This is a genomic window from Streptomyces sp. NPDC048254, from assembly GCF_043201895.1.
In the GTDB taxonomy this organism is placed as follows: Bacteria; Actinomycetota; Actinomycetes; order Streptomycetales; family Streptomycetaceae; genus Streptomyces.
Genome location: NZ_JBICZJ010000025.1, coordinates 111742 through 153831 on the forward strand (window position 1 = coordinate 111742; position 42090 = coordinate 153831).

37 protein-coding genes (1 of these 37 only partly in view) are annotated in these 42090 nt (G+C 69.7%); 20 read left to right on the forward strand and 17 right to left on the reverse strand.

All coding sequences use genetic code 11. The features are described from left to right. From ACGFZQ_RS45555 to ACGFZQ_RS45585, 7 genes are all read left to right on the forward strand, one after another. Positions 1-144, forward strand: partial view of a nuclear transport factor 2 family protein gene (locus ACGFZQ_RS45555; RefSeq protein ID WP_393845441.1) — the 3' portion only. 339 nt of this gene lie to the left of the window's left edge; the window shows 144 of its 483 coding nt (coding positions 340-483); the start codon falls outside the window, past its left edge; the stop codon is at positions 142-144. Beyond that, a complete protein-coding gene (locus ACGFZQ_RS45560; protein ID WP_354779456.1) occupies positions 144-416 on the forward strand; it encodes a hypothetical protein in 273 nt (90 codons plus the stop codon). Before ACGFZQ_RS45555 ends, ACGFZQ_RS45560 begins: the two co-directional genes overlap by 1 nt. Position 417: 1 nt before the next feature. Continuing rightward, on the forward strand, positions 418-1035 hold the full coding sequence (locus ACGFZQ_RS45565) for a response regulator transcription factor (protein ID WP_393845442.1): 618 nt from the start codon (positions 418-420) through the stop codon (positions 1033-1035). Positions 1036-1053: 18 nt separating this feature from the next. Beyond that, complete coding sequence (locus tag ACGFZQ_RS45570; protein WP_393845443.1) at positions 1054-2514, forward strand: ATP-binding protein; 1461 nt, start codon at positions 1054-1056, stop codon at positions 2512-2514. Beyond that, positions 2507-5062: a glycoside hydrolase family 78 protein gene (locus ACGFZQ_RS45575; protein WP_393845444.1), complete on the forward strand. Its 2556-nt coding sequence runs from the start codon at positions 2507-2509 to the stop codon at positions 5060-5062. The genes ACGFZQ_RS45570 and ACGFZQ_RS45575 overlap by 8 nt, the downstream gene beginning before the upstream one ends. Continuing rightward, the gene (locus ACGFZQ_RS45580; protein WP_393845445.1) at positions 5059-6273 is read left to right on the forward strand and encodes an amidohydrolase family protein; all 1215 of its coding nucleotides are present in this window, start codon (positions 5059-5061) and stop codon (positions 6271-6273) included. The genes ACGFZQ_RS45575 and ACGFZQ_RS45580 overlap by 4 nt, the downstream gene beginning before the upstream one ends. Positions 6274-6410: 137 nt before the next feature. Beyond that, positions 6411-7616, forward strand: a complete 1206-nt coding sequence (locus tag ACGFZQ_RS45585) for a lactonase family protein (RefSeq protein WP_393845446.1) — start codon at positions 6411-6413, stop codon at positions 7614-7616. A 417-nt stretch (positions 7617-8033) separates the two neighbouring features. Here the strand turns inward: ACGFZQ_RS45585 and ACGFZQ_RS45590 are convergent, their stop codons facing one another. Genes ACGFZQ_RS45590 through iolC form a run of 9 tightly spaced genes read right to left on the reverse strand, consistent with a single transcriptional unit; the run spans position 8034 to position 18500 of the window. Further along, positions 8034-8900, reverse strand: coding sequence for a sugar phosphate isomerase/epimerase family protein (locus ACGFZQ_RS45590; protein ID WP_393845447.1), 867 nt, complete (start codon positions 8898-8900; stop codon positions 8034-8036). Beyond that, positions 8897-9913: a Gfo/Idh/MocA family oxidoreductase gene (locus tag ACGFZQ_RS45595; protein ID WP_393845448.1), complete on the reverse strand. Its 1017-nt coding sequence runs from the start codon at positions 9911-9913 to the stop codon at positions 8897-8899. Before ACGFZQ_RS45595 ends, ACGFZQ_RS45590 begins: the two co-directional genes overlap by 4 nt. 23 nt (positions 9914-9936) lie before the next feature. Then, entirely contained in the window at positions 9937-11364 is a 1428-nt protein-coding gene (locus ACGFZQ_RS45600) for a sugar porter family MFS transporter (protein ID WP_393845449.1), read from the reverse strand. A 9-nt stretch (positions 11365-11373) separates the two neighbouring features. Beyond that, complete coding sequence (locus ACGFZQ_RS45605; protein WP_393845450.1) at positions 11374-12324, reverse strand: TIM barrel protein; 951 nt, start codon at positions 12322-12324, stop codon at positions 11374-11376. Positions 12325-12364: 40 nt separating this feature from the next. Further along, complete coding sequence (locus ACGFZQ_RS45610; RefSeq protein WP_393845451.1) at positions 12365-13861, reverse strand: CoA-acylating methylmalonate-semialdehyde dehydrogenase; 1497 nt, start codon at positions 13859-13861, stop codon at positions 12365-12367. A gap of 29 nt (positions 13862-13890) precedes the next feature. After that, complete coding sequence (gene iolD, locus ACGFZQ_RS45615; RefSeq protein WP_393845452.1) at positions 13891-15768, reverse strand: 3D-(3,5/4)-trihydroxycyclohexane-1,2-dione acylhydrolase (decyclizing); 1878 nt, start codon at positions 15766-15768, stop codon at positions 13891-13893. After that, entirely contained in the window at positions 15765-16643 is an 879-nt protein-coding gene (gene iolB / locus ACGFZQ_RS45620; protein WP_393845453.1) for a 5-deoxy-glucuronate isomerase, read from the reverse strand. Before iolB ends, iolD begins: the two co-directional genes overlap by 4 nt. Then, a complete protein-coding gene (locus tag ACGFZQ_RS45625) occupies positions 16640-17512 on the reverse strand; it encodes an aldolase (protein ID WP_393845454.1) in 873 nt (290 codons plus the stop codon). Before ACGFZQ_RS45625 ends, iolB begins: the two co-directional genes overlap by 4 nt. Positions 17513-17516: 4 nt before the next feature. Then, the gene (gene iolC / locus ACGFZQ_RS45630; RefSeq protein WP_393845477.1) at positions 17517-18500 is read right to left on the reverse strand and encodes a 5-dehydro-2-deoxygluconokinase; all 984 of its coding nucleotides are present in this window, start codon (positions 18498-18500) and stop codon (positions 17517-17519) included. Between the two features lie 208 nt (positions 18501-18708). On the opposite strand from iolC, the gene ACGFZQ_RS45635 reads away from it, so the two are divergent. Further along, on the forward strand, positions 18709-19710 hold the full coding sequence (locus ACGFZQ_RS45635) for a LacI family DNA-binding transcriptional regulator (protein ID WP_393845478.1): 1002 nt from the start codon (positions 18709-18711) through the stop codon (positions 19708-19710). Between the two features lie 384 nt (positions 19711-20094). On the opposite strand, the gene ACGFZQ_RS45640 is transcribed toward ACGFZQ_RS45635, so the two are convergent. Genes ACGFZQ_RS45640 through ACGFZQ_RS45650 form a run of 3 tightly spaced genes read right to left on the reverse strand, consistent with a single transcriptional unit; the run spans position 20095 to position 23068 of the window. After that, complete coding sequence (locus tag ACGFZQ_RS45640) at positions 20095-20982, reverse strand: ATP-binding cassette domain-containing protein (protein ID WP_393845455.1); 888 nt, start codon at positions 20980-20982, stop codon at positions 20095-20097. A 5-nt stretch (positions 20983-20987) separates the two neighbouring features. Further along, the gene (locus ACGFZQ_RS45645; RefSeq protein WP_393845456.1) at positions 20988-22064 is read right to left on the reverse strand and encodes an ABC transporter permease; all 1077 of its coding nucleotides are present in this window, start codon (positions 22062-22064) and stop codon (positions 20988-20990) included. Further along, the gene (locus ACGFZQ_RS45650; RefSeq protein ID WP_393845457.1) at positions 22064-23068 is read right to left on the reverse strand and encodes a sugar ABC transporter substrate-binding protein; all 1005 of its coding nucleotides are present in this window, start codon (positions 23066-23068) and stop codon (positions 22064-22066) included. Before ACGFZQ_RS45650 ends, ACGFZQ_RS45645 begins: the two co-directional genes overlap by 1 nt. Positions 23069-23828: 760 nt before the next feature. Between ACGFZQ_RS45650 and ACGFZQ_RS45655 the strand changes: the two genes are divergently transcribed. Further along, complete coding sequence (locus ACGFZQ_RS45655) at positions 23829-24590, forward strand: SDR family NAD(P)-dependent oxidoreductase (RefSeq protein WP_393845458.1); 762 nt, start codon at positions 23829-23831, stop codon at positions 24588-24590. 103 nt (positions 24591-24693) lie between these two features. On the opposite strand, the gene ACGFZQ_RS45660 is transcribed toward ACGFZQ_RS45655, so the two are convergent. After that, positions 24694-25440, reverse strand: coding sequence for a TetR/AcrR family transcriptional regulator (locus ACGFZQ_RS45660; protein WP_393845459.1), 747 nt, complete (start codon positions 25438-25440; stop codon positions 24694-24696). A gap of 590 nt (positions 25441-26030) precedes the next feature. On the opposite strand from ACGFZQ_RS45660, the gene ACGFZQ_RS45665 reads away from it, so the two are divergent. Then, entirely contained in the window at positions 26031-26690 is a 660-nt protein-coding gene (locus ACGFZQ_RS45665; RefSeq protein WP_393845460.1) for a TetR/AcrR family transcriptional regulator, read from the forward strand. Between the two features lie 613 nt (positions 26691-27303). Here the strand turns inward: ACGFZQ_RS45665 and ACGFZQ_RS45670 are convergent. Further along, complete coding sequence (locus ACGFZQ_RS45670) at positions 27304-28380, reverse strand: enoyl-CoA hydratase/isomerase family protein (protein WP_393845461.1); 1077 nt, start codon at positions 28378-28380, stop codon at positions 27304-27306. Between the two features lie 585 nt (positions 28381-28965). On the opposite strand from ACGFZQ_RS45670, the gene ACGFZQ_RS45675 reads away from it, so the two are divergent. The 7 genes from ACGFZQ_RS45675 to ACGFZQ_RS45705 all read left to right on the forward strand — a co-directional run bounded on the left by ACGFZQ_RS45675 (position 28966) and on the right by ACGFZQ_RS45705 (position 35502). Next, complete coding sequence (locus ACGFZQ_RS45675; protein ID WP_393845462.1) at positions 28966-29595, forward strand: TetR/AcrR family transcriptional regulator; 630 nt, start codon at positions 28966-28968, stop codon at positions 29593-29595. 177 nt (positions 29596-29772) lie between these two features. Then, on the forward strand, positions 29773-31107 hold the full coding sequence (locus tag ACGFZQ_RS45680; RefSeq protein ID WP_393845463.1) for an SRPBCC family protein: 1335 nt from the start codon (positions 29773-29775) through the stop codon (positions 31105-31107). A gap of 4 nt (positions 31108-31111) precedes the next feature. After that, positions 31112-31471, forward strand: coding sequence for a 2Fe-2S iron-sulfur cluster-binding protein (locus tag ACGFZQ_RS45685; protein WP_393845464.1), 360 nt, complete (start codon positions 31112-31114; stop codon positions 31469-31471). A gap of 49 nt (positions 31472-31520) precedes the next feature. Beyond that, positions 31521-33170, forward strand: a complete 1650-nt coding sequence (locus ACGFZQ_RS45690; RefSeq protein ID WP_393845465.1) for an FAD-binding protein — start codon at positions 31521-31523, stop codon at positions 33168-33170. Beyond that, on the forward strand, positions 33167-34168 hold the full coding sequence (locus ACGFZQ_RS45695) for a thiamine pyrophosphate-dependent dehydrogenase E1 component subunit alpha (RefSeq protein ID WP_393845466.1): 1002 nt from the start codon (positions 33167-33169) through the stop codon (positions 34166-34168). The genes ACGFZQ_RS45690 and ACGFZQ_RS45695 overlap by 4 nt, the downstream gene beginning before the upstream one ends. Continuing rightward, entirely contained in the window at positions 34168-35187 is a 1020-nt protein-coding gene (locus ACGFZQ_RS45700) for an alpha-ketoacid dehydrogenase subunit beta (RefSeq protein ID WP_393845467.1), read from the forward strand. The genes ACGFZQ_RS45695 and ACGFZQ_RS45700 overlap by 1 nt, the downstream gene beginning before the upstream one ends. Before the next feature lie 81 nt (positions 35188-35268). After that, positions 35269-35502 (forward strand): biotin/lipoyl-containing protein, encoded by a 234-nt coding sequence (locus ACGFZQ_RS45705; protein WP_393845468.1) that lies wholly within the window; start codon positions 35269-35271, stop codon positions 35500-35502. Between the two features lie 190 nt (positions 35503-35692). Here ACGFZQ_RS45705 and ACGFZQ_RS45710 read toward each other — a convergent pair whose 3' ends face one another. From ACGFZQ_RS45710 to ACGFZQ_RS45720, 3 genes are all read right to left on the reverse strand, one after another. Next, positions 35693-36973: an acyl-CoA dehydrogenase family protein gene (locus tag ACGFZQ_RS45710; protein ID WP_393845469.1), complete on the reverse strand. Its 1281-nt coding sequence runs from the start codon at positions 36971-36973 to the stop codon at positions 35693-35695. 75 nt (positions 36974-37048) lie between these two features. After that, complete coding sequence (locus ACGFZQ_RS45715) at positions 37049-37849, reverse strand: SDR family NAD(P)-dependent oxidoreductase (RefSeq protein WP_393845470.1); 801 nt, start codon at positions 37847-37849, stop codon at positions 37049-37051. An 11-nt stretch (positions 37850-37860) separates the two neighbouring features. Then, on the reverse strand, positions 37861-38913 hold the full coding sequence (locus ACGFZQ_RS45720) for a phosphotransferase family protein (RefSeq protein WP_393845471.1): 1053 nt from the start codon (positions 38911-38913) through the stop codon (positions 37861-37863). A gap of 271 nt (positions 38914-39184) precedes the next feature. Between ACGFZQ_RS45720 and ACGFZQ_RS45725 the strand changes: the two genes are divergently transcribed. The 3 genes from ACGFZQ_RS45725 to ACGFZQ_RS45735 all read left to right on the forward strand — a co-directional run bounded on the left by ACGFZQ_RS45725 (position 39185) and on the right by ACGFZQ_RS45735 (position 41946). Beyond that, a complete protein-coding gene (locus tag ACGFZQ_RS45725; RefSeq protein WP_393845472.1) occupies positions 39185-39937 on the forward strand; it encodes an enoyl-CoA hydratase-related protein in 753 nt (250 codons plus the stop codon). Between the two features lie 132 nt (positions 39938-40069). Beyond that, entirely contained in the window at positions 40070-41224 is a 1155-nt protein-coding gene (locus ACGFZQ_RS45730) for a thiolase family protein (protein ID WP_393845473.1), read from the forward strand. A gap of 110 nt (positions 41225-41334) precedes the next feature. Beyond that, a complete protein-coding gene (locus ACGFZQ_RS45735; protein WP_393845474.1) occupies positions 41335-41946 on the forward strand; it encodes an isochorismatase family protein in 612 nt (203 codons plus the stop codon). Positions 41947-42090 lie beyond the last annotated feature (144 nt).

Here is a 42090-nt window from a genome sequence, read left to right on the forward strand (position 1 = left end):
CAGCAGCTATCGCGGTACGAGTCGGGTGCCGCCGAAGTCATCGTCGCAAAGCTCGACGTGACCTTCCGGATCGGCCCGGACCGTCCCCGTATCTCGGCCTTCCGCACGGAACGGCTGTTCAGCGCACCGTTGGCGGGAGAGTGATGAGCGCGGACACCCACGACCGGACGATGTTCCTGACCTGCTACGCCGACACCCACCACTACGGCTGGCACCACGTCGACCTGTTCGTGCACGACAGCGCCGGCCAGGAGGTCAACTGGGTCCACTGGCAGGTCGACGAGGACGGTCCCGACGGCGCCGACGCGGCGACCGCGCGGGTCGAACCCGCCCTGCGACGCACCAGCGAGTGGCAGCGCGGCGTCAGCGCCGACGGCAGCGAGTACTGGATCGCCCAGGCTGCCTGGGGCGATTGAGATGTGCCTCGTCTACATCCTGGACGACGACACGGAGTTGTGCACCTCGCTGGCCTGGCTCCTGGAGTCGGTGGGCATCCGCGCGCAGTGCTTCTCCGACGCCCGGACCTTCCTGCGGTCCTACGACCGGGACCGACCAGCCTGCCTGGTCCTCGATGTGCGGATGCCGGAGACCAGCGGCTTCGGCGTCCAGGAGATGCTGAACGAGGCGGGGGCGGCGCTGCCCGTCGTCTTCGTCTCGGCGCACGGGGACATCCGGATGTCGGTACGGGCTCTCCAGAACGGGGCCGTCGACTTCCTGGAGAAGCCGTACGACCCCCAGCACATGCTCGACGTCGTGCAGGCGGCGCAGCGGACGGCGCGGGAACGCTTCGATGAACTGGCCCGGCGGCGCGATCTGCTGCGGCGGTTGGACACCCTGACCTCCCGGGAACGGGAGGTGCTGCACCTGGTGGTGGACGGCGTGCCCAGCAAACAGATCGCCGGACGGCTCGGCATCAGCACGAAGACCGTCGACGTACACCGCACCCGTATCCGGGAGAAGACCGGCGCGGAGAGCATCGCGACGCTGGTCCGCGACGTACTCCGGCTGGGACTGCGGCTCCCGGCCGCCCGATGAGAGCGAGGGCAAGGCCGCATGAACGATCTCGAACCGGCCGACTTCCGGGCCCTGACACAGGCCTTGAAGTACTGCGTGCTGCTCCACGACGCGAGGACGTACGACATCCTCTGGGCGAACCAGGCGGCCTGCGACCTGCTGGAGTGGACCGTCGACGAACTGAAGCCGCTCAAGGCCCCCGACATGAGCAAGAACGCCCGCCAGTACAGCCGGGAACTCGGTCACCGCTGGCTCGGGCAGGCGGTCGAGGACGGGGTCAGCGCCACCGAGTGGTGCTACCGCTCCAAGAGCGGTGAGGAGATCCTGACCGAAGCCATCGCGATCCGCGTGGACCTGCCGTCCCGCCCCGTCGTGATGGTCCAGTTCCGTGACATCGCCGAGGAGAAGGCCGTCCGCCGCGATCTGTTCCGCACCGAGGGGCGACTGCGCACCTTCCTCGGCAATCTGGCCGAGGGCATCGTCGTCCTTGACGGCGGCGGCTGTGTGGTCTTCGCGAGCGAGTCCGCAGCCAAGCTGCTCGCAGTCGACGTACCGGCCCTGCACGGCGCCGACTTCGCGGACTACTGCCGTGACGGTGCCGTCCCCGAGCGCGAGGGCCGCTACCGTCTCGGCGCACCCGGCGGCGAGGCCCGCTGGTACGCGGCCACCTGCCAGCACATCGACATCGAGAGCGATCTGAGCGGCCGGCTCCTGCTGTTCTACGACATCACCGACCGGGTGCGCGCCGAGGAGGAACACCGCCGGGACACCCAGCACCTCAACCACCTCGCCCGCAACAACGCCATGGGCGACATGGCCATGGCGATCGCGCACGAGGTGAGCCAGCCGCTCGCCGCCGCGTACAACTTCGTGGAGGGAGCCCGCGGCCGGCTCGCCGCCGGCGACGAGTCCGTCGCCTGGGGGCTGGACAACGCAGTACGGCAGATCGAGCGGGCCCGGCGGATCCTGGGCAGCCTGCGGCAGTACGTGGGCCGCCTGGAGCAGTCCGAGCAGCTGACCGACCTCAACACGATCGTCGAGGACTGTGCCTACTTCATCGGCCTGAGAGCCCAACAGCACGCCGTGGACGTTCAGTTCCACCTCACCGACGTGTCTCTCCCGGTGCGCTGCGAGAACGTCCTCATCGGGCAGGTCGTCATGAACCTCGCCTTCAACGCCATCGAGGAGATGGCCGGTTGGCCGCCGGGGGAGCGCAAGGTCGAACTCGTCACGCGGCGGACGGCGGACCAAAACGCCGAACTCGCCGTCCGTGACCACGGCCGGGGCCTGCCGGTCGACCTTCCCGGGGACCGGATCTTCGACGGTGTCTTCACCTCGAAGGAGAACGGCAGCGGCATCGGCCTGGCCCTGAGCCACCGCATCATCACCCGTCACGGCGGCCGAATCCACGCGGCCGGGAACCAGCCGCAGGGAGCGGTCTTCCGCTTCGCTCTCCCGCTCGTGCCGGCCCAGGCACTCTCGGAGGAGGACCATGCCTGACCAGGACATCCACGTGACCGCCCTGCGCGCCGAACACCACAGGGAGCCGCTCGGGATCGGAGAGCCTTGCCCCCGGCTGAGCTGGCAGACCGTCACCACCCGCGCGGGCTGGGCCCAGTCGGCGTACCAGATCCGGCTCACGGACGGTGAGCGGGAGCTGTACACGGCCCGTCGGCTGTCCGCGGACTCGGTCCTGGTGCCCTGGCCCGGCGACCCCCTGCACTCGCGGCAGCGAGTCGGCGTGTCCGTACGGGTATGGGGGCCGAAAGGCGGGGGCCCGAGCCCGTGGTCCGCGCCGCTGACCGTCGAGGCCGGGCTGCTCGAACCGTCCGACTGGCAGGCCCGCTTCGTGTCCCCGGCCTGGCCCGAGGCCACCGACCGGCAGGTGCCGCCACCCGTGCTGCGCGGCACCTTCCGGCTGCGTGCGCCCGTGGCGTCCGCCCGCCTCTACGTCACCAGCCACGGCCTGTACGAGGCGGAGATCAACGGCGTACGCGTCGGCGACCACGTCCTGGCCCCCGGCTGGACCCACTACACCGAGCGGCTGCGCCACCAGACGTACGACATCACCGAAGCGCTGCACATGGGCGGCAACACGGTCGGCGTGCTGCTGGCCGACGGCTGGTTCCGCGGCCGGATCGGCTTCGGGGGCGGACGCCGCAACATCTACGGAGACCGGCTGGCCGCTCTCGTCCAGATCGAGGTGCGCCACACCGACGGCACCACCGAAACCTTCGGCAGCGACTCGGGATGGCAGGCCGCGCACGGCCCGATCCGCACCTCCGGGATCTACGAGGGTGAGGAGTACGACGCGCGCCGCGTGCCCGCGGAGTGGAGTCCGGTCGAGGTGCTGTCGTACGACCTGGCGCCGCTCGTCGCCCCGGACGGCCCGCCCGTACGCCGTACCGAAACGCTGGCTCCCGTCACCGTCCTCACCTCACCGTCCGGCCGTACGATCCTCGACTTCGGTCAGAACCTCGTCGGCCGCCTCCGTATCCGGGTCACCGGCGAGGCCGGACGCACCGTCACCCTGCGCCATGCCGAAGTGCTTCAGGACGGCGAACTCGCCGTGCGCCCGCTGCGCGAGGCCCGCGCCACGGACACGTACACCCTGCGGGGTGAGGCAGACGGCGAGGAGTGGGAACCACGCTTCACCTTCCACGGCTTCCGCTATGCCGAAGTCACCGGGTGGCCGGGGGACATGGGCGAAGGTGACATCCAGGCCGTCGTCCTGCACACCGACATGCGCCGCACCGGCTGGTTCAGCTGTTCCGATCCGCTGCTCAACCGCCTGCACGAGAACGTGGTGTGGGGCATGCGCGGCAACTTCGTCGACATCCCCACCGACTGCCCGCAGCGCGACGAACGCCTCGGCTGGACCGGCGACGTGCAGATCTTCGCCCCCACCGCGACCTTCCTGTACGACTGCTCCGGCCTGTTGCGCTCCTGGCTGACCGACCTCGCCGCCCAGCAGTACCCGGACGGCCGGGTCCCGATGTACGTGCCCTTCTTCCGCGACCGCTTCCCCGAACTGCGCGCCGCCGCCTGGGGAGACGCGGCGGTCGTCGTGCCCTGGGTGATGTACGAGCGCTACGGCGACCTCGGTATCCTCGCCGACCGGTACGACAGCATGAAGGCCTGGGTCGACGGCATCACCGCCGTGGCCGGTGACCGGCACCTGTGGAACACCGACCGTCAGCTGGGCGACTGGCTCGACCCCGCCGCCCCGCCGGACCGCCCCGGCGACGCGCGCACCGACAGACAACTGGTCGCCACCGCCTACTACGCCCACTCGGCCTCCCTGCTCGGCCGCACCGCCCAACTCCTCGGCAGGGACGACGACCACGCCCACTACACGAAGCTGGCCGAGGCGGTACGGGCCGCCTTCCGCGACGAGTACGTCACCCCGGACGGCCTGTTGACGAACGACGCCCAGACCACGTACGCCCTCGCCCTGCGCTTCGGCCTCCTCGCCGACGCCCATCGGGCCCAGGCGGGCCGCCGTCTCGCCGAACTCGTCCGTGAGGGCGGCTTCCACATCGGTACCGGCTTCGTCGGCACGCCGCTGATCTGCGACGCGCTGTGCGACGCGGGGGAGTACGACACGGCGTACCGACTGCTGCTCACGAAGACCTGCCCGTCGTGGCTCTACCCGGTCACCATGGGCGCGACCACCGTCTGGGAACGCTGGGACAGCATGCTGCCGGACGGCACGGTCAACCCCGGCGAGATGACCTCCTTCAACCACTACGCCCTCGGCGCCGTCGCCGACTGGCTGCACCGCACCGTCGCCGGGCTCGCCCCCGCGGCCGCCGGCTACCGCCGCCTGCTGGTCCGCCCCCGCCCAGGCGGCGGACTCACCCACGCCTCCGCCACACACGAAACGCCGTACGGCCGCGCCGCCGTGTCCTGGTCCCGCACCGACGGTGTGCTGCGCGTCACGGTCACGGTCCCGCCCGGCACCACCGCGCTGATCGACCTGCCGGGCATGGCGGAGCGCCCCGAAGTCGGCTCCGGCGAACACCGCTTCCTTACGGAGATGCCATGAACACCCGTTACCAGCATGCGACTCTGATCGACGGAACCGGAGCCGTACCAGTACCGGACGCGGTCCTCGTCGTGGACGACGCCGGTCTGATCGTCTATGCGGGACCGGCGGCGACCGCGCCCCCGACGCCGACGGCGGTGACGGTGGATCTGCGCGGACGCACCCTGCTCCCCGGCTTCTTCGACTGCCATACGCACCTGTGCATGACCCCGGGACGCGGGCTCACCGCGGGCCTGACCGCCGACCCGACCGTGGAGACGTTCGAGATCGCGGGGCGGCTGCGCACCACCCTGCACGCGGGTGTCACGTCGCTGCGCGACCTCGGTGGCCTGCCCGCCGGCTATCGCAGCGCCGTCGAGCGCGGTCTCGTCGAGGGCCCCCGGCTTCAGACCGCGGTCAAGGTGATCGGCCACACCGGTGGCCACGCCGACTGCTCGCTGCCCAGCGGTGTGAACGCCGCCCCGCATCTGACCGAGCTCGCCGACACCCCCGACGAGGTGCGGATCGCGGCCCGGCGCATGCTGCGTGACGGCGCGGACGTCATCAAGGTCTGCGCCACCGGCGGCATGGGCAGCCCGCACGACGACCCCGACGACGAGGGGCTGACCCCCGACGAGCTGAAGGCCGTCGTCGACGAGGCCCGACGGCATCGCGGGAAGACGGTCGCCGCGCACGCCCAGGGCACCGCGGGTATCCGCAACGCCCTCCAGGCCGGTGTCACCAGCATCGAGCACGGCTACGGAATGACCGACGAGCTGTGCGATCTGGCCCTGGAGCGGGGCGCCGTCCTCGTCCCCACCCTCGCCACGGTCTTCGCCCCACTCGACGAGGCGGCCATGCCCGACTACCACTTCCGCAAGAAGAGCCGCTGGGCCGGCATCACCAAGGAGAACATCGCGCACGCCATCGCCCGCGGTGTCCCGATCGCTCTCGGCACGGACGCCGGTGTCGTCGCGCACGGCCGTAATCTGAGCGAGTTGTCGTTTCTGGTGGAACTCGGCATGGACCCGCTGGCCGCGATCACCTCAGGCACGCTCACCGCGGCCCGGCTCCTCGGCGCCGACGACCGACTGGGCTCCCTGGAGGCGGGGAAGACCGCGGACTTCGTGGTTGTCGACCAGGACCCCCTGCGCGACATCGGCAGCCTTGGCCGGCCGGAGAACGTCGTCCTGGTCGCCCAGGGGGGAACGCTGCGCAAGAACCTCCTTTGAACAAGGCGGACTCGGCGAGGAATGAGGTCGCGCGGGACTGGACCTTACGAGACTGTGACACGGAGTTCGAACGCCTTCATGCGCCGCTTCACAGCGGCAACTCTGGTCCCACAAGCCCCGGGCCAGAGGAGCCGCACATGAGCAGGCACAACAAACGCAGGTCGAAGCTGCAGAAGAGGCTGACCGTCCTGGGCGGCGGAGCGGTGGCCGTCGCGGCGGCCGTGGTCACGGTCAACGTCGCCTCCGCGGCGCAGGTCTCACCCGCCCCACGTGCCGCTTCGAAAGCCGACCACGCCGTCTTCGTCCAGGGCAACGAACTGACCGGAAACACCATCCACGTCTTCCGCCGGGGCGACGACGGGAAGCTGACCGCCGCGGGGACGTACGCGACCGGCGGCAAGGGCGGGGACCAGACCGACGCGCCGACCGACTCGCTGGCCTCGCAGGGATCGCTCGTCTACGACCACCGGTCCGGCCGGCTCCTGGCGGTCAACGCGGGCAGCGGCACCCTGACGTCCTTCGCCGTGCGAGGACAGAAGCTGATGGATCGCCAGACCCTGTCCACGGGAGGCGACTTCCCGTCGTCCATCACGGTATCGGGGGACCTCGCCTACGTCATGAACGCGGGCGGCGCGGGAAGCGTCCAGGGCTTCCGGATCACCTCCGAGGGGCTGAAGCCGCTGAGCGGTTCGTACCGCGGCCTGGGGCTGAAGAACGAGAAGGTGCCGTTGTTCAGCAGCTCGCCGGGGCAGGTCGCGTTCACGCCGGACGGCCGGGACCTGGTCGTCACCACCAAGTCGGCGAACACCATCGAGGTCTTCCCCGTGGGCAGGGACGGGCTCCCGGCGGACGAGCCGGTCGTGAACAAGTCGGCGGGCATGGTGCCGTTCTCCATCGCCTTCGACAAGTCCGGGCGGATGCTGGTCGCCGAGGCCGCCAATTCCACCGTCAGCACCTACAAGGTGGGACGGGATGGTGAGTTGGAGACCGTGCAGGAGCCCTTGCCGAACGGGCAGGACACCCTGTGCTGGCTGGAACGGGCCGGCGACTTCTTCTTCGGCGGCAGCACCGGCAACTCCACCGTCAGCGGCTATCGCCAGGACGCACAAGGCCGACTCGCCCTGACCAACGAGGCGGGCATCGCCGCCGCGCCGTCCGGAAAGTCCCAGGGCGTCATCGACATCGCTGTCGCCGCAGACAAGTTCGTCTACGTCCAGAACGCGACCTCCGGCACCGTCGACGGCTTCCGTGTCGGGCGCACCGGCGCCCTCACCAAGATCACGACGATCACAGGACTGCCTGCCTTCGCCGCATCCGGCATGGAGGGCATCGCCGCGGTGTAATGAAGCGGCCGCCGCGGCGGGACGTCCCGGGCACGCGACGAGCGCGCCCGGGACGTCGTGTACGGAGCGGGCGCGCTCCCACAGGACACCAGCGTGTGGACGTACCGGGCGACGTTTCGCCAGGCGAGACACCGGGCCCGGAGACGCTCACTGCTGTGAGGCCGCCGGCCGCGTCCCACACGAGAGCGGTTCAGTGCCACTCGTGGTGCGTCACGCAGTCGGCGTGGGTGGTCGGGCAGTACCACCCCGGGCAGCGATGGTGAGGGTGTGGCTCCTGCCAGGAGTTTGGACGAGTAAGTTCAGGCCACGGGCCCCATCGGGAGCCGGGCGGTGGGCTCGATGAGTGATGTCATCGAGCTCCCCGCCCAGGCCCCGAGCGCCGGAGCGCATCTCAAGTCCGCCTGACGGGGCGGTCGGTCACACGGTGAGTTCCTTGGTGATGCGGTCGAGCATGAACGTCGAGGACTCGCGGGCGCGTTCCTCCCAGGCGAAGACGCAGGCGGTGGCCACGCCGTCGAAGTCGAGCTCGCGGAGCGTGCCGAAGAAGGCGTTCCAGTCGACCTCGCCCTGGTCGATGTCGAGGTGCTGGTGGATGCGGGCGGTGGTGCCGGGCGGGTTGAGGATGTAGCGCAGGCCGGAGGAGCCCTTGTGGTTGTAGGAGTCGGCGATGTGCACGTGCTGGAGTTTGTCTCCGGCGTAGCGCATCATCGCAGCGATGTCCGCCGTCGGGTCGGAGCCCGAGAGGTGGAAGGAGTGCGGGGCGCAGTAGAGGTAGTTCACCCAGGGCTTGTTGATCGCCCGGACGAGGTCGACCGCAGGGGTGTTCTCCTCGCAGAAGTCGTCGGGGTGGGCCTCCAGGTTGAGAGCGATGCCTTCCCGCTCGAAGGCGGGCAGCAGTTCCTCCAGTGAGCGCCAGAACGCGGCCTCGCTCTCGGCGGCACGCTCGGGGCGGCCGTTGAACTCGCTGTTCATCAGGGGACATTCGAGGTCGGCGGTGATCTCGATCATCCGCTTCCAGTACCGTACGGCGGCCTGTCGCTCGGTCTCGTCGGGCGAGGACCACTTGTACAGCGGGAGTACGGAGGACAGCTTCACCCCGTGCGTGCGCAGGGAGTTCTTCAACTCGGCCACGCGGTCGTCGTCCGCCCGTGGGTGGAGGAAGAACGGCATGAAGTCGTCACGGGGCGACAACTCGATGTAGTCGTAGCCGAGTTCGGCGACCGTGCGCACCATCTCGTCGATGGGCAGGGCGCGGAACATGTAGGGGTCGAGGGCGATCTTCACGCGGCACCTCCGTAGAAGGCGGGACGGGGCTTGAGGTCGGTGGCGATGACGTGGCCCGACTCCAGGGCCTCGACGGTCGCGCTGGTGATGACGGTGGCCGCGTAGCCGTCCCAGGCCGAGGGGCCGGTGGGTTCGTTGCCCGCGGCGATCCCCGCGATCCACTCGCGGAACTCCGTGTCGAAGGCGTCCGCGAAGCGGCCCACCCAGTCCGTGAGCACCTCCGTACTGTGCTGTCCGGCGTGGCGCACGCCTACGGCGGCCGGGTCGGGCAGCCGGACGAGGCCCTCCTCGCCGACCGCCTCGCACTGGATGTCGTAGCCGTACTGGCAGTTGACGAAGACCTCCAGGTCGATGCGGACGCCGTTGGCGGTTTCGAAGAGCATGATCTGCGGGTCCTTGAGGTGGGCGAACCGCTTGCTCGTGGCGCGCGGTGTGACCACCTGGGTGGAGACGATCTCGTCGTCGAGCAGCCAGCGCAGTACGTCCACCTCGTGTACCGCCGTGTCGAGGGCGGCCATGGCGGAGGTGTACGACTCGGGGACGGTCGGGTTGCGGTGGGCGCAGTGCACGATCAGCGGTGTGCCGATCCGGCCGGAGTCGATAACCTGCTTCAACTGCCGGTATCCGGCGTCGTATCGGCGCATGAAGCCGACCTGGACCAGGCGGCGGCCGTGTGCCGTCTCGGCCTCGACGATCCGCAGGCAGTCCTCGGCGGTCGTGGCCAGCGGCTTCTCGCAGAACACCGGTTTCCCGGCGGCTATCGCGGTCAGCACGTGCTCGGCGTGGGTCGGGCCCCAGGACGTCACGAGGACCGCGTCGACGTCGTCCGCCGCGATCAGGGCCGCGCCGTCGGGCAGTACGCGGGCGCCGACCGGAGCCGCCGCCTCCTCGGCGCGAGCGGCGTCGATGTCGGTGACCGCGGTGACGCGGGCGCCGGTGACGGTGTGGGTGAGGCGCCGGATGTGCTCCTTGCCGATCCAGCCGGCGCCGATGACTCCTACACGTACTGTCATGGTCATTCCTTATGTATCAGGGGTCAGGAGAAGCGCGCCCGGAGTTCGGCTTCTAGGGTTTCGAGGGTGCGGCCCCTGGTCTCGGGGACGTAGAGCTTGACGAAGGTGAGCGAGAAGACGCCCGCCACCACGAAGAGGAAGAAGGTGTTGGAGATCCCGATCGCGGAGACCAGCGACGGGAAGACCAGGCCGATGGCGAAGTTGGTCAGCCACAGCACCACCGCCGCGACACCCATGCCGAAGCCGCGCATCCGCATGGGGAAGATCTCGGAGAGCATCAGCCAGGTCACCGGTGAGATCGCGCCCTGCTGGAAGGCGAGGAAGGTGACCGTCATCGCGAGTACCGCGAACGCCCGGCCGTCACCGGAAGGCAGCACGAGGGAGAAGACTCCGATCTGCAACAGGGCTGCTGTCGTGCCGATCTGACCGGTCATCAGCATGGGGCGGCGGTTGACGCGGCCCAGCAGCCAGATGCCGACGAAGGTCGCGAGCACCGAGATGACGCCGTTGGCGATGTTCGCGGTCAGGGCGCTGTCGGCGGTGAAGCCGGCGTCGGTGAGGATCTGGGTGCCGTAGTACATGATCGTGTTGACGCCGGTGATCTGCTGCACGATCGCGATGCCGAAGCCGACGAACATCAGCCGGCGCAGCGACGGCGTGGACTTCATGTCCTGCCAGCCGCCCAGCTTCTGCTGGTCCTCCTTGACGGCGAGCGCGGACACCTCGCGCAACTCGGCCTCGGCGCGCTGCTGGGACCGGACCTGCTTCAGTACGTCCAGGGCCTCGCTGAAGCGGGTCTTGGAGGCCAGCCAGCGCGGGCTCTCCGGCATGACCAGCATGCCGAACCAGAGCACGACGGCCGGGATCGTGGCGAGCACGAGCATGTAGCGCCACACACCGCCGGACTCACCGCCCACCCGGGCGATGATCGCGTTGGAGGTGAACGCGAGCAACTGCCCGCTGACAATCATGAGTTCGTTACGGGTGACCAATGCCCCGCGCCGCTCGGCGGGCGAGATCTCGGCCAGATAGACCGGCACGGTCACCGACGCACCGCCGACCGCGAGGCCGAGCACGAACCGTGCCACGACCATCACGGCGGTGTTGGGCGCGAGCGTGCAGCCGAGTGCGCCGACGAAGAACACCACGGCGAGGACGAGAATCGTACGGCGGCGTCCGCGCGCGTCCGAGAGCCGTCCGCCGGTGACCGCGCCCAGGGCCGCGCCGAGCAGCAGCGAGCTGGTGACCATGCCCTCGGTGAAGGGGGTCAGGCCCAGGTCGTCGGTCATGTAGGGCAGGGCGCCGTTGATGACGCCGGTGTCGTAGCCGAAGAGCAGTCCGCCGAAGGTGGCGATGACGGTGATGAGCCGCAGCCGCCGCGACACCGCCCAAGGGGCGTCGTCCGCGACCGTGGTGGCCGGGGCTGCGGTCGTGTCGTCCCTGACGTCCATGGCTGCCTCCTACCGGTCGAGCTGCGGGCGGCGGGTACCCGTGAGTCCGCAACCGGCCAGGTGCTCACGCGTGTTGACCGCGATGGGCAGCGGCACCTCGGGCGCGCACGGGTACAGGTCCTGCTCGACGATCACGAACAACTCGGCGTCGAGCTGGGCGAGTTCGGCCACTACGTCGGCCGGGTTCGGCACGCCTGCGGGAGGTGATACGCATACCCCGCGCTTGACCGCCTCCCCGAACGACAGGTCCTCGGCGGCGACTTGGGCCAGCACCGCAGGGTCCATCTGCTTGATGTGGACGTAGCCCACGCGCTCGCCGAAACGACGGATCAGGTCCAGGTTGTCGCCGCCGCCGTAGGCCACATGGCCGGTGTCCAGGCAGAGGTTGGTGTAGCGCGAGTCCGACTCGTTGAGCAGCCGCTCGATCTCCGGCTGGGTCTGGATGTGGCTGTCGGCGTGCGGATGGATCACGAGCCGTACGCCGTACTCGTCGAGCAGCAGCTTGCCGAGGCGGTCGGCGGAGCGGCCGAAGCCCGCCCACTGGTCGGCGGTCAGCTCGGGCGACTCGGTGAACGCGCCGGTCTTCTCGTCGCGGTACATGGGCGGGATGAGGACGAGGTGGTGCGCGCCGGCGGCCGCGGTCAGCGTGGCGACCTGCCGGACGTGGGCGAGCATCTCGTCCCACGCCTCCGGGCGGTGCAGCGCGCCGAACGCGGTGCCGCCGGAGACCTGCAGGCCGCGGGTGTCCAGCTCCTCCCTCAGGCGCTGCGGGTCGGTGGGGAGGTAGCCGTACGGGCCGAGTTCGAGCCACTCGTAACCGGCCTCGGCCAGCTCGTCGAGGAAGCGGGTGTACGGCACCTGGTGCTCGTCTTCGGGGAACCAGATGCCCCAGGAGTCCGGGGCGGAGCCCAGGCAGAGGTTGCCGGCGACGGTGCGGAGGGGGGATGGCGCCATTGCCATGGTGAGTCCTTTGCGGAGTGGGGACAGGGAGCCCTGGGGGTCAGCTGGAGGTGGGGAAGTCGAAGCCGGCGTTCACCTGCTGGGCGGGCTGGGGCCAGCGGGTGGTGACGACCTTGGGGCGGGTGTAGAAGCGGATGCCCTCGGGGCCGTGGACGGGGGAGTCGCCGACGAGGGAGTCCTTCCAGCCGCCGAAGGAGTAGTACGACATCGGCACGGGGACCGGGACGTTGATGCCGATCATGCCGACCTTGACGTTGCGCTGGAACCGGCGGGCGGCTTCGCCGGAGGCGGTGAACAGGGCGGTGCCGTTGCCGTAGGGGTTGGCGTTGATCAGCGCGATCGCCTCGTCGAGGGACTCGGCGCGGACGACCGCCAGAACCGGGCCGAACAGTTCCTCCTTGTAGGCGTCCATCTCGGCCGTGACGTGGTCGAGGAGGGACGGGCCGGTGAAGAAGCCGTCGGCGTACGCGGGGTCGTCGAGCTTCAGTCCGCGGCCGTCCACGACGACGGTGGCACCCTGCGTGGCGGCGACGCCGACGGCGTTCTCGACGCGTTCCTGGGCGACCTTGGTGACCAGCGGACCCATGTCGGTGCCGGGGGCGTCACCGGGACCGACCTTCACCTCGCGCGCCTTGCGCTCCAGCACCTTGACCAGCCCTTCGGCCGCCTCGCCCACGGCGACGGCGACGGAGAGGGCCATGCAGCGTTCGCCCGCGGAGCCGTAGGCGCCGGCGGTGATGTGGTTGGCGGCGAACTCCAGGTCGGCGTCCGGGAGGACGACGGCGTGGTTCTTGGCGCCGCCGAGGGCCTGGACGCGCTTGCCGTGGGCGGTGGCCTGTTCGTGGACGTACTTGGCGATGGGGGTGGAGCCGACGAAGGAGACGGCCTCGATGCCGGGGTGGGTGAGGAGGGCGTCGACGGCGTCCTTGCCGCCGTGCACGACGTTGAACACGCCGTCGGGCAGGCCCGCCTTCTGGTACAGCTCGGCGACGAAGTTCGCGGCCGACGGGTCGCGCTCACTCGGCTTGAGAATGAACGTGTTGCCGGTCGCGATGGCCATGGGGTGCATCCAAAGGGGCACCATGGCGGGGAAGTTGAAGGGGGTGATGCCGGCGACGACGCCGAGGGGCTGGCGGAAGTCGTGCACGTCGATGCCGCGGGAGACCTGGTCGGAGAAGGATCCCTTGAGCACGTCGCCGAGGCCGCAGGCGAATTCGACGACCTCGCGGCCGCGGGTGATCTCGCCGCGGGCGTCGTCGACGGTCTTGCCGTGCTCGGCGGAGATGATGCGGCCGAGTTCCTCCTCGTGGTCGACGAGGAGCTGGCGGAAGGCGAACATCACCTGGGTGCGCTGGGTCAGCGACGACTCGGACCAGGTCTCGAAGGCACGCGAGGCGGCCTGGACCGCGCTGTCCACGTCGGCGGCGCCGCCCAGGGTGACCCGGGCCTGCTCGGCGCCGGTGGCCGGGTTGAACACCGGGGCGGTGTCCGTGCCGGAGACCGGTGAGCCGTTGATCCAGTGCTGGATGGTCTTCACGGTGGGGGTTTCCTTTGCGGGGACGGGACTTACAGGTAGTGCCGCTGGGCGAGCTTGTGGGCCGCGTACGCCTCGTACGCGGCCTGGGTGGACTCCAGCGCGGAGGTCTGGCTGACCGGGACGTCCCACCAGCCGTGGCCGGGCGGGTTGGGTCCGTAGAGGTCGGTCTCGACATGGACGACGGTGGTGCGGGTCGCGGCCTTCGCCTTCTCCATCGCCGTACGGAACTCGTCGACGGAGGCGGCGTGCAGGACGTCCGCGCCGAGCGAGGAGGCGTTGGCGGCGAGGTCGACGGGGAGGACGTCCCCGTCGAGCAGGCCCGTATCGCCGCTGCGGAAACGGTACTTGGTGCCGAACCGCTGCGAACCGAGCGAGTCCGACAGCGCGCCGATAGATGCGAAGCCGTGGTTCTGGACCAGGACGACGATGACCTTGAGGCCCTCGGAGACCATGGTCACGATCTCCTGAGCCATCATCAGATACGAGCCGTCGCCGACGAGTACGACAACCTCGCGCGAGGGGTCGGCCATCTTGACGCCGACACCGGCGGCGATCTCGTAGCCCATGCAGGAGTACGCGTACTCGACGTGGTACGCCTTCGGATCCCGGGCGCGCCACAGCTGTTGGAGGTCGCCCGGCATGGAGCCGGCGGCGTTGATGACGACGTCACGGTCGCCGAGTACGTCGCCCAGGGCGCCGAGGATCTCGGTCTGGGCGGGCAGCGGGCCGTGGCCCACGGTGAAACAGCGGTCCTCGATCTCCCTTGTGCGGGCGATGAGTCGACGGGTGTGCTCGCGGTACTGAGGATCGACCTCCCAGTCGGTCAGGGTGCCCGCGAGGGCCTCGATGCCGAGCCGGGCGTCGGCCACCAGCGGCTCCGCGGAGTGCTTGACCGCGTCCAGGCGGGCCACGTTGAGGTTGACGAAGGCGACGTCCGGGTTGCCGAAGACGGTGTGGCTGGCGGTGGTGAAGTCGCTGTAGCGGGTGCCGATGCCGAGGACGACATCGGCCTCCTTCGCCAGCTCGTTCGCCGCGTAGGAGCCGGTCGAGCCGATGCCGCCGACCGCGCACGGATGGTCCCAGGCGACCGCGCCCTTGCCCGCATGGGTGTCGGCGACCGGGATTCCGGTGGCCGCGGCGAAGGCCCGCAGTTGGGTCTCGGCACCGGAGTAGACGGCCCCGCCGCCCGCGACGATCAGCGGCTTCTTCGCGTTGCGCAGCAGGCGCGCGGCCCGTTCCACGACAGCGGGCTCCGGCACCGGACGGCCCACGTGCCAGACACGGCGCCGGAAGAACGCGACCGGCCAGTCGTACGCCTCCGCCTGCACGTCCTGGGGCAGTGCCAGCGTCACGGCACCCGTCTCCACCGGATCGGTCAGCACCCGCATCGCGGCCAGCGCGGCCGGGATCAGCTGCTCGGGCCGGGAGATCCGGTCGAAGTACTTCGATACGGCCCGGAAGGCGTCGTTGACCGTGACGTCCCCGCCCCGGGTGTCCTCCAACTGCTGGAGCACCGGGTCCGCGACGCGGGTGGCGAACATGTCGCTGGGCAGCAGGAGCACCGGAATGCGGTTGGTCGTGGCGAGGGCCGCACCCGTGATCATGTTCGTCGAGCCGGGCCCCGTCGAGGCCGTGCAGGCGTAGGTCGCCAGCCGGTCGCGCATCTTGGCGTACGCCACCGACGCGTGCACCATGCCCTGCTCGTTGCGGGCCAGGTAGTAAGGCAGATCGGCCTCTTGCGTCATGGCGGCCTGCAGCAGCGCCTGGCCGATCCCGGCCACGTTGCCGTGCCCGAAGATGCCCCAGACGCCGGGGATCAGCCGCTGTTCCTGGCCGTCCCGCTCGCTGTACTGGTTGGCCAGAAAGCGGACCAGGGCCTGCGACGTGGTGAGTCGTACGGTGTTCATCGCTGCGTGACCCCTTCGAAGGGAAGCCGGTCGTCGACGTCCTGGGACTCCCAGGTCCCCCGCACCCACCCGTGGGCCGGGTCGTCGCAGATCAGCCAGGCGCGTTCCTGCCCCGGGCCGGCCATGACGTTGAGGTAGTAGAGGTCGTAGCCGGGCGCCGCGATCGACGGACCGTGCCAGCCGTGCGGGATCAGCACGGTGTCGCCGGAGCGGACCTCGGCGAGCACGTCGATCGGCCGCTCCGGCGTGCCGTAGACCCGCTGGTAGGCGAAGCCGCCCTCGCCCGCGACCTGGAAGTAGTAGATCTCCTCCAGCTCGGACTCCTCGCCGGGGCGGGCCTCGTCGTGCTTGTGGGGCGGGTACGAGGACCAGTTGCCGCCGGGGGTGAGGACCTCGCACACCAGCAGCTGCTCGGCCTCGAACGTGCCGGGCAGGCAGTAGTTGTTGACCTGCCGGGAGCAGGCGCCGGCCCCGCGCAGCTCGACCGGAACGTCCTCCTTGGGCCCGTACCGAGCGGAGAGTGAGCTCCGCTCGGTACGGGCGGAGGGCAGCGCGTACGTCCCACCGTCCGCGCTGCTGATCAGGGCCTCCGACTCGCGGGGGAGGTAGGCGAAGTCGGTGGCCGAGGCGAACACACCCGTCCGGCCGGCGAGTTCGAAGGCCCTGCCGTCCGTGGTGACGGTGCAGGAGCCCGTCAGCGGCAGGACCAGGATCTCGGAGTCTCCGGTGTGCAGGGTGTGCGCCTGGCCCGGCCCCAGGGTCAGGATCCTGAGGCCGGAGTGTCCCCAGCCCGCCGACTCGGGCGTGACCAGGAGGTCGTAGGGGCCGTCGGCCGAAGTTCCCTTCTGCAGGTGGTACTTGCTGGTGTCCGTCACAGCAGGCTCACCGCCTTGTCGACCGCGCCGGCGACGTCACCGTTGGACGGGTAGAGCAGGGAGCGGCCGACGACCAGGCCCTGGGCTGTGGGGAGTTTGAGGGCCTTGCCCCAGGAGGCGAAGGCCGCTTCGGGGTCCTTGACCTCGCCGCCCAGCAGCAGCGCGGGCAGCGTCGAGGAGGCCAGCACCCGCTCCATGTCCGCCACGACCGGGAGCTTCAGCCAGGTGTAGGCGGTGCTGCGGCCCAGACCGGAGGCGATGGTGATCGACTTGACGACGGCGTCCGTCGAGAGGTCGTTGCGGATCCTGCCGTCCTGCCACTCGGACATGAACGGCTCGATCATGGCGATGAGTTGGCGGTCATTCAGCTTGTTGACGGCGCGGGCGGTGCTTTCGAGGGCGGACGGGGTCGCCAGGTCGTCGAGGGCGATACGGGTGAGCATCTTGCCGCCGTCGAATCCCATCGCGGCGATCGTCTCGGCGTCGTACCCGGTGAAGCGGTCGTCGATCTCGAAGGCGGAGCCCGCGAGTCCGGCCCGGTTCATGGAGCCGAAGACGCTCTTGCCGTCGAGCACGCCGAGCAGCAGCAGGTCTTCCAGGATGTCGGCGGTGCCCAGGACGCCCGTGACGCCGGGCCGCTCCAGGGCCGTGCACAGACGGTCGAGAAGTTCGAAGCGGTCGGCCATCGCGGTGGGGTCGGCGCCGACGCCGTTGGCGCCGCGGGCGGGGTGGTCGGCCGCGACGATCATCGCCTTGCCATGGGCGCCGAGGAGCGAGGTGGCTTTCACGCGGCGTGCTGCCGCTGCCGCGATGGCGCCGGGGTCGTTGACCCGGGCCTCCACGATCCGGCTCACGTTGTCGGACGGCACGTCGTCACGCCTTTCGTTCGATGGAAGCGGTGGTTGCCTCGCGGAGCTTGGCCTCGACCTCGGACTCGGTGGGCATCGCGTCGGAGCAGGAGAGACGCCCCGCGACCAGGGCGCCGGCGGCGTTGGCGAAGGCGACCGTGCGGCGGGTGTCCCAGCCGGACAGCAGACCGTGGCAGAGCGCGCCGCCGAAGGCGTCACCGGCACCGAGCCCGTTGACGACGTCCACCGGGACCGGCGATATCTCGACGGCCGAACCGTCGCGGCCGACGGCCAGGACACCCTTGGGTCCCTGCTTCACCACGGCCAGCTCCACCCCGGCGGCGAGCAGTGCCTTCGCGGCGGCGTACGGCTCGCGTTCGCCGGTGGCGACCTCACACTCGTCCAGGTTGCCGACGGCGACGGTGGTGTGGCGCAGGGCCTCGGCGTAGTAGGTGCGCGCCCGGTCCGCGTCGGCCCCGGCTGTGTCCTTCCAAAACGTCGGCCGCCAGTCCAGGTCGAAGACCGTCGGGCCCGACTTCGCCCGGTGTGCCAGCGCGGCCAGGGTGGCCGAGCGGCTCGGCTCCTCGCTCAGCCCCGTCCCGGTGACCCAGAAGATCCGGGCGTCGCGGACGGCGTCCAGGTCCAGTTCAGCCGGCTGGATGTCCAGGTCGGGGGCCTTGGGCAGGCGGTAGAAGTACAGCGGGAAGTCGTCCGGCGGGAAGATCTCGCAGAATGTCACCGGCGTCGGCGCGACGTCCGACGTACCGACGAACCGGCTGTCGACGCCGTACCCCTCCAAAGCGGTGCGGACGAAGTCCCCGAACGGGTCCCGGCCCGTCTTCGTGATCACGGCCGTGGAGCGCCCGTACCGGGCGGCGGCGACGGCCACGTTGGTCGGACTCCCGCCCAGGTACTTGCCGAACGACGTGACCTCGGCCAGCCCCACACCGGTCTGGAGCGGATACACGTCCACCCCTACGCGGCCCATGGTCAGCACTTCGAACGGCATCACGCTGGTTTCCCTTTCGTGCCGGAGGCGGGGACTCTCACAAGATTCGCTGTCGCGCTCTACTAGCGCGCTCTAGTCTGTGTACGATGACCCCTGTCCAAATGTCATGTCAATACCTTGTTGCTGGGAGATTTCGAGAGGCCCGTAGGGTTGGCGGCGGCGGAAGGTGGGTTCACAGGTGGATGCGTCGGGAAAGCAGCGGCCCACGATGGCGGACGTCGCCGCGAAAGCGGGGGTGTCGCGGGCGCTCGTCTCGATCATCTTCCGCGGTCAGCCAGGGGCGAGCGAAGAGACTCGGAAGCGGGTGTTGCGAGTCGCCGACGAGATCGGCTACCACCCCGACAGCGCGGCCCGGCTGCTGGCCCGCGGCCGCAGCCGCACGCTCGGCGTGATGTTCACCGTCCACCAGACCTTCCACGCGGACCTCATCCAGGGCATATACCCCGAGGCCGAACGCCTCGGCTACGACGTCCTGCTCTCCGCGGCCACCCATGGCCGCAGCGAGGCGAAGGCGGCCGAGGCGCTGCTCAGCCACCGCTGCGAGGCGCTGATCCTGCTCGGCCCCGAAGCCGAGGCCACGTATCTCGACGAACTCGGACACCGGGCAGCGACCGTCTCGGTCAGCCGCCGGGTGTCCCGCGCCCGCGTGGACTTCGTGCACAGCGCCGAGGGCAAGGGCGTACAGCAGGCCATGGAGCATCTCGTCGAACTGGGGCACCGCCGGATCGTGCACATCGACGGCGGCCGGGGACCCGGATCGGCCGAGCGGCGGCGTGCCTACCGGGCCGCGATGCGCCGGCACGGGCTGGAGTCCGAGGCGCGGGTGATCCCGGGGGAGCACACGGAGGAGTCGGGCATCGGGGCGGGCCGCCTGCTCCTGGCGGAGCGCGATGGGGGGCAGGCCCTGCCGACGGCGGTCCTCGCGGGCAACGACCGGTGTGCGTGGGGCCTGCTGATGGCCTTGACGCGGGCGGGCGTCGACGTCCCGCGCGATGTGTCCGTCGTCGGGTACGACGACAGCCACCTCTCCCATCTGATGCCGATCGGCCTGACCACCGTCCGCCAGGACGCGGCACTGATGGCGGAGCATGCCGTACGGTTCGCCGTCCAGCGGCTGGAGAACCCGGAGCTGGAACCTCGGGAGGCCGTACTGGACCCGAAGCTGGTGGTACGCGGTACCAGTAACGCGGCACCAGAAGCGTCGACCTGAGATATAGGCTGTGCCGGCCGCCGTGCGATACGTGTGGACACGGCGGCGTCGTTCGCGGTTCGCGGTGACCGCGTGACCCTGGGGACCTCGCCGGCGTTGCCCATGGTGACGAGGCCGGTCCGGTGAGGACGGGCGCGGTGCTGCCGCCGTTGAAGTTCCCGTTCGTCTTGCACAGCCACAGGGCATCGACGAGAGGCAGCCCAGTTCGACCGGGTGCCCCCCAGCAGTTGGGGCCTTTGGCCTTGCCGCGCTGGGGTGGCACCGAGCGCACGCTTGTCGAGATCGCGCCTTCGGCGATGTGGGCGGGGAGCCAGGACGCCCTGCATCAGATGCGGACAGCTGAAGCGTTCGCCGTAGCGAGGATGCCCTTTCGGGACATGCCCACTACCGGACCGTGAGGTCCGTCGCCTCGGGGAGTTCTTCGACGTCGACGCCGCGGACCTGGGACAACTCGTGCTTGAGTGCGGCGAGTTCGGTGCCGCCGGCCATGTGGTTGGTGAGCTCTTCGAGGGTGATCTCGCTGCGCTCGGCGGAGAGTTCCAGGGTGCCCAGGCGCAGCACGCTGAAGTGGTCGCCGACCATGTAGGCGTGGTGCGGGTTGTGGGTGATGAAGATGACCCCCAGACCGCGTTCGCGGGCGGCGGCCACGTACTTGAGGACGACACCGGACTGCTTGACACCCAGCGCGGCGGTCGGCTCGTCCAGGATCAGCACCCGCGCCCCGAAGTACACAGCCCGGGCGATGGCCACGCACTGGCGCTGGCCGCCGGAGAGGGTGCCGATGGGCTGGTCCAGGTTGTCCAGGACGATGCCCATGTTGCGCAGCTCTTCGTCCGCGGTCTGCTTCATCTTCTCGATGTCGAGACGGCGCACCGGCCAGGGGCCCTTGGTCATCTCCGAGCCGAGGAAGAAGTTGCGCCACACCGGCATCAACGGCACGACGGCCAGATCCTGGTAAACGGTCGCGATGCCCTTGTCCAACGCCTGGCGCGGCGTGGTGAAGTGCACCGGCTCGCCGTCGACGAGGAACTCGCCCTCGGTGTGCTGGTGCAGGCCGGAAATGATTTTGATCAGGGTCGATTTGCCGGCGCCGTTGTCACCCAGCACACAGGTGACCTGGCCGGGGCGGACCGCGAGGTCCACGCCGTGCAGGGCGCGGATGTTGCCGTAGGCCTTGCCCGCGTTGCGGAGCTGGACGAGGGGGTGGTCGTCGCCCTCGGGCGCGGTGTCGATGAGGATCGCGCCGTGGGTGCCGGTTCCGTTGCTTGTCATGGAGGTCACCTCCGGGTCGCGGTGCGCTGCACCCACAGATTGATGAGGACGGCGCCGAGCAGCATCACGCCGAGGAACGCCTTGAACCAGTCGGGGTTCCAGCCGGCGTAGACGATGCCCTGCTGCACCATGCCGAACATGAAGGCACCGAAGACCGGGCCGATCGCCGAGCCCGCGCCGCCGGTCAGCAGACACCCGCCGATCACCGCCGCAGAGATGTAGATCAGCTCCTGGCCCACCCCTTCACCGGACTGCACCGTGTTGAAGGAGAACAGCTGGTGCATGCCGATGAACCAGGCACCGAACCCGACCAGCATGAACAGCGAGATCTTCGTGAACGCCACGGGCACGCCGACGGCCCGCGCGGAGTCCTTGTTGCCGCCGACCGCGAAGACCCAGTTGCCGTACTTGGTGCGCAGCAGGACCCAGGTCGCGATGGCGGCGAAGAGCAGCCACCAGAAGATCGTGATCTTCACCTGGACGCCGCCGATGTCGAACGACGACGCGAAGACCTTCTTGGCCTGGTCGAAGCCGTCCATGGTGCTGATGTCATCGGTCGCCACGTTGCCGGTGACCAGCTTGGTGACCGCCAGGTTGACGCCCTGCAGGATCAGGAAACTGCCCAGGGTGACCAGGAAGCTCGGCAGCCCCGTCCTGACCACCAGCCAGCCGTTCAGGAACCCGATCCCGAGCGACACGACCAGGGCGGCGACAACACCCACCCACACGTTCATCGTCAGCTGGTAGCTGAGCATCGCCGCGGTCAACGCCGAGGTGATGACCGCGACACCGGCGGAGAGGTCGAACTCCCCGCCGATCATCAGCAGGGCGACCGGCAGCGCCATGATGCCGATGGTCGACGAACCGTAGAGGATGTTCGCCATGGAGCCGGCCTCGCGCACCGGCGGCGCCGAGATCAGGAAGAACACGTAGACCGCGGCGGCGCCGAGGAACACGCCCACCTCGGGACGCGCCAACAGCCGTAGAACCGGGGGTCGTTCAGAAGTCCGGCCGTCGGTCGTCTTCGGGCCGGGGGCCGGCGGTGTGGTCACCGCCGGCTCGGCATGCTGGGTCACGCTCATCACCGGGTGCCCTTCGCGGCGAACTTCGCCACCGTGTCGACGTTGGTCTTGTCGATGAAGGCCGGTCCGGTGAGGACGGGTGCGGTGCCGCCGCCGCTGAAGTTGCCGTTGTTCTTGTAGAGCCACAGCGAGTCCACCGCCAAGTAGCCCTGCAGATACGGTTGCTGGTCGACCGCGAACTCGACCTTGCCGTCCTGGACGGCCTTCACCAGGTCCTGGTTGAGGTCGAAGGTGGCGAGCTTGGCCTTGCTGCCGGCATCGGACAACGACTGGATCGCCGTCAGCGCGATCGGGGCGCCGAGGGTGACCACCTGGTCGATGGACTTGTCCTGCGTGAGCTTGGCGGTGACCGTCGACTTCACCGACGGCATGTCCGTGCCGTTGACGTAGAGGATGTCCGTCTTGCCGCTGAAGCCCTTCTTCAGACCGGCGCAGCGGGCCTCCAGGGCGACCTGCCCCTGCTCCTGGATGACGCAGAGGGCGTGCTTGGCGCCGAGCTGGTTCAGGCGCTGACCGAAGGCCTGGCCGGCGATGTTCTCGTCCTGGCCGAAGTACTCCAGCATGCCGAGCTTCTTCCAGTCGCTCACACCGGAGTTGAAGCCGACGACCGGGATGCCGGCCGCCTTTGCCTTGGCCACGACGTCCTTCATGGCGTCGGGCTTGGCAGCGGTGAGGGCGATGCCGTCGACCTTCTGGTCGATGGCGTTCTGCACCAGGTTGGCCTGGTTGCCGGCGCTGGGGTCGGACGAGTAGACGAGCTTGATGTTGTCCTTGGCGGCAGCCGCCTGGGCGCCCTTGCGGACCAGGTCCCAGAAGGTGTCACCGGGGGAGGCGTGGGTGACCATGGCCACCGTCATACGCGCGGTGGTGGCCTTGCCCGCCGAGGCGTCCGCACCTCCTTCCTCGGACTTCTTCCCGCCCGAGCTGCTGGAACAGCCGGCGGCGAGCAGGGTCCCGGCGAGGACGGTGGCGGTGAGTACTGCGGCTCGGTGGTTTCTGTGCATGTCCCTTGCACCTCGCTGTGCTTGTCGGGGTGGAGCTGTGGCGGGCAAAAGCGCGTCCGGCGTCGGCGGCCGATGCACGATCACCGAGTGGCGACGCGGTGCCCGAGTGGCGTGTATGTGCCGTGCGTGGCGGCGGGTTCTCTTCGGCGGTCGTAGGTGTGGACCGTCTGGTCAGCGACTGGAGCGCTTTAGTAGCGCGCTCTAGTTGGAGAGACTATGAAGCCGTCTCCGCGGGGATGTCAACAGGTATGTCAGGACGTACCAACAAAGTACTCGGAATGAAACTGAGTCGCGGATCCGGTCACGAGGTGAGCGGCACCGACCACGCGGGTGCTCGCCCCGGTGGGCCGAGCGCCCGACGCGGAGGAATGGCGGAATCTCTCATGTGGCTGATCGAGGACGGTGGCGCGGGCCGTCTGTCGCCGCCGGCTGAGGCGAGTGGGCCGCCCGCCCGGCAGGGCTGTCCTGGGTTTCGTGTAAGACCTGGCGTGTCCCGTCCGGCGTGAGAGGCGGCCTCTGTCGGGAAGGATCACCAATGGTGATCAGGGGTGAGAGCTCGCTCAAGGTGGAGAACTCCCGGCCCGGTCCGGCTATGCCGCGCGCGTCAGGCGCGTCCTGTTCGCCATGCTCCGAAGCGACACCCGACTAAATGGCGCAGTGTGACGTAAAGTGGGTTTCGGGGGACCTGGACATGCAGGGCGGTCCCCGTCCTGCGGTGCCGTCCGGGTTCCGAAGGATGTCGGGTGCAAGGAGGCATGGCATGACCAAGGAACTTGACGGGCGACGGGTCGTCGTCACCGGCGGCGCCAGCGGTATGGGGGAAGGCATCGTGCGAGCCTTCCCGGGGCTGGGGGCGAAGGTTGTCTCGCTCGATCTGTCCGCGGACAAGGGGGCGGAGATCGCCAAGGAGGCCGGCGCGCACTTCGTCTCCTGTGATGTCTCCGAGCAGGCATCGGCCGAGCGTGCCTTCGCCGACGCCGTGGAACACCTGGGCGGGCTGGATGTGCTGATTCACGCGGCGGGCATAGCCCCGGGTGGCCGCGCCGAGGAGATCACCCTCGACACGTGGCGCAAGGTCGTCGATGTCAACGCCACTGGTACCTTCCTCGCCAACCAGGCGGCCTTCGGCCACCTCAAGGAGCGGGGCGGCCGGATCATCAACTTCGCCTCTGCCGCCGGTGTTCAGGGGTACCCGGGCAAGGCCGCCTACGCCGCCTCCAAGGGGGCCGTGGTCGCCTGGACGCGGTCCGCGGCCGTGGAATGGGCTCCGTACGGCATTACCGTCAATGCCATCGCGCCGGCCATCTGGACGCCCATGTACGACAAGACCCGTGCCTCGATGAACGCCGGGCAACTCGCTGAGCATGACGCCCAGATGGCCAAGGCCGTGCCGCTCGGCGGCAAGCTCGGCGACGTCGAGAGGGACCTGGTTCCCGTCCTGGCGTTCCTGGCTGGTGAGGGGTCGCGATTCATGACCGGTCAGGTCTTCCCCGTGGATGGCGGAACCCTGATGATGCGCTGACGTTCCCACGTGTGCGGCGGGCCGGACGGCGTGTGCGCCGTCCGGCCCGCCGCACACCGCCGCGTGGCACCCCGCGGAGCACGGTGTTATGACAGCTGTTGCGTCAACTCGCCTCTGGCGAAGCCGAATCGCCCTGTCCTGCCAGGATGGCCCGGATGCGCCGCGCCGCTTCGGTGTCGGCCGCCGGCGGTTGCGCCCCGTGGGAGGGCTCCGCGGGAATCAGGGCGTCGACGAGACCGTCGGCCAGGGGCTCCAGCGGCTCCTGCGCCTGGGCGCTGCTCGACAGGGACAGGGCGTGCTGGAGCGCGATGAAACCGTGCAGTCCCGCCCAGAGCGTCTGCGCCGCCTGCTCATCGGGCATCGCCAGCGGGTATCCGGCCTCTCGGCACCGGGCGAAGGCCTCGCGCAGGGAGAGCGAGACATGCCGGGAGGGGTGCCGGTGGAGGCGGGCCGTCGGGACGGACGGCTGGCGCACCTCGTACATCAGCCGGTAATGGCCGGGGTATTCGCTGGCGAACCGGCAGTAGGCGTGCGCCTGGGCGCGGAGCCCCCCACGGGCGTCGGCTCCCGAGTCGGTCGCATGCGTGTCGGCCGCGCGCATGCGTGCCGCCAGATCCTCGTACTTGTCCTCCAGGGCGGCCCACACGAGCTCCGCCTTGTCGGAGAAGTGCAGGTAGATGCTCGGGGCGGCCACACCCACCTCGCGTGCCACGGCGCGCATGGTGAGCTTCTCCACGCCGCCCCACTCGTCGAGCAGCCGCCCCACCGCACGCAGGATCTCCCTGCGCAGTTGTTCGCCCTGCCCGCGAGGGCTTCGTGCCCGCCCCTTGCCTGCCGCCTGCGCGCTCATGCCAGTCCTCTCCCTCGCAGGTGAGCCTAGTGAAGGGCCTCGCTCGCGGCTCGGGCGCATGCCGTCCGGCAAGCTCCGCGGGCCGAGCGGCTGCCCAGGCGCGCGTGTGGTCCCACGTTCCCGGTCGGATCGGCTCCCCCTGGCTCGTCCCCGCACCTCGTCGCTCTGAGCGCACCGCTTTCCCCACCTTAGTTCATGGCGCATCGCGCCAGAAATGGCGCAGCGTGACAAAAAGTCGCATCGCGGCCCAGCTGCTGAGCGGCCGCGGCAAGAGCGCGGCGGCGGTGCAGGAGGGGGCGGCGGTGCAGGAGGGGGCACGCCGCTCGCCAGGGGTGGCGAGGCGATGGCCGGCGTCGTCGCGACCGGAAGCTGAACACTCCGAAACACCACCGGGTGCCGGGCCTGCTCCGGTTTCCCCGGGACCCCGGCGGCGTGCGGTCTGTGGGACCGGCGGGCACATCCCCCATCACGGGCCCGGCACACGAGGCCGCGGGGCGGCTGACGTCGCTACGACAGCACGATCGGCCGCTGCGGATACGCTGACCTTGGTGACGCGGACGGGACCGCGGCCTGGCGAGGACGGGAGAACCATGGAGGCGGCGCAGTTGCAGCCACGGCGGAAGCCGCAGGGACTGGGCGGCGAGTCGCGCATGGGCCGCCCGCCGCTCTCGGAACGGCGCAAGGCGGCCGCCCGGCTGGAGATCGCGAAGGCCGCGGTTGAGCTGTTCACCGCCCAGGGCGTCGAGGGAACCTCGGCGGGCGAGATCGCCGAAGCGGTCGGCATTTCGACCAGAACACTGTGGCGGTACTTCCCGTCGAAGGAGGACTGCGTCGCTCCGCTGCTGGCCTCCGGCGCGGAGCGGCTGAGCCGGCGGCTGGGCGACTGGCCCGTCGGCCGTCCGCTGATCGAGGCGCTCGACGACGATGACCTCTGGCTGGCGGACAGCGACCCCGACACGCTGCGAGTCGTCCTGGACCTGATGCGGCTCACCCGTACCGAACCCGGGCTGCAGTCCGTATGGATGCGCAAGACCTTCGACGCGCTGCCCGTGGTGGCGGATGCTTTGGCGGCGCGCGCCAATAAGCCGGTAGCCGACATGGAGGCACGTGTGCAGGCCGGGATGCTGCTCTCCGCACTGCATCTGGCGCTGCGGGAGTACGCGTGGCGTGAGCCGGGTGAGGACGGTCCCGAACTCGACGAGATGCTGCGGCAGGCGGCACGGATCGTCATCCGAGGGCTTCCCTTCTGATCCCCCGACCGAGGCGTCCCTTCTGATGACCTGGCCGGGGACTGCTGTCCGATCGCCTGCCGGAGACAGGACTGCCGGGAAGTCGGCGGGCCACCACGGCAGCCTGCTGCCCCGCGCACCCAAGTGGTAAGTGCCGCCCAGGAGTTCACCTTCTCGACGGTGTTCTCCATGAGCGCCGGCACCAGATCGCGTCCGTCGGCCGTGCCAGGGAGACCCCGGGCCCAGCCGTCCCGCGCCCGCAGCACCTGGAACGCCCCGCCGGCCGACCACGGTCCCCGCCGTGTCAGCGCCATGAGGGCCGCGCGTTCTCCCGGAAGCCCGGCCCCGGCCAGGGTGTGACCACCGCTCTGCGCACCGAACACCGCGAGCGCACCCCGGACCGCGCTCGCCGCGTATCCGGGGCGGCGAGCGGCCGCCCGTCGTGCCGGCCGGTCAGCGCCATCGCCCGCGGACGCCGCCCAGTCCGGCTGAGCCCCGCTCGGCGGAAACTCGGGCGCCGGGACGCCCCGGCACGCCGGCACGGCCATGTCGAGCACCGCGAGCAGCCATGCCGCGTGCCGTGCCGCCGGTCCGTCCGGCGGGAGAGCTTCCGTCCGGCGGGAGAGCTGGGGCATCAGTGATCAACACAGGAGTCGACCAGTCCCCACCGCAGTGCGGTGGACGCGTCGACCGGTGCGCCACTCAATACGAGATACGCGGTACGCCACCGGCCGATACGCCGGGTGACGCTGACCGTGCCGCCGGCTCCGGGAATCAATCCCATGCGCAGTTCGGGAAGTTGGAAGTACGCGTCGTTTCGGGCCGCCACCCGGCCCGCGAACGCGGGGATCTCGATACCCGCGCCGATGCAGGCACCGTGTACCTTCACCCGGACGCGCTCGGCGCAGCGGTGCACGGCGTGGCCGGCGCTCTGCCGCAGCCGGATCAGGTGCGCGGCGGCCACATCCGGAGCCGTACCGAATTCGTCGAGGTCGCCGCCGCTGCAGTACGAGGGGCCGCGGCCGGCCAGTTCGACCTGAGTGATGGTCGGGTCGAGGCACACCAGATCGAGTGCTTCGACGAGTCCGTCACGGACCTCCCGGCTGAAGGCGTTGTGCCGTCGCGGGCGGTTGAGCTCGATACGGAGGACCGAGCCCTCCCGGGAGAGCAGGACCGGCTCCGCGCCGCCGAGGTCCACGCTGTCCGCGTCGGGCCTGCGCGGCCTGCGGGGCTGCCAGCCTGCGAACTCCGGGCCGGCCAGCAGCATCGAATACGCCAGCGACTCCGCGACCAGTCCGTCCGGTACGGGAAGGCGCTCGGTCAGCCGGAGCAGGCCGACCAGTGTCAGCGCCGCGCGAGGCGAGGCCTGTACGTACGCGGCGACGGCAGCGGCGGTCGCCGACGGATCGTCCACTCCGACCCGGTTCCTCTGCTTGCCCTCCTCCCGACGCGGCACCAAAGTGACGGCCAACGCGTCGAGCAGAGGAGACAGGAAGGGGGACACCGCTGCGTGGCCGACCCCGACGAGTACCCGTTGCGCCGCACCGGCTGCCGCCGCAGCGGCGGTCACGAGGGTATCGGCCCCGCCGTACCGATCCAGGTCCACGAAGGCCAGCGGAGCCACCGGACGTCCGTCCGGGGACAGGTCCAGTGGAGCTGCGGCGCCCTCGACCAGGTCCTTCGGGCTCAGCCATGGCAGCGCGGTGTCCATCGTTGTCCGCCGTTTCCGTTCCTGCGTGAGAGGGTTCCGAAGGCACTGCACGGGGATTGCAAAATATCACTGATCTAACCAGTTCAATAGATCAACGGACGACGGGTCGGCTCCGGCGGCTGGACTCCTGGTTGCGCCGACAGAGGGGACTCTCAACTGCACCGAACCTGGGTGCTGTGGGGAGCCTCTACGCCTCATACGGCGTGACCGCCCTCCACGACGCCACACCGGAGCGTGAGGACGGCACGGTAGTGCGGACCCGTGGCCGCGGGCCGGGCTGCACACGACCGCCGTACACCCGCAGGCCGGATGCTCGGACCAGGGGAGCGGGTCCCCGCGTCGGCAGCCCTGACCGGATACTTCGCCCGCCCCGCCGTCAGGCCGGGCGACGTCGCCGGTCTCTGCCCGCCGCGTGCGCCCTGGTGTGGCCTGCGAAGACCCGGAGGTCGGTCTCGTCCGCATGGCGCCGTGCCGGGGGCGGGTGGTCCACGGCGAGCTCTCGGACTGAGCCCGGCCGTAGGGCGATGAAGTGCGGCGTCATGGGACGATGTCCCGGCGAGCGGAGAAGTCGGGAGGGTGTACGGGATGGCACAGGCGGCCCGGCGAGGGCGTCCCGCGGGCGTGGACGGCGAGCAGACGCGGCGCCGCATCATGGCCGCGGCGACGGAACACGTGGCCGAGGTGGGTTACGGCAACGCGACCATGAAGTCCATCGCCGAGCGCGCCGGTCTGACGAGTGCGGCCATCTACCGGTACTTCCCCACCAAGCAGGAGCTCGTGAGCGTCATTCTCGACGAGCTGGTCCAGGACATCATGGGCCGACTGGAGAGGGCGACGCAGGTCCCTGGGACCCTTCAGGAGCGCTTTGTCTCCCTGCTGGAGGAGTCGCTGGTCTGCACCCGGGACCACCCGGCGGCCGCGCGGCTGAGCGAGGCCGTTCACCTGGAGTCCGCGCGGATCCCGGAGTTCCAGGCGGTCATCGACAGTCGGTTGCGCACCGAGGAGAGGATCTACACGCGGCTCGTCGCCGACGCGATCCGGCGCGGCGAGCTTCCCGCCGACGCGGAACGGCAGGCGATCGCCGACACGCTCATCTCGCTGACCTGGGGCCTCACCCGCCTCGGGGCGACCGTACCCCGAGCGCGCCATGCCGCAGCCATCCGCCAGGTGGAAGGCCTGCTCACCAGCGGCACGCTGCTCCCGCACCGCGGCTGACACGGTCCGGGATCCGCTCCCGCACCGTCGCTGACCCGGTCCCCTGGATCCGCCCCGCCACCGCGGTCGGCATGGACTGGGGGAAGCACCTGACGCGCGACTATTGACCAGGGGTGTCAGATTGCCTAAATTAAATAACTGATCAATTATTTACGTTGCGCCAAAGGAGGTAGCGACGTGTCACTCACACCTGACCTGGAAGCCCTGGCTTCGCATCCCTACGCGATCACCGACCCGAAGCGGGTCCCCGCCCAGCGCTACTACTCGACCGACTTCGCCCAGCTGGAGAAAGACAAGCTGTGGTCGCACGTCTGGCAGGTCGCCTGTCGGCTTGAGGACCTCCCCGAGACCGGGGACTACATCGAGTACGAGATCAACGACCAGTCCATCCTCGTCGTCCGGGAGTCGGACTCCCGCATCAAGGCGTACTACAACGCCTGCCGGCACCGTGCCACAGCCCTGGGGAACGGCGCCGGAACCTTCCATGGGCGTCAGATTGTCTGCCCTTACCACGGCTGGCGCTGGGATCTCGACGGAGAGAACACCTACGTCTACGCCTCCCGGCGCGGGTTCACACCGGCCTGTCTGGACAAGGACAACCTGCGGTTGCGCGAGGTCCAGGTCGGCACCTGGGGCGGCATGGTCTTCGTCAACATGGACGCCGAAGCGCCGCCGCTGGAGCAGTACCTCGACGGCATCGCCAAGGTGCTGGACCCGATCGCCTTCGATCGCATGCGGGTGCGCTGGTGGCGGCACGTGATCCTGCCCTGCAACTGGAAGATGGCGCAGGAGGCCTTCCTGGAGGCCTATCACGTCATGCAGGCGCACCCCTCACTCTCCATGGGGGCGGCCGACGACGACTACGACCTCGACGCGTTCGCCGGCGACTTCGAGTGCTTCGACGACGGCCACGCCCACATGCGCCACCCGACGACCGGGGACCTGCCGGTCAAGGGGATGACCAAGGCGGAGTACTTCATCCAGTACAACAACGCCCTGTACTTCGGCACCGACGCGTTCGTCACCGAGCGGGAGATGTTCATCCAGCAGGGGCTGCTGGACAAGGACATCCCGGACGACGAATTCCCCGCCAAGTTCTTCGAAGCGCTGTACGAGTACGCGCAAGGGGCGGGCATCCCGCTGCCGCCGCCCGTCACGGACACCACCGGGTACGGTCACATCTTCCCGAACCTGACGTTCCTGCCGGGCTACGGCACCAACATCATCTACCGGTCCCGGCCGAACGGCGACGACCCGGAGAGCTGCATCTTCGAGGTCTGGGCCGTGCAGATCCCCGGCGCCGACGCGGGCGAGCCCGAACGCCCCGTCCTGGAAGGCCCCATCCCGGTCGAGGAATGGCCGCAGATCTTCCAGGAGGACTTCCGGAACGTCATCGGCCAGCAGAAGGGCGTGCGCGGTTTCGGCGTCGACGACCTCATGATGTCCGGACCGTACGAGGCGATGATCATCAACAACCATCGCACCATCGACCGCTACCTCAGCAGGGACTGACGTGGTGGCGCGCGTACGGGTCGAACCCGGAGGGATCGAACTCTCGCCGCGGGCCGGCGAAACCGTCTTCCAGGCGGCGCTCCGGGCGGGCCTGACCTGGCCCACCATCTGCTACGGCCAGGCCCGTTGCACCGCCTGCGCGCTCCGGGTGACCGACGGACACCTCGCGACCGACCCGCCAGGGCCCGAAGAGCGGGGCGTGCTACGGCAGTTGGCGCAGCGCCGCCGGGGCTCCGTCCGCGACATCCGGCTGGCCTGCCGACTGACCGTGACCGGTGAGGTCACGGTCGAGAAGAAAGGCGTCAAGCCGACGGACGACGGCTCCCCGGAGGTCCAGCAGCCGGTGAACGAGAACTCCCGGTAAGTCCGTTGGGCGGCAGCCGCCGCCGAACCAGTAGCTAGGAACCACACTCATGGCACATCAGCACACCAGAGTGCCCGCGGACGAGACCTACGACGTGATCGTCGTCGGCTTCGGCGGCGCGGGCGCCTGCGCCGCCATCGCGGCCGCGGATGCGGGAGCGTCCGTACTCGTTCTGGAACGCTCGTACGGCGGCGGCTCCACCGCCCACTCCGGCGGCGTCGTCTACGCCGGTGGAGGCACCGACGTCCAGCAGTCCGCCGGGGTCCTGGACTCACCGGAGGGGATGCTCGCGTATCTGAAGCAGGAGACCCAGGGCGTCGTCTCGGACGAGACCCTGCGGACGTTCGCCGAGGGCAGCCCGCAGATGATCGACTGGCTGCGCGCACAGGGCCTGGAGTTCGACGGCAGCCTCTGCGACTACAAGACGTCGTATCCCACCAACCGCCACTACCTCTACTACTCGGGCAACGAACTGACCTCGCAAGCTGCCGCGGTGGCCCGGCCCGCGGCGCGTGGCCACCGGGTCCACGCCAAGAACTTCACGGGCGCCGTCTTCTACGCCCGGCTGCGCGAATCGGCGCTCCGCAAGGGCGTCACCGTCCGCCCGCTGGCGGACGTACGCCGTCTGATCGTCGAGGACGGCACCGTCGTGGGAGTCGAGTTCGCGGCCCCTGAACAGGGCCGGGAGCCGGGGGGCTGGCACGAGAAGCTCGCCAAGACGGCCGGGAAGATGATGATCTACTACCGGCCGGTCGGCAGCAGGCTGAGCAAGCTCTCCGACGCGGTCCAGCGCCGCCGCAGCCGGGTCCACCGCGCCCGGGCCCGCGGCGGAGTCGTCCTCGCCACCGGCGGGTTCGGCTTCGACAAGGAGCTGATGAGCAAGCACGCGCCGCAGTACTCCGGCCTGAACGCCCTCGGCCCGGGCGGTGAGAACGGCTCCGCGGTGAAGCTCGGAGCCCAGGTCGAAGCGGCCACCGGCCGGATGGACTCCATATCGGGATGGCGCTTCATCTGCCCGCCGTCGGCCTTCATGGAAGGCATCGTGGTGAACGAGGCGGGACAGCGCTTCGCCAATGAGCAGCTCTACGGCGCGACGATGACCAAGCCGATGATGGAGGAGCACGGCGGTCGCGGCTTCATCATCGCCGACGCCGCCACCTGGAGCAAGGCGCAGGGACAGAGGCGTACTCAGTCGGCATTCTTCCAGGTTCCCCAACTCGCCTACATCTTCAGCCCGTTCGGCCATCACAAGGCGAACACCCTGGAGAAGCTGGCCCGTGCGTGCAAGATCGATCCCGCAGGGCTGATCAGGACGGCCGGAGAGCACGATGCCGCCCTCGCCGCGGGCGAGCCCGACGCGTACGGCAAGAACGACGAGTTCCGGCACTCGCTCGGCCAGGGGCCGTACTACGCCGTGAACATCTCGCAGGACGCCTCACGGACCTTCTACCCGCTCCCCTTCATCACCCTCGGCGGACTCGTCGTGGACGAGGGGACCGGTGGAGCCGTCCGTGAGAGCGGAGAGGCCATCCCCGGCCTGTACGCCGCCGGGCGCGCCGCGGTCGGGATCTGCAGCAACAGCTATGTGTCGGGCCTCTCCCTGGCCGACGCCGTCTTCTCCGGACGACGCGCCGGCGAGCACGCGGCGGGCGTGGCTCGTTCCGGGTCCGGGGCACAGGAGAAGGAGACCACCGCATGACCGCGCAGGTTACCGAGCCGGCCGTCGAACCGGACGCGAAGGTTCTGCTCGAACTCTTCGCCACCGCCACCCGCATCAAGCTCTTCGACGAGAAGTACCTCTCGCTGATGAAGGCGGGGCAGATCGGCGGGATGTACTACTCGCCGCGCGGCCAGGAGTTCGCGGCCGTGTCCGTGGCCCAGCACCTGCGCCCCGACGACTACGTCGTCACCATCTACCGCGGTCTGCACGACCAGATCGCCAAGGGAGTACCGCTGCGCGACCTGTGGGCCGAGTACCTGGGCAAGGCGGCCGGCAGCTGTAAGGGCAAGGGCGGGCCCATGCACGTCACCTCGCCCGAGCACGGGCTCATGGTGACCACCGGTGTGGTGGGCTCCGGCATCCCGATCGCCAACGGGCTCGCGCTGTCGGCTCAGATGCGCGGCACCGACCAGGTGGCGGTGACGAACTTCGGCGACGGCGCGTCGAACATCGGGGCCTTCCACGAGGCGCTCAACCTGGCCTCCGTATGGAAGCTGCCGGTGATCTTCGTCTGTCAGAACAACCAGTTCGCCGAGTACACCCCGCTGAGCGAGGGCACCTCGGTGGCACGCATCGCCGACCGCGCCGCCGCCTACGGCATGCCCGGCGAAAGCGTGGACGGCAACGACCCGGTCGCCATGTGGCAGGCCGCGGGACGCGCCGTGGACCGGGCCCGGCGGGGGGAGGGCCCCACTCTCCTGGAGGCCAACACCTTCCGCTTCAACGGGCACCTGATGGGCGACCAGCAGAAGTACATGCCCAAGGAGCTCCTGAAAGAGGCGATAGCGGCCGACCCGGTGCCGCGCTTCCGGGCCCGGCTCATCGCCGAAGGGATGGCGACCGAGGCGGAGCTGACGGACATCGAGGAGCAGACCGCCGCAGAGGTCGCGGATGCTGCCGCGTACGCACTGGCCGCCGATTTCCCCGACCCCGCCGAACTCACGACGGACGTACACGCCCCAGAGGTGGCAGCCTGATGACGGACACTCAGCTCAAGGCGAAAGCGCCGGGAACCCGCACGATGGGGCAGGTCCAGGCCCTCAACGAGGCGCTGGACATCGCGCTCGCCGCCGACCCGTCGGTCTTCCTCCTCGGCGAGGACATCCAGGAACCCAATGGCGGAGGGTTCGGCGTCCACAAGGGCCTGGGCTACAAGTACGGCACCGCCCGGGTCCGCCACACGCCGATCTCGGAGCAGGCCATCATGGGTGCGGCGGTCGGCGCGGCGATCTCCGGGATGCGCCCGGTCGCCGAGATCATGCTGATGAACTTCGTGCACGTCTGCGCGGACCAACTCATCAACCATGCCGCCAAGTTGCGTTACATGTCCGGCGGCCGCACCCCGGTGCCGCTCACCGTGCGCACCGCGACCGGGACGGGCGGCGGGTTCGGCGCCCAGCATTCGGACATGCTGGAGGCCCAACTGGTGCACTCCGCAGGTCTGAAGGTGGTCGTCCCCAGCAATCCTGCAGACGCGAAGGGCCTGTTGTTGTCGTGCATCTTCGACGACGACCCGTGCGTGTTCGTCGAGATGAGCCAGCTGTACTTCGCCGGCAAGGGAGAGGTCCCCGAGGGGGACTACCGTGTTCCGCTCGGCAAGGCCCGGATCGCCCGCGCCGGCTCGGACGTCACGCTGCTCACCTATGGGCGCCAGGTCGGTGACTGCCTGACGGTCGCCGAGACACTCGCGGCCGACGGCATCGACGTCGAGGTCGTGGATCTGCGCACCCTCAACCCCCTGGACACCGACGCCGTACTCGGGTCGGTCGCCAGGACGAAGCGGGCGGTGGTCGTGCACGAGGCGGTACGCCGCAACGGCTTCGGTGCCGAGCTGGCGGCGACCATCCAGGAGGAGCTGTTCGGCGAACTGGCCGGACCGGTGCTCCGCGTCACCGCGCCGGACACCCCGGTGCCGTACGCGAAGTCGCTGGAGGACGCCTTCCTTCCCAGCCCGGTCCGCATCGAGGCCGCGGTCCGGCGCCTGACCAAGTCCTAGGCAGAGCCGAGTCCCAGGCAGGACCGGCCAAGAGGTCCCGGAGACCGGTGCCGGAGACCTGAGAACCAGAAAGCGGAGCACATGAGTCACGAACTGCAGATCCCCCAGCTCGGTGTGACGATGACGGAGGGCGAGATCACCGAGTGGTTGGTGGCCTCCGGCGACACCGTGGCGGAGGGGCAGGTGCTGTACATCCTGGCCACCGACAAGACGGAGACCGAGATCGAGTCCCCGGCGTCGGGCACCCTCGAAATCATCGGCAAGCCCGAGGAGACCTACGCGGTCGGCACACTGATCGGCCGGATCAGCAGCTGAAGGAGGAGGAAGGGGAGAGGAAGGACGCCCGATCCGCCGAGGGGCTGTACGCCGCGGTGAACGTGATGGCCTCGTCCTTCGGCCTGACCTACGGTGGCCGGGCGGCTCCCTCGAGCCCGCGATGGTGTTCGGACACCTCGCGGGCCGCCACCAGGATGGCTGCCGGGAGCCGACTACGAGAGGTCGGGGGCTACTCGGTTCCCAACTTGGTCCTGGCCTTTGCGAGGCGCGTGGGGATGTGCTCGGAGGGCCAGGCGGAGTCACTGGGCCGGTGGCCCTTCAGCACCTCGCGGGCGACGGTGACCTTGTGCACTTCGGTCGGCCCGTCCGCCAGTCCCAACACGGGTGCCGTCACCCACCAGTCAGCGAGCGGCAGTTCGTTGGAGACGCCGAGCGCGCCGTGCACCTGGATGGTCCGTTGCACGATGTCGTGGAGGACGGTCGGTGTGAGTGCCTTGATGGCCGCGATGTCCCTGCGCACCTTCTTGTAGTCCTGGTAACGGTCGATCTGCCAGGCGACGTTGAGCACGAACAGCCTGAACTGGGCCAGCTGGGCGTAGGAGTCGGCGACGTACTCCTGCACCTTCTGCTTGTCGGCCAGTACGGAACCCTTGGTGTGCCGGCTCAGCGCGCGTTCGCACAGCATGTCGAGTGCGCGCTGAGCCACTCCGACCGTGCGCATCGCATGGTGCACCCGGCCCCCTCCGAGCCGTACCTGGGCGACGGTGAACGCCCCGCCCTCGGGGCCGAGCAGACTGTCGGCGGGAATGCGGACGTTGTCGTAGTGGATGAGCGCGTGGGATCCGTCCCCGTCCGGCTCGCCCATGAGTCCGACGTTGCGCACGATGCGTACACCGGGGGTGTCGCGCGGCAGCAGGAACATGGACATCCCGCGATACGGGCCGGCGTCCGGGTCCGTGATGGCCATCACGATCAGGAACTCGGCCCAGCGGGCGTTGGACGAGAAGAACTTCCAGCCGTCGATGACCCAGTCGTCCCCGTCCCGCACCGCGCGGGTGGTGAACTCTCCGGGATCGGCGCCGCCTTGGGGCTCGGTCATGGAGAAGCAGGAGAAGATCTCGCCGTTCAGGAGCGGGTCCAGATAGCGCCTGCGCTGCTCGTCCGTGCCGAAGTGGGCGAGGATCTCCGCGTTCCCGGTGTCCGGGGCCTGCGTGCCGAAGATGATCGGCGCCCAGGAGGAGCGACCCAGGATCTCGTTCAGCAGTGCCAGCTTGACCTGCCCGTACCCCTTGCCCCCGAGCTCCGGGCCGAGGTGGCAGGCCCACAGCTCGTGATCGCGTACGGCCTGCTTGAGCGGATCGACGACCTTGCGCCGCTCCGGGGTGAGGGGCTGGTAGTTGAGGGGCGAGGGCCACACGAGATCGAGGGGTTCGACCTCCTCGCGGACGAACGTCCCGGCCCAGTCGAGCTTGTCCTGGAACTCGGTCTCGGTACTGAAGTCCCATGCCATGGGTTGTTCCTCCGTGATTCGGTCAGGGATCGGTCGGTCATCGGGTCGGTCATCGGGTCGGTCATCGGTCTTTGGTCAGGGAATGCCGCCGTCGGCACGCAGCATCGCGCCCGTGGTGTAGCTGGAGGCGTCACTGGCCAGGAACAGGGCCGCGCCGACGATCTCCTCGGGCCGTCCGCCGCGCCGCAGGGCGTGCTGCTGAAGGGTCTCCTCGACGGCCGGCATGTCCCAGGCCTTGCTGACGTCGGTGAAGAACGGGCCCGCCATCAGGCAGTTGACGCGCACGGTCGGACCGAACGCCCGGGCGAAGCCCTCGGTGAGCGCGTTGAGACCGGACTTCGCGGCCGCGTACGGCAGGATGCCGGGCGTCGGACGGATGGAGCCGGTGCTGCTCACATTGATGATCGACCCGCCGCCCCGCTCGGCCATCCGGCTCCCGATCAGAGAGGTCAGCCGGAACGGGCCCTTGAGATTCAGGTTTACGACGCTGTCCCACATCTTCTCGGTGACATCGGTGGGCCGGCCGTACGGCACCGACATCCCGGCGTTGTTCACCAGGACGTCCACCTTGCCGAAGCGCTGGTACGCGGCCTCGACCAGCCCGTCGAGTTCGTCCCAGTGGCCCAGGTGGCAGCCGTACGCGAGCGCGGCCCGGCCGGTCCGCTCGGTCACCTCACGGGCGAGTGCCCGGCAGGCGTCGAGGCGTCGGCTGGTGATGACGACATCGGCGCCCGCCTCGGCGAAGGCCAGCACCATCTCCCGGCCCAGGCCACGGCTGCCGCCCGTGACGAGTGCCACCTTGCCGGTGAGGCCGAAGAGATCGGACGATGGGCCGGAACTCCCAGGTTCCCTGGGTCCTGCCGACTCCTGTGTCATGTCTCCTCCACTCATTTCAGGCTCGTACTGCGGGAGAGTTCGGCGGCCTTGCGGAGCAGTTCCAGCACGATCCCGTCGAACGCCGTGGCGTACGGGTCGGCCGCCCCTGTCGTGCTCGCCTTCCCCCTGGCAACGGTCTTCTCCAGAACGATGGCGAGCTTGAAGCGGGCCAGGACGACGTAGTAGTCGATGTCGTCCACGGGGCGTCCGCTCACCGACGCGTAGTGCTCCAGGAGGCCGTCGCGGGGCGGCATACCGGCGAGGTCCAGGTAGCGGGAGTGGTGCATGTCGTCGCCCTCCGGCGGCCAGGCGATCAGCGCCCAGCCGAGGTCGAGGAGCGGATCGCCGACGGTGGCCATCTCCCAGTCCACGATGGCGGCCAGCCGGGCCGGTGTGCCGTGCGCGTACATCACGTTGGCGAACTGATAGTCCCCGTGCATGATGCCGGGCCGGTAGGTACGAGGCCGGTGCCCGCGCAGCCACTCGGCCGCCGCGTCCAGACCGGGCAGTTCCCGGAACCGGTAGGCGGCCAGGAACGAGAGCCACCGGTCGACCTGTCGGTCGTGGAAGCCGTCGGGGCGGCCGAACCCCTGGAGGTTGCGGGCCTGCCAGTCCACGCGCGAGAGCCGGGCGATGCCGTCCACCAACTGCACGGCGAGGCCCGCGCGCGCCGCGGGCTCGGTGTCGAAGGGCGCCGCCCAGCCCTGGGTCGGCGACCATCCGTCGATGTGATCCATCACGTAGAACGGGCTGCCCAGCACCGACGGGTCGTCGGTCGCGGCATGGGCGCGGGCGTGCGGCACGTCGGTGTCGGCGAGCGCGCGCACCAGGCGGTACTCGCGCATCATGCTCTGCGCCTGCTGGGGCGTGGCGTGCCGGGGAGCGGCGCGCAGGACGAGTCTCGCGTCACCACTGCGGAGGCCGTAGAGCAGGTTCTGGGAGCCGCCGGAGATCAGCTCGATCTCCAGATCTCCGTCCCCGCCCGGGAGGTTGTGGCGGTCGAGCCACTGGCTGAGCCGGGGTATGTCAACGCCCGGCCGTGCGGCAGTTCGTTCGTTGGCCATGGTTGGAGAATAGGATTCTCCAACAGGAGACTTCAATACTCCCGAGTGAAAAGATTGAACTGATTGATTTGACGGGCGATCGTGTCGACTTGCTGGCGCCGAGCCGCGCCAAGCGCTTAGACTTCTAAATCATCTAACTCATTCAGTGTTCGTGGGAGAGGTGGGAGAGCCGGTGCGCCGAGGCGTCTTCACCAGGGAGCCTCAGCAGCGGGTCGCCGATGTCCTGATCCGCACCTGAGACCGCCCAGCAATCCTCCGAGGGAGTTCGGAAATGACCGTAGTGGTCGACCGGCACGACGCCGTGACCGTGGTGACGATCAACCGGCCCGAGGCCCGCAACGCCCTGGACGCCGAGACGATGGCGGGCATCGGCGAAGCCCTGGTGGCGGCCGAGCGGGACGACGAGGTACGGGCCGTCGTGCTGACCGGTGCGGGCGACCGGGCGTTCTGCGCGGGCATGGACCTGCGCGCCTTCGCCGCGGGCGGCAAGATCATCGACGAGTCCCGGCCTGGCCTTGAGGTGTTCACCGAGCGGGTGTACCCGAAGCCGCTCATCGCCGCCGTCAACGGGACAGCCGTGGCGGGCGGCTTCGAGCTCGTGCTCGCCTGCGACCTGGCCGTGGCCGCCGGCCACGCCAGATTCGGCCTTCCGGAGGTCAAACGGGGCCTGGTCGCGGCGGGCGGTGGGACGAATCTTCCGGCCCGGATACCGCTGGCGCTCGCGCTGGAACTGGGGCTCACCGGAGACACGTTCGACGCCCGGCGCGCACAGGAGCTGGGACTGGTCAACCGTGTGGTGCCCGGGGACCGGGTGCTGCCCGAGGCCCTCGCCCTGGCCGGCGCCATCGCACGCAACGGGCCACTGGCGCTGCGCACCACGAAGGAGCTGATGCTGGCTCAGGCCCGTGGGGCGACCCGGGCCGAGATCGCCGGGGCCGTGGCTCCGGTGTTCGCCAGTGCGGACGCCAAGGAGGGCGCGACGGCGTTCGCGGAGAAGCGGGAGCCGCGATGGACCGGAGCGTGAAGCACGCCCATCAGGTGCGCGTCGTAAGGCAAGCGCAGGTCGCAGGGCAGGCGCAGGTCGTAAGGCAGGTGCACCTCGCGAGGCAGGTGCACGTTGCAGGGCTCACAGGAAACCCGGACCAAGGAGAGATCGATGCGTGACGCGGTCGTCGTGGAAGCCGTACGGACCCCGGTGGGCAAGCGCAACGGCGCGCTGTCCGGGGTGCACCCCGTTGATCTGTCCGCGCGGGTGCTCCACGCGCTCGCCGAGCGCTCGGGCATCGATCCGTCCGTCGTGGACGACGTGATCTGGGGGTGCGTGGCACAGGCAGGTGAGCAGACCTTCGACATCGCGCGCAACGCGGTGCTCGCCGCCGGCTGGCCGCTGAGCGTACCGGGCACGACCGTCGACCGGCAGTGCGGTTCCTCGCAGCAGTCGGTGCACTTCGCGGCGGCGGGCCTGATCAGCGGACAGTACGACGTGGTGGTGGCCGGCGGCGTGGAGTCGATGAGCCGGGTGCCGATGAACACAGTGCTCGGGGACGCCAATCCGTTCGGCTCCGCGCTGGAGACCCGGTTCGGGGGAGTGGCGCCCCACCAGGGCATCGGCGCCGAGACGATGGCCGAACGCTGGGGGCTCTCGCGTACCCGCCTCGACGAGTTCTCGCTCGCCTCCCACGAGAAGGCCGCGGCGGCGCAGGACGACGGGCGTTTCGCCGCGCAGATCGCACCGGTCACCCTGGCCGACGGGACCGTCGTCGACACCGACGAGGGGGTCCGCCGTGGCAGCACGCTGGAGAAGCTGGCCGGTCTCAAGCCCGCCTTCAAGCCGGACGGGGTGATCCACGCGGGCAACAGCTCCCAGATCAGCGACGGCTCCGCGGGGCTGTTGATGACGACGAGTGAGAAGGCCCGGCAGCTCGGGCTCACACCCATCGCCCGCGTGCACACGGCCGTCGTGGCGGCCGACGATCCCGTGATCATGCTCACGGCGCCGATTCCCGCCACCCGCAAGGCACTTGAGCGCAGCGGCCTGAGTCCTTCCGACATCGGCGCGTTCGAGGTGAACGAGGCCTTCGCCTCCGTACCGCTGGCATGGCTCGCTGAGATCGGCGCCGACCCCAAGACCCTGAACCCCAACGGCGGCGCGATCGCGATCGGACATCCGCTCGGCGGCAGCGGGGCACGGTTGATGACCAACCTCGTGCACCACATGCGCGACAACGGCATCCGCTACGGCCTGCAGACCATGTGCGAGGGCGGCGGCCAGGCCAACGCGACGATCCTCGAACTCGTCGGCAGTGTATGACCGTCGCGGAGACAGCGGTCGTCGTACTGCGGGCCGTCGCCGGGTCCGCGACGGAGACGACGTGATGCCCAGCACCATGACCGCAGGCCGACAGCGCAGGAGGCGTCACCATGCCACGGCCCAGCTTTGACCTCGACCCCGCTCACACCGTTCTCGTCCTCTCCGAATGCCAGAACGGAACAGTCGGTCCGAGCACGATGCTCCCCGAACTGGCCCTGGCCGCGGCCCCGGTGCTTCCGGTGATCGCCCGGCTCGCGCGTGCGGCACGGAAGGCGGGTGTGCCGGTGGTGCACCTGACCTATGTGCCGGCGCTCGGCAACAGGTCGTCCAACCGCAACGCTCCGCTGATGGCCAGGACCAGTACGCAGACCGAAACCTGGACGGCGGGGCACGACGGCGGGCAGGTCGTCGACGAGATCGGCGTCGAACCCGGCGACCTCGTCCTGCCCCGCCACACGGGTATGTCACCCACCCACAACACGGAACTCTTCGCCCTGCTGCGCAACATCGGCGTCACCTCGGTGCTGCTCGCCGGCGTCTCGCTGAACGTCGCCATACCGGTCGCCACCGCCGAGTTGGCGGACGAGGGGTTCCAGGTCGTCATCGCCCGTGACGCCGTCGCCGGTACTCCCGTCGAGCACGGCGAGAGCATGCTCCGCCACACCTTGCGTTACCTGGCGGCGATCACGACAGCGGACGAAGTGGTCGCGGCCTGGTCCTGAAACACCGGCAGTCCTGAAACACCGGCAGGGGAGGGGAGGGGGGGGGGGGGGGGGGCGCGGGCCCCCCCCCCCCCCCCCCCCCCCCCCCCCCCCCCCCCCCCCCCCCCCCCCCCCCCCCCCCCCCCCCCCCCCACCCCCCCCCCC

What these genes read in the sequence shown, in the direction of transcription:
- ACGFZQ_RS45560 (WP_354779456.1), top strand. Translation starts at nt 144, where the DNA reads ATGAGCGCGGACACCCACGACCGGACGATGTTCCTGACCTGCTACGCC.
- ACGFZQ_RS45565 (WP_393845442.1), top strand. Translation starts at nt 418, where the DNA reads ATGTGCCTCGTCTACATCCTGGACGACGACACGGAGTTGTGCACCTCG.
- ACGFZQ_RS45570 (WP_393845443.1), top strand. Translation starts at nt 1,054, where the DNA reads ATGAACGATCTCGAACCGGCCGACTTCCGGGCCCTGACACAGGCCTTG.
- ACGFZQ_RS45575 (WP_393845444.1), top strand. Translation starts at nt 2,507, where the DNA reads ATGCCTGACCAGGACATCCACGTGACCGCCCTGCGCGCCGAACACCAC.
- ACGFZQ_RS45580 (WP_393845445.1), top strand. Translation starts at nt 5,059, where the DNA reads ATGAACACCCGTTACCAGCATGCGACTCTGATCGACGGAACCGGAGCC.
- ACGFZQ_RS45585 (WP_393845446.1), top strand. Translation starts at nt 6,411, where the DNA reads ATGAGCAGGCACAACAAACGCAGGTCGAAGCTGCAGAAGAGGCTGACC.
- ACGFZQ_RS45595 (WP_393845448.1), bottom strand. Translation starts at nt 9,913, where the DNA reads ATGACAGTACGTGTAGGAGTCATCGGCGCCGGCTGGATCGGCAAGGAG.
- ACGFZQ_RS45600 (WP_393845449.1), bottom strand. Translation starts at nt 11,364, where the DNA reads ATGGACGTCAGGGACGACACGACCGCAGCCCCGGCCACCACGGTCGCG.
- ACGFZQ_RS45605 (WP_393845450.1), bottom strand. Translation starts at nt 12,324, where the DNA reads ATGGCAATGGCGCCATCCCCCCTCCGCACCGTCGCCGGCAACCTCTGC.
- iolD (WP_393845452.1), bottom strand. Translation starts at nt 15,768, where the DNA reads ATGAACACCGTACGACTCACCACGTCGCAGGCCCTGGTCCGCTTTCTG.
- iolC (WP_393845477.1), bottom strand. Translation starts at nt 18,500, where the DNA reads ATGCCGTTCGAAGTGCTGACCATGGGCCGCGTAGGGGTGGACGTGTAT.
- ACGFZQ_RS45635 (WP_393845478.1), top strand. Translation starts at nt 18,709, where the DNA reads ATGGCGGACGTCGCCGCGAAAGCGGGGGTGTCGCGGGCGCTCGTCTCG.
- ACGFZQ_RS45640 (WP_393845455.1), bottom strand. Translation starts at nt 20,982, where the DNA reads ATGACAAGCAACGGAACCGGCACCCACGGCGCGATCCTCATCGACACC.
- ACGFZQ_RS45645 (WP_393845456.1), bottom strand. Translation starts at nt 22,064, where the DNA reads ATGAGCGTGACCCAGCATGCCGAGCCGGCGGTGACCACACCGCCGGCC.
- ACGFZQ_RS45650 (WP_393845457.1), bottom strand. Translation starts at nt 23,068, where the DNA reads ATGCACAGAAACCACCGAGCCGCAGTACTCACCGCCACCGTCCTCGCC.
- ACGFZQ_RS45655 (WP_393845458.1), top strand. Translation starts at nt 23,829, where the DNA reads ATGACCAAGGAACTTGACGGGCGACGGGTCGTCGTCACCGGCGGCGCC.
- ACGFZQ_RS45660 (WP_393845459.1), bottom strand. Translation starts at nt 25,440, where the DNA reads ATGAGCGCGCAGGCGGCAGGCAAGGGGCGGGCACGAAGCCCTCGCGGG.
- ACGFZQ_RS45665 (WP_393845460.1), top strand. Translation starts at nt 26,031, where the DNA reads ATGGAGGCGGCGCAGTTGCAGCCACGGCGGAAGCCGCAGGGACTGGGC.
- ACGFZQ_RS45670 (WP_393845461.1), bottom strand. Translation starts at nt 28,380, where the DNA reads ATGGACACCGCGCTGCCATGGCTGAGCCCGAAGGACCTGGTCGAGGGC.
- ACGFZQ_RS45675 (WP_393845462.1), top strand. Translation starts at nt 28,966, where the DNA reads ATGGCACAGGCGGCCCGGCGAGGGCGTCCCGCGGGCGTGGACGGCGAG.
- ACGFZQ_RS45690 (WP_393845465.1), top strand. Translation starts at nt 31,521, where the DNA reads ATGGCACATCAGCACACCAGAGTGCCCGCGGACGAGACCTACGACGTG.
- ACGFZQ_RS45695 (WP_393845466.1), top strand. Translation starts at nt 33,167, where the DNA reads ATGACCGCGCAGGTTACCGAGCCGGCCGTCGAACCGGACGCGAAGGTT.
- ACGFZQ_RS45700 (WP_393845467.1), top strand. Translation starts at nt 34,168, where the DNA reads ATGACGGACACTCAGCTCAAGGCGAAAGCGCCGGGAACCCGCACGATG.
- ACGFZQ_RS45705 (WP_393845468.1), top strand. Translation starts at nt 35,269, where the DNA reads ATGAGTCACGAACTGCAGATCCCCCAGCTCGGTGTGACGATGACGGAG.
- ACGFZQ_RS45710 (WP_393845469.1), bottom strand. Translation starts at nt 36,973, where the DNA reads ATGGCATGGGACTTCAGTACCGAGACCGAGTTCCAGGACAAGCTCGAC.
- ACGFZQ_RS45715 (WP_393845470.1), bottom strand. Translation starts at nt 37,849, where the DNA reads ATGACACAGGAGTCGGCAGGACCCAGGGAACCTGGGAGTTCCGGCCCA.
- ACGFZQ_RS45720 (WP_393845471.1), bottom strand. Translation starts at nt 38,913, where the DNA reads ATGGCCAACGAACGAACTGCCGCACGGCCGGGCGTTGACATACCCCGG.
- ACGFZQ_RS45725 (WP_393845472.1), top strand. Translation starts at nt 39,185, where the DNA reads ATGACCGTAGTGGTCGACCGGCACGACGCCGTGACCGTGGTGACGATC.
- ACGFZQ_RS45730 (WP_393845473.1), top strand. Translation starts at nt 40,070, where the DNA reads ATGCGTGACGCGGTCGTCGTGGAAGCCGTACGGACCCCGGTGGGCAAG.
- ACGFZQ_RS45735 (WP_393845474.1), top strand. Translation starts at nt 41,335, where the DNA reads ATGCCACGGCCCAGCTTTGACCTCGACCCCGCTCACACCGTTCTCGTC.